The sequence below is a fragment of the Streptomyces sp. NPDC104367 genome (assembly GCF_055583825.1).
Window position 1 is genome coordinate 57,672 of record NZ_JBVJND010000027.1, and the last position, 57,671, is coordinate 115,342.

A 57,671-nucleotide genomic window follows, 5' to 3' on the forward strand; every position below is an offset into this window, starting at 1 on the left:
GCTCATCTGGGGCGCGAGCGGCGGACTGGGCTCGTACGCCACGCAGTTCGCGCTGGCGGGCGGCGCCAACCCCATCTGTGTCGTCTCCTCGCCGCAGAAGGCGGACATCTGCCGGGCGATGGGTGCCGAGGCGATCATCGACCGCAACGCCGAGGACTACAAGTTCTGGAAGAACGAGCGGGAGCAGGACCCGCGCGAGTGGAAGCGCTTCGGCAAGCGCATCCGTGAGTTCACCGGCGGCGAGGACATCGACATCGTCTTCGAGCACCCCGGCCGCGAGACCTTCGGCGCCTCCGTCTTCGTCACCCGCAAGGGCGGCACCATCACCACCTGCGCCTCCACCTCGGGCTATATGCACGAGTACGACAACCGCTACCTGTGGATGTCCCTGAAGCGGATCATCGGCTCGCACTTCGCCAACTACCGCGAGGCCTGGGAGGCCAACCGGCTGATCGCGAAGGGCAGGATCCACCCCACGCTGTCGAAGGTCTACTCCCTGGAGGAGACCGGCCAGGCCGCCTACGACGTGCACCGCAACCTCCACCAGGGCAAGGTCGGCGTCCTGTGCCTGGCCCCCGAGGAAGGCCTCGGCGTGCGCGACGAGGAGATGCGCGCCAAGCACCTCGACGCCATCAACCGCTTCCGCAACATCTGAGACACCCGGGGGCACAGATGACTGAGCGTCAGATCGCCGACGGGGCACGTGCGAAGGACCGGCCGTGGCTCATGCGCACGTACGCCGGGCACTCCACGGCCGAGGCGTCCAACGAGCTGTACCGGCGCAACCTCGCCAAGGGCCAGACGGGTCTGTCGGTGGCGTTCGACCTGCCGACGCAGACCGGCTACGACCCCGACCACGTCCTCGCCCGCGGCGAGGTCGGCCGGGTGGGCGTGCCCGTCTCGCACCTCGGTGACATGCGCCGGCTGTTCCAGGACATCCCCCTGGAGCAGATGAACACCTCGATGACGATCAACGCCACCGCCATGTGGCTGCTGGCGCTCTACCAGGTCGTCGCGGAGGAGCAGGGCGCGGACATCACCAGGCTCCAGGGCACGACCCAGAACGACATCGTCAAGGAGTACCTGTCCCGGGGGACGCACGTCTTCCCGCCGGGGCCGAGCCTCCGGCTGACGACGGACATGATCGCGTACACGGTCTCCCACATCCCGAAGTGGAACCCGATCAACATCTGCAGCTACCACCTGCAGGAGGCGGGCGCCACGCCGGTCCAGGAGATCGCGTACGCGATGTCGACGGCGATCGCGGTCCTCGACGCCGTGCGCGACTCCGGCCAGGTGCCCGCCGAGAAGTTCGGTGACGTCGTCGCCCGTATCTCCTTCTTCGTGAACGCGGGCGTCCGCTTCGTCGAGGAGATGTGCAAGATGCGCGCGTTCGGCCGCATCTGGGACCGGATCACCCGCGAGCGGTACGGCATCGAGGACCCGAAGCAGCGCCGCTTCCGGTACGGCGTCCAGGTCAACTCCCTGGGGCTGACCGAGGCGCAGCCGGAGAACAACGTCCAGCGGATCGTCCTGGAGATGCTGGCCGTGACGCTGTCGAAGGACGCACGCGCGCGTGCCGTGCAGCTGCCGGCCTGGAACGAGGCGCTGGGCCTGCCGACGCCCTGGGACCAGCAGTGGTCGCTGCGCATCCAGCAGGTGCTGGCGCACGAGAGCGACCTGCTGGAGTACGAGGACATCTTCGAGGGCTCGCACGTCATCGAGAAGAAGGTCGCCCAGCTGGTCGCGGACTCCCTCGCGGAGATCGGCCGGATCCAGGAGATGGGCGGCGCGATGGCGGCCGTCGAGTCCGGCTACCTGAAGTCGCAGCTGGTCTCCTCGCACGCCGAGCGGCGGGCCCGGATCGAGTCGGGCCAGGAGAAGATCGTCGGTGTCAACGTCTTCGAGACCACCGAGCCGAACCCGCTGACCGCCGACCTGGACACCGCGATCCAGACGGTGGACCCGGCGGTCGAGGCGAGGGTGGTGGCGGCGATCGGGAACTGGCGCGACACGCGCTACCAGCCGCCGTTCAACCACCCGCGGCCCTGCAAGGCCCTGGAGCGGCTGAAGGAGGCCGCCAAGGGCACCGACAACCTCATGGAGGCCACCCTGGAGTGCGCCAGGGCCGGGGTCACGACCGGTGAGTGGGCGGGCGCGCTGCGAGAGGTGTTCGGCGAGTTCCGGGCGCCCACCGGGGTCTCCTCGGCCCCGGTCGCCGTTCCGGCGGAGGCGGGCTCGGCGCTGGCCGAGGTCCGGGCCAGGGTCGACGCCACCGCCCGGGAGCTGGGCAGCGGCAGGCTGCGCTTCCTGGTCGGCAAGCCGGGCCTGGACGGGCACTCCAACGGCGCCGAGCAGATCGCGGTGCGGGCCCGGGACGCCGGCTTCGAGGTGGTCTACCAGGGCATCCGGCTCACCCCCGAGCAGATCGTGGACGCGGCGCTGGCCGAGGACGTGCACGCGGTCGGCCTGTCGATCCTCTCCGGGTCGCACGCCCAGCTGGTCCCGGACGTCCTGGAACGACTCCGTGTGGCCGGTGCCACAGATATACCGGTGATCGCCGGTGGCATCATCCCGAACGGTGATGCCGAACAGCTCAGGGAAGCCGGAGTGGCCGCGGTCTTCACCCCGAAGGACTTCGACATCACCGGAATCATCGGCCGCATCGTCGACGAGATCCGCAAAGCGAACAAGCTCGACCCCCTGGAGGTCCCCGCATGACGACCGTCAACCGTCTCCGCCCGCGGCGCTCGTGCCTGGCAGTACCCGGTTCGAACCCCCGCTTCCTGGAGAAGGCGCAGGGTCTCCCGGCGGACCAGGTCTTCCTCGACCTGGAGGACGCGTGCGCGCCGCTGGCCAAGCCCGGGGCACGGCACACCATCGTGAAGTTCCTGAACGAGGGCGACTGGACCGGCAAGACGCGCGTGGTGCGCGTGAACGACTGGACGACCGAGTGGACGTACCGCGACGTCGTCACGGTCGTCGAGGGCGCCGGGCAGAACCTCGACTGCATCATGCTGCCGAAGGTGCAGACGGCCCAGCAGGTGGTCGCCCTGGACCTGCTGCTGACCCAGATCGAGAAGACCATGGGCTTCGAGGCCGGCAGGATCGGCATCGAGGCGCAGATCGAGAACGCGCAGGGCCTCAACAACGTCAACGAGATCGCGACGGCCTCCCCGCGCGTCGAGACGATCATCTTCGGCCCGGCCGACTTCATGGCGTCCATCAACATGAAGTCGCTGGTCGTGGGCGAGCAGCCGCCCGGCTACCCGGCGGACGCCTACCACTACATCCTGATGAAGATCCTGATGGCCGCCCGCGCCAACAACCTCCAGGCGATCGACGGCCCCTACCTCCAGATCCGCAACGTCGAGGGCTACCGCGAGGTCGCCCGGCGCGCCGCGGCCCTCGGCTTCGACGGCAAGTGGGTGCTGCACCCGGGCCAGGTCGAGGCGTCCAACGAGATCTTCTCGCCGTCGCAGGAGGACTACGACCACGCCGAGCTGATCCTGGACGCGTACGAGTACCACACGTCCGAGGCGGGCGGCAGGAAGGGCTCCGCGATGCTCGGCGACGAGATGATCGACGAGGCCAGCCGCAAGATGGCCCTGGTCGTCTCCGGCAAGGGCCGGGCCGCCGGCATGCAGCGCACCTCGAAGTTCGAGATCCCGGAGGCCTAGGCGATGCAGTTCGGACGCACGTACGAGGAGTTCGAGGTCGGGGCGACGTACAAGCACTGGCCCGGGAAGACGGTCACGGAGTACGACGACCATCTGTTCTGTCTGCTCACGATGAACCACCACCCGCTCCACATGGACACGAACTACGCCGAGAAGACGACGGATTTCGGCAAGAACGTGGTGGTCGGGAACTACATCTACTCCCTTCTGCTCGGCATGTCCGTGCCGGACGTCTCGGGCAAGGCGATCGCCAACCTGGAGATCGAGTCGCTCAAGCACGTGGCGCCGACCTTCCACGGGGACACGATCTACGGCCAGACGACCGTGCTCGACAAGTGGCCCTCGAAGTCGAAGGACGACCGCGGGATCGTCTACGTCGAGACCAAGGGGTACAAGCAGGACGGCACGCTGGTCTGCGTCTTCCGCCGCAAGGTGATGGTGCCGACCAAGACGTACATCAAGGAGCGCGGCGGCGAGCAGCCGGGCCGCCCCGAGCTCAAGGAACAGGGGAAGTAAGCGATGGCTCGTCTCGCCCAGACCGCCGGTCTGACCGACGTCCAGCAGGAGATCCTCTCCACCGTCCGCGACTTCGTGGACAAGGAGATCATCCCGGTCGCCACCGGGCTGGAGCACCGCGACGAGTACCCGCAGGCGATCGTCGACGGTCTCAGGGAGCTCGGCCTCTTCGGCCTGATGATCCCCGAGGAGTACGGCGGCCTGGGCGAGTCCCTCCTGACGTACGCGCTGTGCGTCGAGGAGATCGCCCGGGGCTGGATGTCCGTCTCCGGGATCATCAACACGCACTTCATCGTGGCGTACATGCTCAAGCAGCACGGCACGCAGGAGCAGAAGGACCACTTCCTGCCGCGCATGGCGGCCGGCGACATCCGGGGCGCGTTCTCCATGTCGGAGCCGGCCCTGGGCTCGGACGTGTCGGCGATCACCTCGAAGGCGGTCAGGGACGGCGAGGAGTACGTCCTGAACGGCCAGAAGATGTGGCTGACGAACGGCGGGACGTCGTCGCTCGTGGCCGTCCTGGTGCGTAGTGACGAAGGACTCACCCCCGAAGAGGCGGCCGCGAAGCCCCACAGGTCGATGACGACCTTCCTCGTCGAGAAGGAGCCCGGCTTCGGCGAGGTCCGCCCCGGCCTGACCATCCCGGGCAAGATCGAGAAGATGGGCTACAAGGGCGTCGACACCACCGAGCTGATCATGGACGGCCTGCGCCTTCCGGCCGATCGGGTGCTCGGCGGCGTCACGGGCCGAGGTTTTTACCAAATGATGGACGGAGTGGAGGTCGGCCGCGTCAATGTGGCGGCCCGTGGTTGCGGGGTCGCCCAGCGTGCGTTCGAGCTCGGCGTCCGGTACGCCCAGCAGCGGCACACCTTCGGCAAGGCGATCGCCCAGCACCAGGCCATCCAGTTCAAGCTCGCGGAGATGGCCACCAAGGTCGAGGCCGCGCATGCCATGATGGTCAACGCAGCACGCAAAAAGGACTCCGGGGAACGAAACGACCTGGAGGCCGGGATGGCGAAGTACCTCGCCTCCGAGTACTGCAAGGAGGTCGTGGAGGATGCCTTCCGGATCCACGGCGGCTACGGCTTCTCGAAGGAGTACGAGATCGAACGTCTCTACCGTGAGGCGCCGATGTTGCTGATCGGCGAAGGTACCGCCGAGATCCAGAAAATGATCATCGGGCGCCGGCTGCTCGAAGAGTATCGATTCCAGGGCTGATTGTCCGGGTGCGGGGTGTTTTCTTCGAGAAGAAGATCACACCCCGTCAACGGGCTTCGGCCGCCGACTCGGCTTCCTGGCTTGCCCAGTTGTGGCCCGCGACCGGTACGATCCCCGGAAAGCCGCCGTCCCCCTTTAGAGCGCGGCATCATCCGCTACGAAGGTCATCCATGCCCCACAGCCAAACCTCTGCACATCGAGACAGCCTGGCCGGCGTACGCCTCGCGCGCGGAGCATCGCCGTGGCTTCTCCCGACCGTCGCCACCGCAGCCGTCAGCCTGCTCCGCGCCCGCCGCTCCGGGGCCGCCAAGGCCGTCGCCGTGCCCGCCACCGCGCTCGCGGCGGGCATGCTGTGGTTCTTCCGCGACCCCGAGCGTGAGATCGCCCAGGGCCGTGTCATCTCGCCCGCCGACGGTGTGGTGCAGAGCATCATGCCGTGGAAGGACGGTCGCACCCGCGTCGCGATCTTCATGAGCCCGCTCAACGTGCACGTCAACCGCGCGCCGCTGTCGGGCACGGTGACGTCGGTGGAGCACATCCCCGGTGGCTTCGTTCCCGCCTTCAACAAGGAGAGCGAGAACAACGAGCGCGTAGTCTGGCATTTCGACACCGAACTCGGCGACATCGAGATGATCCAGATCGCCGGCGCGGTGGCCCGTCGCATCGTCCCCTACGTCCCGCAGGGCACGAAGGTCGAGCAGGGCGACCGCATCGGTCTGATCCGCTTCGGCTCGCGCGTCGACATCTACCTGCCCGAGGGCGTGGAGGTCGCGGTCGAGGTCGGGCAGAAGACCGTGGCTGGGGTGACTCGCATTGACCGTGATTGATCCTGAGACCCAGGCGGGCTGGGTGCCCGAGGCAGACGAGATCGGTGACGAAGAGGAGGAGATGCCCCTCTCTCTCCGCCTCTCGATAGCGGACACCCTCACCCTGGGCAACGCGACGTGCGGCTTCATGGCGGTGTACTTCACCACCACCGGCATCCTGATCCCGCACCTCACCGGGGACGACCAGTCGGCCGGCATGGCGCGGCACAGCGCCGCCACCGCGGTCATCCTGATGCTCTGTGCCGCGATCTTCGACCTGTTCGACGGCCTGGTGGCGCGCAAGCTGCGCTCCTCCCCCATGGGCGCCGAGCTGGACAACCTCTCGGACCTGATCAGCTTCGGCCTGGCCCCGGCGTACTTCGTCCTCGTCTACGGCATGGTGGCGGACGACGCGTACCAGAAGGTGGCCGCGGTCGGAGCCGTCGTCGTCCTGCTCGCCGTGGTGCTGAGACTGGCCCGGTTCTCGTGCGTGACGCCGCCGAACGGCATGTTCCAGGGCATGCCGAGCCCCTTCGGGGCGCTGACGGTCGTCTCCATCGTGCTCCTGGAGCTGCCGTTCTTCGCGACGCTGCTCGCGATCCTCGGCACGGCCTGGCTGATGGTCAGCCGCGTCGAGTACCCGAAGCCGCGGGGCCGCCTCGCGGTCGCGATGCTGTCCTGGATCGTGCTCGGGGTCGGCCTCCTGGCGGCCTGGGCGTTCGACGCGCCCGGCGGCCAGCTGCTGCTCCAGACCGGCTGCGCGCTGCAGCTGGTGACCGGCGCGGTGATCCCGCTGTTCGCCACGGCCCGCCGGGTGAACAACTTCCGCGACAACCGCCGCGAGGCCCGGGCAGCCCAGCTGCCCTAGCCCCGACCGCTCCGAAACGGGTGTGGCCCGAGCCTTCGAAGGCTCGGGCCACACCCGTTCTCGCGTTCGAGGACCCCACGCGGGAGCCCTCGCGCGCTCAGCTCAGGAAGTCCCGGGCGATCTGTTCCGCCACCCGTTCCAGGATGGGGCCAGCGTCGGCGATGCACCTGGCGACGTCCGGCTCCTCGGCGGTGAGCGGGTAGGCGCGGCGGATGCCGGCCCGGCCGATCGCCTCCGGCGGCAGCGCGAGGCGGCCGCAGACGGCGACGACCTCCTTGCCGGCGGCGCGCGCGGCCGCGGCCACCCCGGCGGGCGCCTTGCCGTGCAGCGTCTGCTCGTCCAGCGAGCCCTCGCCGGTGATGACGAGGGTCGTCCGCTCCAGCGCGGGCGCGAAGCCGAGCACGTCGAGCATGACGTCGATGCCCGCCCGGAAGCGGGCGCCGAGCAGCAGGGCGCCGTAGCCGATACCGCCGGCGGCGCCCGCGCCGGGCGCGACCGCGTAGTCGTGGGCGCGCGGGCCGACCTCGGCCTCCAGCACCTTGGCGAAGTTGGCCAGCGCCTCGTCCAGGGCCGCCACGTCGTCCGGCGAGGCCCCCTTCTGCGGGCCGTACACCGCGGGCGCGCCCTTCGGGCCGGTCAGCGGGTTGTCGACGTCGCTGGCGAGGACCAGGTCGACGGCGGACAGCCGCGGGTCCAGGCCGGACAGGTCGGCGCGGGCCAGGTCGGCGAGGCCGCCGCCGCCCGGCGGGACCGGCTCGCCGTCCTCGTCCAGGAACCGCGCCCCGAGCGCCGACAGCATCCCGGCGCCGCCGTCGGTCGTGGCGCTGCCGCCGACGCCGAAGACGATGGTGCGGGCGCCCGCGTCCAGCGCGGCCAGCAGCAGTTCGCCGGAGCCGTAGGTGGACGCCGTCAGGGGCGCGAAGACCCCGCGGGGCAGCCGCTGCAATCCGCTGGCCTCGGCCATCTCCACGACCGCGGTGTCGCCGCGCAGCGCGAACGCGGCGGTGACCTCCTGCCCCAGCGGCCCGGCGACTCGTCTCTCGTGGCGTTCGAAACCGGCCGCGACCGCCGCGGCCACCGTGCCGTCCCCGCCGTCCGCCACGGGCAGCGCCTCGACGTCGAGGCCCGGGACGACCCGCCTGAGCCCCGCCGTGACCCGCTCGGCGACCTCGACGGCCGTCAGCGAGCCCTTGAACTTGTCCGCGGCGATGAGCACGCGCTGTGTCACCTGTATCCCCTTGCTCTCCGGGCCCTCGCACGTCAGGGCCAGTCGCGCCGCTGCGACCTTAACCGGAGGAGCCCCTTTCCGTCATGCCCGGACCAAAGCCTGGGAGGCGGCTGGGAGCCGGCTGCGAAAACGGGTAGACCACAGCCATGAGCACCCAGGGCACCGAGCCGTGCGGTCTGGCCGACCGCGTCCTCGGCGGCTGGCTCGGCCGGATCGCGGGCAACATGCTCGGCAAGCCGGTCGAGCGGGGCGACCTGTGGACCCGTGAGCGCATCGACGGCTATCTGCGGCGGGCCGGCGCCCTGCCGCTCACCGACTACCTCCCCGAGCCCGCCGACGAGGCCGACGCGCTCGCGCTGCGCCCCGAGTGGCGGCGGTGCGTGCGCGGCCGGATCCACGGCAGCTGCCGGGACGACGACGTCGACTACGCCGTCCTCGGCCTCGACCTGCTGGAGACCCACGGCTTCGGCTTCAGCACCGAGCAGGTCGGCGAGCTGTGGCTGCTGCGGCTGCCGTACCTCCAGACCTTCACGGCGGAGCGGGCCGCCTACCGCAACCTCGCCAACGGGCTGAAACCGCCGTTGACGGCCACCTACGACAACCCCTACCAGGAGTGGATCGGCGCCCTGATCCGCGCCGACGTCTTCGGCTGGACCTGCCCCGACGACCCGCGCCAGGCCGCCGCGCTGGCCCGCCGGGACGCGGTGCTGTCGCACTCGGGCAACGGGGTGTACGGCGCGATGTGGGCCGCCGCGCTGATCTCGGCGGCGTTCACCGCGGCGACGGTACGGCAGGCGGTCGAGACCGCGCTGACCGTCGTACCGGCGAGCTGCCGGCTCGCGCGGACCGTGCGCCGGGTGGTCTCCCTGCACGAGGCCCGGCTGAGCTGGGAGGAGACCCTCGGCACGGTCTCCGCCGAGACCTCGGGCCTCGGCTGGATCCACACCGTCCCCAACGCGGCCGTCCTCACCGCCGGGCTGCTCTACGGCGACGGCGACTTCACCCGGACCATCGCCCTCACCGTGCGCGGCGGCCTGGACACCGACTCCAACGGCGCGACGGCGGGTTCGGTGGCCGGGGTGCTGACCGGCGCGGCGGCGGTCCCCGCGCAGTGGACGGAGCCGCTGGAGGACACGGTGCGCAGCGCGGTCTTCGGCTTCGACGGGGCCCGGATCAGCGACCTGGCCGAGCGGACCGTACGGCTCGCCAGGACCGGCCCCGGCCCCCTGCTGGCTACGCTTCCAGGATGACCACCACCGATACGTACGCCGCGTACATCGCGAGTCTCCCCCGTGTCCTCGCCGGGGCCGCCGTGCTCTTCCGCGACGCCGGGGGGCGGGTGCTGCTCGTCGAGCCCAACTACCGGGAGGGCTGGGCGCTGCCGGGCGGGACCATCGAGTCCGACGACGGGGAGACCCCGCGCCAGGGCGCCCGCCGGGAGACCCTGGAGGAGATCGGCCTGGACCGGGAGATCGGCCGGCTGCTCACGGTGGACTGGGTGCACGGCACGGGCCGGCCGCCCGTGGTGGCGTACGTGTACGACGGCGGTGTCCTCACCGACGCGGACCTCGGCGCGATCCGGCTCCAGGAGGAGGAACTGCTGAGCTGGCGCCTGGTCGCCCACGACGAACTGACCGCGCACCTCCAGGGCTCCCTGGGACGCCGGGTGGTGGTCGCCCTGGAGGTGCTGACCGCCGGCTCCGGCGCCGCGGAACTGGAGAACGGCCGCCGGGTGGGCTGACCCGCCGGGCGCGGTGCCCCCGGGATATCCGTTCGCCGCGTCCGGACCATCGGCCTAGGCTCGGCCCATGACCAAGCCCCTCGTCGCCATCCTGAGCGGCGCCGGTATCTCGACCGACTCCGGGATCCCCGACTACCGCGGTCCGAACGGGCTGTGGCGCAAGGATCCCGAGGCCGAGAAGCTCGTGACGTACGAGTACTACATGGGCGACCCGGAGATCCGGCGGCGGTCCTGGGAGCTGCGGCGGAAGAACCGGGCGCTTGCGGCGGAGCCGAACGCGGCGCACCGGGCGGTCGTCGAGCTGGAGCGGTCGGGGGTTGCGGTGCGGGTGATCACGCAGAACGTGGACGGGCTGCACCAGCTCGCCGGCATGCCCGCCCGCAAGGTGCTCGAACTGCACGGCAGCGCGCGGAGTTTCGTGTGCACCGGCTGCCACGCCCGGGGGCCGATGGCGGACGCCCTCGCCCGGGTCGAGGCCGGCGAGGACGACCCGCCGTGCCTGGCGTGCGGCGGCATCCTGAAGTCCGCGACCGTCATGTTCGGCGAGCGGCTGGACCCCGTCGTGCTCGGGGAGGCCCTCGCCATCGCCAAGGCCTGCGAGGTCTTCATCGCCGTCGGCAGCAGCCTCCAGGTGCAGCCCGCCGCCGGCCTCGCGGGCGTCGCCGCCGACCACGGCGCCCGGCTGATCATCGTCAACGCCGAGCCGACGCCGTACGACGAACTCGCCGACGAGGTCGTGCGGGAACCCATCGGCACCGCGCTGCCCGAGCTGCTCGGCGGGCTGCGGGCCGGTTAGCGGGGCCGGCCGGAGCGGGCGGTCGGCGGGGCCGGCCCCGAGCGGGCGGTGGGCTGGGACGGCCGGAGGGGGCGGCCCCGAGCGGGCGGTGGGCTGGGACGGCCGGAGGGGGCGGCCCCGAGCGGGCGGTGGGCTGGGACGGCCGGAGGGGGAGCTCAGAAGAGGCCCGCTCCGCGTTCGAAGTCCAGCAGGCGCCGCTTGCGGGACAGGCCGCCGCCGTAGCCGGTCAGGCTGCCGTTGGCGCCGATCACGCGGTGGCAGGGCACGATGACGCCGATCGGGTTCTTGCCGTTGGCGAGGCCCACGGCCCGGGATGCCTGCGGATTGCCGAGCGCCTCGGCCAGTTCGCCGTACGACCGGGTCTCGCCGTAGGGGATCAGGCGCAGCTGCTCCCAGACGGATCGCTGGAACGGGGTGCCGTTCAGGCGCAGTTCGAGGGTGAACTCCTTCAACTCGCCCGCGAAGTAGGCCGTGAGCTGTTCCTCGGTCTCGGTGAAGAGGCCGTCGTCGCGGTGGCCGAAGGTCTCTTCGGGCGGGCGGTGGCGCTGGCCGGTCATGTAGAGGCCGCAGAGGGTGCCGTCCTCGGCGACGAGGGTGAGCGGGCCGTAGGGGCTGTCGGTCACGGTGTGGTTCTTCACGGCAAGCTCCTCATACGGGCAGGAAGTTGATCGGGTGACTGTCGGTCGCCCAGAGGTACTGGACGGCGTACGCGCGCCAGGGGCGCCAGGCCGCGGCGCGGGCGGTGAGGGCGGCCGGGGTGCCGGGCAGGCCCAACTCCTGTGCCGCGCGCCGGATTCCGAGGTCGGTGGGGAGGAAGGCGTCGGGGTCGCCGAGGGCGCGCATGGCGATGACGTCCACGGTCCAGGGGCCGAAGCCGGGGAGGGCGAGGAGTTCGGCGCGGGCCCGGGCCCAGTCGCTGTCCGCTCCCAGATGGAGGGTGCCGTCCGCCAGCCGGCCGACCAGGGTGGTGAAGGTGGTGCGGCGGGTGCGGGGCATCGCCAGCGAGTCGGGGGGTACGTCCGAGAGCGCCTCGGGGGTCGGGAAGAGGTGGGTGAGGCCGCCCTCGGGGTCGTCGACCGGGGTGCCGTGGGCGGTCACCAGCCGGGCCGCGTGGGTGCGGGCGGCGGCCGTGGAGACCTGCTGGCCGAGCACGGCCCGGACCGCGAACTCGGCCTCGTCGACCGTGCGCGGCACCCGCCGTCCCGGCGCCTTGTCCACCAGCGGTGCCAGGAAGGGGTCGGTGCGCAGCTGGTCGTCGACGGCGACCGGGTCGGCGTCGAGGTCGAGCAGGCGGCGGCAGCGGCTGATGGCGACCGGCAGGTCCCGCAGGTCGCTGAGGGTGAGCCGGCAGGCGATGTGGTCGGGCTTCGGGCCGAGCGCGACGATGCCGTGGCCGTACGGCAGCCGCAGGGTCCGCCGGTAGGCGCCGTCCCGCCACTCCTCGACGCCGGGTACGGCGGTGGCCGCGAGGTGGCCGAAGAGGTTGTCCGGGTTGAGGGGCGCGCGGAACGGGAGGCGCAGGGTGAGGACGCCGGGGGCCTGCGTCGCCGACCTGGGGCGGCGGTCGCGCAGCTCGGTCGGCGAGAGGGCGAAGACCTCGCGGACGGTGTCGTTGAAGGTGCGGATCGAGGAGAAGCCGGCCGCGAAGGCGATCTCCGCCATCGGGAGGGCGGTCGTCTCGATCAGCAGGCGCGCGGTCTGGGCGCGCTGGGCCCGGGCCAGGGCCAGCGGTCCGGCGCCGAGTTCGGCGAGCAGCTGGCGTTCGACCTGGCGGGGGCTGTAGCCGAGGCGGGTGGCGAGGCCCGGCACGCCCTCGCGGTCCACGACCCCGTCGGCGATCAGACGCATGGCGCGGGCGACCAGGTCGGCGCGCTGGTTCCACTCCGGGGAGCCGGGGCTGGTGTCGGGGCGGCAGCGCTTGCAGGCCCGGAAGCCGGCCTGCTGGCAGGCGGCCGCGCTCGGGTAGAACGTCATGTTCGCGGGCTTGGGCGGGACCACCGGGCAGCTGGGCCGGCAGTAGATGCGGGTGGTCAGGACGGCGGTGAAGAACCAGCCGTCGAACCGCGCGTCCTTCGACTGCACGGCCCGTACACAGTGCTCTCGGTCGAGGTGCATCCCTTTCTGCATGGATCCAGCATCGGCCACCGGGGGCAGCCGGCGCTGGCGGGAATCCGACACGTAGGTGGGCTGACCTCAGCCCCGAGAAGCCCCAGGGAGCCCCGGAGCCGACTCGGTCGACGTGGTGGTCCGGCCCGGCCGAGGCCGGCCAGCAGCTCAGGCCGCTCGGGCCGCCCGTCGTACCGCCGGCGGGTCGCGGCGCCGGACGTCGGGGGGCGTTGCCATTGCCATTGCCATTGCCATTGCCATTGCCATTGCCGGCCAAGCGGATCATCCACGACATCACGCTCCTCGGTCCGCCGGTACCGCGGCGGTCGCGGAGCTGCGGGCGGCGCACCCGGAGGTGACGGCGGTCGCCGCCTTCGACGACGACCTCGACCTGCGCACCCTGACCGCCCTGCACGACCTGGGGCTGACCCTGGTGGCGTCTGGGGCTCAGGTGACGTCTGGGGCCCGGGTGACGTCTGGGGCCCGGGTGACGTCTGGGGCCCGGGTCGGCTGATTCCGGCTGGTTCCCGGGCCGCGTCGGCGCCGTCGGGGCCTGACGTGCGAGTGCCGGCCGGCACCGTGAGGTCGGTGTCCGGTCGGCGGTCGGCCAGGGGAAGCGCGGGGGCGGGGGCGGGCCGAGGGGGAAGCGCGGGGCGCACCGCCGGTCGACGGTCCCACCGGAGGAGACCCCATCCGGTCTCCTCCGTCGAGGGCGGTGCGCCCCGCGCGGTCAGGCCCGGTCCGCGGTGTCGTCGCGTTGCACGCACAGCGCCCAGATGATGAATCCGGACAGCGCGATCATCACGACGGACCACACCGGGTAGTACGGCAGGGACAGGAAGTTGGCGATGATCACCAGCGCGGCGATGGCCACACCGGCGCCGCGGGCCCAGGCGGCCGGCTGGAAGAGGCCGATGCTGACGACCACGGCGATCACGCCCAGCACCAGGTGGATCCAGCCCCAGCTGGTGAGGTCGAACTTGAAGACGTAGTTGGGCGTCGTGACGAAGACGTCGTCCTGGGCGATCGCCATGATGCCCCGGAACACCGCGAGCAGACCGGCGATCATGAGCATGACGGCGGCGAAGGCTATGAGTCCGCCGGCCCACTGCATCTTGGCGGAGTGCGCGTGCGAGTGGTGCGCGGGGTGTGTCGCGGTCATACGACTGCCTCGATTCGTTCTGGTGGGGTGTGCTCAGTGCCCGTGCGAGGTGGGCACCGAGCCCGAGCCGGAGCGCTCGGCCGGTCCGTGATCGCTCAGGACCAGTGCCTTGGCCCTCCGGAACTCTTCGTCCGAGATGTCGCCGCGGGCCTTCATCTCGGAGAGCTTGGTCAGTTCGTCGACGCTGCTGCCCTTGGCCGGGGCGCTCCGGGCGGTCTCCCTGACGTAGGAGTCGAACGCCTGCTGCTGTTCACGGGCCTGGGCGATCTCCCGCCGTCCCATGCCCTTGCCCCGGGCGATCACGTAGACGAGGACGCCGAGGAAGGGCAGGGCGATGCAGAAGAGCAGCCAGCCCGCCTTGGCCCAGCCGCCCATCGAGTCGTCGCGGAAGATGTCGACGACGATCCGGAACAGCAGGACGAACCACATGACCCACAGGAAGAACCACAGCATGGTCCAGAAGGCGCTCAGCAGCGGATAGTCGTACGCGAGGTAGGTCTGCGCGCTCATTTCTCTCCTCCGTCCACGGCACCGGCCGTCGATCCGGGCTCTGCCGCTTTCAGCGTGCGCACGGCGGGCGGCGAAGGCCTCACCCGTTCCGGGGGATCGTGTACGGGTCGTCCGCCCGCCGTCGCCGTCACCGCCCGGCGGACGCCCGGCGGGGCGGAGTGCGCCACCCCGCCGGGGCCCGGAGTGCGGGACCGCACCGGAGTGCGGGGCCTCGCACCGCCCAGCCTGACCGAACCGGCACGGGCCGCGGGTCACCCACGGCGGGTGATCCCCCGGCGGCCGTGGCGCGCTGGGGTGGGACGAGGACCCGTGTGCCCGGACGCGCGGGCCCCGACCAGGAGGACGCGACATGACCGCACCGAACACCGCCACCTTCGCCCTGTCGTCGGCCGACCGGGCGGCCCACGGGAGGAACGCCCGCGCCCGCGCGCCGCGTTCGGGCCACGGCTTCTTCGAACCCGCGCCGGACCGGCCGGACGTGATCGACGTGCTGGAGCGCCAGTCGGCGACCCGGGTGCCGGAGCTGGTGCCGATCCGGTACGGACGGATGCTCGAATCGCCGTTCCGGTTCTACCGGGGCGCCGCGGCCGTGATGGCGACCGACCTGGGGCCGCTGCCCGACACCGGGCTGCGGGTGCAGCTGTGCGGCGACGCCCATCTGCTGAACTTCCGGCTGCTGGCCTCGCCGGAACGCCATCTGGTCTTCGACATCAACGACTTCGACGAGACCTTCCCCGGACCCTTCGAGTGGGACGTCAAGCGGCTGGCGGCCAGCCTGGTGATCGCGGCCCGCGCCAACGGCTTCGAGGTACGGGAGCAGGACACGGCGGTACGGGCGTGCGTGCGGGCGTACCGGGAGCGGATGCGGGCCTTCGCCGGCATGCGCACGCTGGACATCTGGTACGCGCAGGACGACACCGAGAAGATGCGTGCGCTGCTGTCCTCCTCGATGACCAAGCAGGACCGGCGGCGCACCGCCGAGGCGACCGCGCGGGCCCGTACCCGCACGTACATGCAGGCGTTCGAGAAGCTGACCGGGTTGACCGCCGAGGGGCGGCGGATCACGGCGGACCCGCCGCTGATCGTCCCCCTGCGCGACCTGGAGCCCGGCCCGTCGTCCAGGGACGAGGGCAAGGAGCTGCGGACCGTCCTGGAGGGGTACGCGCGTACGCTGCGTTCCGAGCGGCGGCAGCTGCTGAGCCGCTACCACCTGGCGGACCTGGCGCGGAAGGTGGTGGGCGTGGGCAGCGTGGGCACCCGCTGCTGGATCCTGCTGCTGCTCGGCCGGGACGACGACGATCCGCTGCTGCTGCAGGCCAAGGAGGCCCAGGAGTCGGTGCTGGCCGCGCACACCGGCGGCGAACGGTACGACAACCAGGGCCGCCGGGTGGTCGAGGGGCAGCGGCTGATCCAGACGACCAGCGACATCTTCCTGGGCTGGACCCACGTGGTCGGGTTCGACGGACACGGCCGGGACTTCTACGTACGGCAGCTGCGCGACTGGAAGGGCATCGCCCGCCCGGAGACCTGGCGCCCCGATCTCCTCGACCTCTTCGCCCAGCTGTGCGGAGCCGCCCTGGCCCGCGCCCACGCCCGCTCCGGCGACCCCGTCGCCATCTCCGCGTACCTGGGCGGCACCGACCGCTTCGACCGCGCGCTCACCGCCTTCGCCCAGTCCTACGCGGACCGGAACGAGCAGGACTTCGCCGCCCTCACCCAAGCAGCCCGAACAGGCCGGATCACCGCAGCGGGCCACTGAACCCGCCGGGGGGCCGGGGGTGAACCCGCCGGGGGGCCGGGGGCCGGAAACCGGGGGATGCCGAGAGGCATGGCGGTCTTCCCGGGGCACGGAGATGCTCATCGGAAGCCGCTTCGGACACGGCGAACACGGCGAGCACCGGGGAGCACCGGGGAAGGTAGGGACCCCGAGGCGGGATCGGCGCCCGGCGTCACTCCGGTAGGCGGCGCATCTCCACGACGCGCAGGCCCAGGGAGAGGCAGCGGTTGAGCAGCCCGTAGAGCTGGGCCTCGTCTATGACGGGGCCGAACAGGACCGTCTGGCCGGACATCGTCACGTGTTCCAGTTCCGGGAAGGCCTGGGTGAGCGTGTCCGACATGGTCCCTTCTACGCGGATCTCGTAGCGCATGAGGCGTCTCCCGCCGCGGGCCTGCTGCGGTCTACCTCCGTGATCCTGCGCCGTACCGCGGCCGCCGGCCTCACCCGGGGCAGGTGAACCCGGCCCGCGGCGGCCGGCTCACTCCTTCAGCGCGAGCTTGAAGGCGATGATCACCAGGCCGAGCAGGAGGTTGACCAGCGCGGTGACGCAGACCGGTCCCCAGGCCGCGCCCGCCCGCCGCGCACCCGCCGCCGACCAGCCCACCTGCCCGGCCACGGCGACGCCCACCGCGAGCCAGGCCCCGCCCTCCGGACCGAGCCCGAGCAGCGGGCTGACCGCGACGGCCAGCGCCGGCGGTACCGCGGCCTCGACGATCGGCCACTCCTCCCGGCACACGCTCAGTACGCTCCGGCGGTCCAGCGACCGCTGCGCGAGCCGCGCACCGAACAGGTGGGCGTGCACATGGGCGATCCAGAAGACCAGCCCGGTGAGCAACAGCAGCGCCACCAGCTCCACGCGCGGGAACTCCCCGAGGCCGCCGGCGCCGACCACCACGGACGCGGCGAGCATCGATCCGTAGACGGCACCGGTGTAGTCGGCGTGCCGCACGGGCGCGTGGTGCGTCACGACGGCTCCCACGGTTCGACCGCGGCCCGGTGCACCCGTGCCGTAGGCGCTGTTGGTGCCGTCGGTGCCGTTGGCGCCATCTGTGCCGTCGGTGGCATCGCTGTCGTCGGTGCCATCTGTGCCGTCGGTGCCATCTGTGCCGTCGGTGCCATCGCTGTCGTCGGTCACGGTCAGAGCAGTCCGCGTTCACGGGCCCGGCGGACCGCGTCGCCGCGGCGGCCCACGCCCAGCTTCCGGTAGACGCTCTTCAGGTGCGTCTTGACCGTGTTCACGGAGACGAACAGGTCCGCCGCGATCTCCTGCGTGGACATCATCCGGGCCAGCCGGGTCAGCACCTCGAGCTCGCGCCCGCTGAGTTCCTCGACGACGAGGGCCGGGGGCGGTGCGCCGGTGCCCGGACCGTCGTACGACGCGGGAGCCTCGCCGTGCAGCCAGCCCGCCGCGAGGCTGTGCAGGGACGGGGTGTCCAGGAGCCGCCGGAGCAGGGGTCCGGCGTCCAGGAACGGCCGCCGCAGCCGGTCCTCGCGCGCCTCCAGCAGCGCCCTGGCCAGCAGCTTGCCGGCGGTCGCGGTGTCCCCCGCCTCGGCGGCGGCCCGGGCCCGCACCAGGGTGGCCCGGACCGTGACACCGGGGCCGGCCCGGTCCCCGGCGCGCAGCCGTTCCACCGCCTCGACGGCCTCGACGGCCTCCTCGGACCGGCCGGCGGCGAGCCGGGCCCACGCCACCTCCGCGGCGCACGCGGGCGCGTCATGTCCGGGCATCGCGTCCAGCGCCTCGGCGGCCGTGTCGGGCCGGCCCCCGGCGAGATGGGCGGCCGAGGCGGCAAGGGCCGCGTGGGTCTCGGCCCAGGGGGAGGTCACCTGGGCCGACACGGCCGGGCTGGCGGCGGTCGCGGCGGCCTCCGGGTCGCCGAGGGCCAGTTGCAGGCGTGCCGTCGCCAGCGCACGGCAGGCCTCGGTCACCGGGTCGGGCACGGCAGGGCCGGACTCGGCGGCCTCGTCCAGCAGGGCCCGGGCCCGCCCCAGTTCGTCGCGGTCCACGGCCACGGTGGCCAGCACCAGCTGCCCGAGGCCGGCGCCGGGGAACGGGCGCCCCTCGGGGTGCCGGGTGGCGGCCGCCGCGGCGAGGGCCTCGCTCTCGGCCCGGCCGAGCCAGCCGTCGAGGTAGTCGATCAGCGCCAGGTGCCCGAGGGAGTCCTCCCTGGCCAGCGCGGTCGCCGCGTCGCCGGGACGGTCGACCACCTCGGTCAGGGCGGCGCGGGCCTCGTCGAAGCGCCCGGCCCAGACCCGTGCCGAGCCGAGGTGGGTGAGGAGCAGGGCGGTGAGTTCGGGATGCTTCGCGAGGAGGTCGGCGGGTATCTCGGCGCGCAGCCGGGCGGCGGTGGCCATCGCCTGCTCGGCCCGGCCGGGGGCGCCGGTCAGCCGGGCCGCCAGGGATTCCAGCAGTACACAGCTGAGCCGGCTCACGGCGGGGGCGCCCGGGGGCAGGTTCCGCTCGGCCTGGCCGAGGTGGGCCAGCCCGTGGTCGAGATCGTGTGCGGACAGCTCGCGGGCGGCCCGGACCAGGTCCGCCGCCGTCCCGGCGACCTGCGGACCCATCCGGGAGAACAGTTCGGCCAGGTGGTCGGTGCGCAGGCCGGTGAAGAGCTGGCCGATCGCGAGGTCGTCGACGAGGGCGCCCGCGGTGAACTCCCAGTCGCCCGCGGCCGCGCCGTGCGCCAGCGCCTCCGAGACGGCCCCGGAGTCGCGCAGCCAGCGCGCGGCACGCCGGTGCAGTTCGGGTTCCAGGCCCGGGTGGCGCGCCCGCAGGTGGACCCGGAGGATCTCGCCGAACAGCGGGTGCAGCCGGTACCAGGAGTGGCCGAGGTCCTCGACGAACGCGTTCTGCCGGCACAGTCCGTCGAGGTGCGGCTCGGCTCCCGGCCGGCCGGTCAGGGTCTCGGCCAGTTCGGGGCAGAACCGGTCCAGGACGCTGACCCGCAGCAGCAGGTCCTGGGTCTCGTCCGGCTGCCGTCTGAGCACCTCGGCGAGGAGGAAGTCGGCGATGGTGCTGTGTCCGGCCTCGAACTCCTTCAGGTACGTGTGCGGGTCCGCGCTCTGCTGCGCCGCCAGCGCGCTCAGCCGCAGTCCGGCCGCCCAGCCCCGGGTGCGTTCCACCAGGGCACGGGCGTCCTGTGTGGACAGTTCCATGCCGTGCAGGGCGAGCAGGTCGGCGGCCTCCTCGGGGGTGAAGGCCAGCTCGTCGTTCCGGATCTCGGTCATGGCGCCCTGCGCGCGGTAGCGGTGCAGGGGCAGCAGGGGTTCGGTGCGGGTCACCAGGACGAGCCGCAGGCCCCGTCCGGCGTGGTGCAGGACGAATTCGAGCTGCTCGGCGGTCTGCGGCGCGGCCAGCCGGTCGAACTCGTCGAGGACGAGGACGGTGGGCCGCTCGCGTCCGTTCAGCTCGTCGGCGACGCGGGCGAGCAGGCGCTGGTCGACCCTGCCGACGTCCCAGGGGCCGGCGACTCCGGTGGGCAGCGGGACGCCCGCCGAGTGCAGGGCGCGCAGGACGTAGGCCCAGAACATGCCGGGCCCCTGGTCGCCGGCCTCGTTGGTGAGCCAGGCGACCGGCCTGCGGAGCCGGGCCGCCCAGTCGGCGACGAGGAGGGTCTTGCCGGCGCCGGCCGCGCCGTTGACCATCGTCAGCGGGGTGTCCAGGGCCCGGTCGAGGTGGGCGGTGAGCCTGGTCCTGCGGACGAAGGTGGCCGGCCGGGCCGGCACGGCGAACCGCGTGCGCAGGAAAGGCTCCCCCAGCGGATCGGCGTACTCGTCGGCCGGTCCCCGTGTGCTGTCGTCCTTCACGGCCACAGAGATCACCACCCGTGTCCGGATCGCTCGGTCGGCGCTTTACCCGATCAGCATCGCAGTGTTGCCGCTCCCCCGCACAACTCGACGGAGTCCCTGGTCAGCGCATGCCTCACACCCGGTGGTCGGGCCGGCCGGGGCCGTCCGGCGCGGTGCCGCCGGCCGCCACCCGGCCTCCCGCCGCCAGCAGGGCGAGCAGGGCCAGGACCGCGAGCAGGACGAGGACCAGGAGCAGGACCGTGAGGACGGTGGGGTGGTTCCAGAGGGCGAAGACCAGGGCGACGACCAGCAGCGCGGTGAGGGTGATCCAGCGGCGTCGGGCCAGGGCCCAGGTGCCCGTCCGGCCCGCGTGGACGTGGTGCGCGGCCGCCCAGCGGGCCGCGGAGTCCGCCGTACGGTCCGAGGTGCCGCGGACGGCGACGGGGAGCCGGCCCGGCCCGACGAAGTACGCGCCGAGGGCGACGACCACGCCCAGGACGACGGCGGTGCGCAGGCTGACCTTCAGGAAGCGCAGCAGGGTGTCGAAGACCGCCGCGGCGGCCGCCTCGGACTGGACCCCGGGCGGCAGGTGGTCCAGGTAGTAGCGGCGGGCGACGACCAGGGCGATCGCGACCACCAGGCAGGCGAAGGCCGCGCCCAGGGCGGTGCGGGCCAGCGCCCGGCGCCGTCCCCGGGCGAGGAACACCCCGGCCGCGCCGAGGAGCACGACGATCACCGGGAACCAGTTGCCGACGATGTCGAGGAGCCGGGCGCCCTTGCGGAACCTGGCCAGTTCGTCGGAGTGGAACAGCACCAGCTGCTTGTTCACCTCGGGGATCTTGTCGGCGGGTTTCAGACCGGCGTCGACCAGGTCCTGCTTGACCTTGTCGACGGCGGTGCCGACGTCCAGGGTGACCGTGCCGTCGCTCACCCCGACGGCTCCGCGCCCCTGCCCCGTGAGGGCGTGCACGACGGCCTGGTGGGCGGCGCGGTTGGCGGTGCGCCACACCTCGGCGAAGGCGTCGCTGCGCACGACCCGGGTGGCGGCCTTGGTCACCGTGTGGTCGATGGCGTCGTCGATCTGCGGGCCCAGGCCCTTCAGCGCGTCGACCGCGCGCGGCGGCAGCCCCTGGGACTGGAACCAGCCCGCGATGTCGGAGGCGACCTCCTTGCCGTCCGCGTGAGCTCCCACGGCCTCGGTGATGCGGTGCACGGCCGCGTCCTGGACGGCGGGTTCGGTCGCCAGCGGGGCCACGGTGGAGACGTACCGGTCGGTGTCGAGGACGATGTCGTGCACCCAGGTCGCGAGCAGGGCGACGGGCACCAGGACGCAGGTGAGCACGATGAGCACGGCGGAGGCGGTGGCGCGCGCGATCCGGCCGGCGGTGTGCCCCGCGTGACCGGGTGTCCCCGACCCGCCGGCGGCGCGGTGCGGGTCCGGGGTCTGCGGAGCGGGCGGCTCGGTCACGGGACCTCCGGCGTGCTGGACGGCTGATCGGCCCCGTACGGCCGGCCAGCCCCGTACGGCTGATCAACCCCATTGCGTCAGCCCGGCCGCCGCGGCGCCCGTCCGGACGGGCCGAACGGGCGACGGCCCCGGGCCCTCAGGAGGCCGGCGCGCCCTGGTCCTGGCGGGGCGGCGGGCTGCCGAGCCGGTCGGCGAGGAACGGTTCCTGGGCGAGGACGGCGCCGACGCACACGCTCACCGTGGCGGCGAGGCAGACCACGATCAGCCAGGACAGGAGCACGAACACCGAGCCCAGGGAGCCGTACTCGGCCAGCGCGTGATTGAGGGCCCGGGGCATGTAGAGCCGGGCGGTCACGGTCAGGGCGGTAAGGGCGAACGCGGTGATCAGCGCGCCCGGGAGCAGGGGTTTCCAGGCGACCGTGCCGCCGAGCAGCAGGTGCTGGGTCCACCACCACAGGCCCGCCTGGGCGGCGAAGGTGACCGGGATGCCCAGCCAGGCCCCGAGGCCGAAGCCGTCGTGCAGGGAGCCCTGCAGGAGCAGCGCGGTGATCCACAGGACGAGCCAGGCCAGCCAGCGCCAGGGGGCGACCCGGACACCGCCGCGGGGGATCTCCCAGGCGCGCTTGCACAGCCGTTGCACGGCCCGGCTGACGGCGGTGGCCGAGATCAGCACCATGAGGCCGCCGATCGCTCCGGTGGTCTGCCGCAGGCTCTCGCTCTGCGGCTGGACCAGCTGCTGGAGCTGTGTGTTGGCCGGTCCGGTCAGGCCGAACACCGAGCGCACCGAGCGGACCAGCTGCTGCTGGATGGTCGGCGGGGCGTAGGCCAGGAACACGAAGAGCAGCGGGACGGCGGTCAGGAAGGACTGCGCGGCCAGCCGGGTGCCGGTGTCGAAGATGTTCACGGACACCATGCGGTCCGCCAGATGGGTGACGACGGGGAACCGTACCTCCGCCCGCCGGTGCGCGGCCTTCGCGGCGGCGATCAGCCGCGCGGTGCGCTCGCGCCAGCCGGACGGCCGGAGCCGAGAGCCGGTGCCCGGCGCCCGCCCGCTGGTCCGCATGGCATCGCTCCTCTCCTGCGTACAGAGTGCGGGGCGAGCGCCCCGGCGGCACCCCGGCGCGCCCCGCCGACCGCGCCCCGGGATGTCGTCCGGGCGGCCCGTGCCTACGCTCGTGATGTGCCGAGCCCCTGGGGGTCGCCGTGGTCCTCGACCTGCTGCTGATCGCGCTGGCCATCACCCTCGAACCGCTGCCGCTGATGGCGTTCGTCCTGGTGGTGGCGTCGGAGCGGGGGGTGTGGAAGGGCCTGGTGTTCATCCTGAGCTGGCTGGCGTGCCTGGCCGTGGTGATCTGCGCCGTCCTGCTGGTGACCGGCGGCAAGCCGCCACCGCCGAGGTCCCCGCCGTCCACCGCCGTCCTCGCCGCCAAGCTGTGCATCGGGGTGTCGCTGATCCTCTACGGCGAACACCGCCGCCGCCGGCGCGGCAGGGCCCGCGCCCACAAGGCCCACAAGGCCCCCGAGTCCGCGCAGCCCGGTCGGGGCACGGGGACCGGTCAGGGCGCTGAGACCGGTCAGGGCACAAAGACCGCTCGGGGCGCTGAGACCGGTCGGGGCGCTGGGTCCTCCGCGTCGCTGACCGGGCAGATGGACCGGGGCACGGTGTGGAGCGCGGCCGGTCTCGCGGTGCTGCTCCAGCCGTGGGGCCTGGTCGCGGCCGGGGCGACGACCGTCGTGGAGGCGGACACCTCGCACCTGGAGAGCTGGCTCGCGCTGTTCGGCTTCTGCGTCCTCGCCACCGCGAGCCTGCTGGCCATCGAGTTGTACGTGGTCTTCTCCCCGGTCGCGGCGCGGGCCCGGCTGCTGCGGCTGCGCGCCTGGCTGGCCGGGCACCAGGAGCAGGCGCTGGTGACGCTGTGCCTGGTGCTGGGCTTCTGGCTGGTGGGCAAGAGCCTCTACCAGCTGACGAGTTGAGCCCGCACGAGGGCCTCGTCCGGCGGGCGGAAGTGCGGCCCCCGGGCGCCGGTGCTGCAATGGAGGTGCGGGCCGGCGGCCGTCCCCCGGGCGCCCGCGCGCTCTCCCGGCCCGCTCAGGAGGAGTGGTCATGGACAATGTCGAAGACATGGGCCCCGTCGACTACCTGGTGATCGAGTTCCCGGGCAACCGCATGACCGGTGAGGCCTTTCCGCTGCTGGTCGACCTCGCCGACCGCCGTATCGTGCGGATCCTCGACCTCGCCTTCATCCGCAAGGACGCGAACGGTTCGGTCGCCGCGCTGGAGATGCGGGACCTCGGCGACGACGACCGGGCCGACCTGACCGTCTTCGACGGGGCCTCGTCCGGGCTGCTGGACGAGGACGACCTCACCGAGGCGGGCAACGCGCTGGAGCCCGGCAACTCCGCGGCGGTCCTGGTGTACGAGAACCTGTGGGCCGCGCCGCTGGCCCGCGCGCTCCGGCGCAGCGGTGCCGAACTGGTCGCCAGCGGCCGGATCCCGGTGCAGGCCCTGCTGGCCTCCCTGGACGCCGCCGACCCCGATGCCGACAACGGTGCCGGTGGCGACGGGACGACGAACCCGGCCGGCGGCTTCTCGGCCGCCTGAACGGAGATGACCGACCATGCCCGGACTGCTGCGGGGAATCGCGCGTACCGCTGTCGTCGCCGGCACCGCCACGGCGGTGTCCAACCGTGTCTCACGCCGTCAGGGGGGCCGCTGGGCCCAGCAGGAGTACGAGCAGCAGGCGTCCCAGCAGGCCGCCGCCCCGCCGCCTCCGCCCCCGGCGCAGCCCGCGGCCGACGACATGACCGCCAAGATGGACCAGCTCAAGCAGCTGGGCGAGCTGAAGGCGCAGGGCATCCTGACCGACGCGGAGTTCGAGGAGCAGAAGCGCCGGATCCTGGCCTGAGCAGGGGGTTCCGCCGCGGGACCGCCGATCGGGGCGAAGCCGGTCGAGGCGACACCGGCCAGGGCTGCCGGGCGGGGCCCTGCAGGTCGGAGCCACCGGTCCGCTCAGGCCAGTTGCCGGGCGAACGCGTCGTGGGCCCGCTCGTCGAAGAGCACGAACCTGACCTCCTCGACGGCCGTGTCCGCCTCCCGGACCGTCGTCACGGCGATCCGGGCGCCGTCGTCCATCGGCCAGCCGTAGATCCCGGTGGAGACGGCCGGGAACGCGACCGTGCGGGCGCCGAGTTCGTCGGCGCGCCTGAGGGACTCCCGGTAGCAGGAGGCCAGCAGTTCGGAGCGGTCCTCGGTGGTGGAGTGCACGGGTCCGACGGTGTGGATGACCCACCGCGCGTCGAGGTTCCCGGCGGTGGTGGCGACCGCCTGGCCGGTGCGCAGTCCCTTGCCGTAGTGGGAGGCGCGCAGTTTGCGGCACTCCTCCAGGATGGCGGGGCCGCCGCGCCGGTGGATGGCGCCGTCGACGCCCCCGCCGCCGAGCAGCGAGGAGTTCGCCGCGTTGACGATGGCGTCGGCGCTCTGCCGCGTGATGTCGCCCCGGACGAGCGTGATGCGGGTCATGACTGTCTCAGCCTCCTCCACACGGCCTTGGCCGCGTTGTGTCCCGACATGCCGTGCACCCCCGGCCCGGGCGGGGTGGCCGACGAGCAGATGAAGACGGCCGGATGCGGAGTGTCGTACGGGAACAGGGAAAGTCGGGGGCGCAGCAGGGTCTGCAGGCCGCAGACCGCTCCGGTGCCGATGTCGCCGCCGACGTAGTTGGCGTTGCGGGCGGCGAGTTCGGCCGGGCCGGCGGTGGCGCGGGCCAGGACGAGGTCGCGGAACCCGGGCGCGAAGCGCTCCAGTTGACGTTCCATCACGTCGGTGAGGTCGCCGGTCCAGCCGCTGGGGACATGGGCGTAGGCCCAGAAGACGTGCTTGCCCTCGGGGGCGCGGCCCGGGTCCACGACGCTCGGCTGCACGGTGATCATGAACGGGCGGTCGGGCGCGCGGCCCTCGCGGGAGGCGGCGCGCAGCGCGGTGCCGATCTCCGCGCTGTCGGCGCCGATCTGCACGGTCCCGGCGCGGCGGGCCTGGGGTGCCGTCCAGGGGACCGGGCCGTCCAGCGCGTAGTCGATCTTGAAGACGCCGGGGCCGTAGCGGTAGCCCTGGTAGTAGGTGCCGAAGCCGGCGATCCGGGCGAGGGCGGTCGGCGAGGTGTCGAAGATGTACGACCGCGCGGGCGGCAGGTCGTCGAGGCGCTTGACCTCGTAGTCGGTGTGGACGGCTCCGCCGAGGTCCGTGAGGTAGGCGGCGAGGGCGTCGGAGACGGACTGGGATCCGCCCCGGGCCACCGGCCAGCCGCGGGCGTGCGCGGCGAGCGCGAAGACCAGGCCGACGGCGCCGGTCGCGAAGCCGCTGAGCGGGGCCATGACGTGGGCGACCAGACCGGCGAAGAGGGTTCTGGCGGGCTCGTCGCGGAAGCGGCGCAGCAGCAGGGCGGCGGGCGGGAGCCCGGCCAGGCCGAAGCGGGCGAGGGTGACCGGGTCGCGGGGCAGCGCGGTGAGCGGCAGCGACATGAAGTCCCGTACCAGGGTGTCCCACTTGGGCAGGAACGGCTGGACCAGCCTGCGGTAGGTGCCGGCGTCGCGCGGCCCGAAGGAGGCCGCCGTCTCGGCCACGGAGCGGGCCAGTACGGCGGCGCTGCCGTCGGGGAAGGGGTGCGCCATCGGCAGTTCGGCGTGCAGCCACTCCAGGCCGTAGCGCTCCAGGGGCAGGGCGCGGAACGCGGGCGAGTTGATGCCGAGCGGGTGCGCGGCGGAGCACGGGTCGTGCCGGAAGCCGGGGAGCGTCAGCTCCTCGGTGCGGGCGCCGCCGCCCACGGTGTCCCTGGCCTCGAAGAGGGCGACCGAGAAGCCGCGGCGGGCCAGCTCGACGGCGGCCGTCAGGCCGTTCGGACCCGCACCCACCACGACGGCATCGAGCATCGACGGCACCTTGGGACCCCTTCGTCAGCCGATTGGCCACTCGGGTTCAGGATATGCCGCTGGACTGACACCGCCCTCGCTCGGGGTTGCCGCTCGGGGCCACCGCTCGCGGTGGCCGCTCGGCCTACCGCTCCGGGCCCCCGAGGAGGTCCGTCACCCGGCGGGCGGTGGCCGCGTCGCGGGCCGCGGTGAACGGCAGGGCGTTGCCGCCGGTGACGCGGAACGGCTCGCCGGTGCGGGTGAGGTGGGCACCGCCCGCCTCCTCGACCAGCAGCAGCCCGGCGGCGTGGTCCCAGGCGGCCTCCCAGGAGAACGCAGTCGCGTCCAACTCGCCCCGGGCGACGGCGAGATACTCCAGGCCGGCCGAGCCGCAGGGCCGCGGGGCGACTCCGTCGGTCCACAGGGGGAGCAGCGCGCTCTTCTGGGGTTCGGTCGTGTAGTCGGGGTGGGAGGTGGCTATCCGCAGGTCGCGGTCGGGGGCGGGCGCACCGGAGTGGAGCCGGACGCCGTCGAGGAAGGCGCCCTTGCCCTTCGCCGCCGTGGCCAGTTGGTCACGGGCCGGGGCGTAGGTCCAGGAGGCGAGCAGGACGCCCCGGTGGGCGAGCGCGACCAGCGTGCAGAAGCCGTCCTCGCCGCGGACGAACTGGCGGGTGCCGTCGACCGGGTCGACTATCCACACGGGCGCGTCGCCCTGGAGCGCCCCGTAGGTGTCGGGGTCGGCGTGCACCGCTTCCTCGCCGACGACGACGGACCCGGGCAGCAGGGTGCCGAGCACCGTGGTCAGGTACTTCTCGGCGAGGCGGTCGGCGTCCGTGACCAGGTCGTGCGGGCCGCTCTTCTGGTCGACCTCGTGGTCGGAGAGGCTGCGCCAGCGGGGCAGGATCTCGGTGCGGGCGGCGGTGCGGATGGCGTCCTCGACGTCACCGGCGTGCTGGAGGAGAAACTCGTCGATGGTCTCCGTTGCTTCGATCATGCCTCCATGAGAGCACGCGCCACTGACAATCCCCACCACCAGGGTGTACACCCGATGGAATCCGCACGAACACCCGTCGCCACCGCCCCCGGTCCGCCACCGCCCCGCCCGGCCGGGTACCGCGACCGGGTCCCGCGACCGGACAGGAAGGCGTCAGCGGGCAGAGCCCCGTCGCCCCGCGCACCCGTCAGCACGACGCCGGGCGACATCGGCCTCACCGCCCGCCACGCCGACGGCCGCCGGGCACGCCGACGCCACCGGACCGGCGGAGGGAGCGCCACCCCGTCGCCCGCCGGCCCGTCCTGTCAGCGGCCCACCGCGTAGCCCTGCATTCCCCGGGGGTTCGCCGCCGCCGAGAGGAGGGTGGTGCGGGGGTCGCGGGCGACCGCGCAGAGCCGGCCCTCCGACCAGCCGGGGCCGACGGTGACGTCGTGGCCGCGGCGGCGCAGTGCGTCCACCACCGCGGGGTCGAGGCGGGACTCGACGGTCAGGCTGCCGGGGCGGCGCACGCGCGGGTAGAAGGAGCTGGGGAAGCTGTCGTTGTGCCAGTTCGGGGCGTCGATCGCGCCCTGGAGGTCGAGGCCGCCGCGGACCGGGGCGCGCAGCGCGACGGCGAGGAAGAAGTGCAGCTGCCACTGGTCCTGCTGGTCGCCGCCGGGCGTGCCGAAGGCGAGCACCGGGGTCCCCTCGCGCAGCGCGATCGACGGGGTGAGGGTGGTGCGGGGGCGCCGTCCCGGCGTGAGGGAGTTCGGCAGGCCCTCCTCCAGCCAGGCCATCTGGAGCCGGGTGCCGAGCGGGAAGCCCAGTTCCGGGACGACGGGGTTGGACTGGAGCCAGCCGCCGCTGGGCGTGGCCGCGATCATGTTGCCCCAGCGGTCGACGACGTCCAGGTGGCAGGTGTCGCCCCGGGTGCCGCCGTCGGCGGCGACCTGCGCCACGGTCGGCTCACCGGCGCCCAGCGGGTCGAAGGAACCGCTCGCGGCGGCCTCCACGCGCGCGTACCCGGGCAGGCGCGGCACGCGTCCGCCGGGACTGCCGGGCCGCAGCTCCGCGGAGGCCTTGGCGCCGATCAGCGCGCGCCGCCCGGCGTTGTAGGTGTCGGAGAGCAGCTCGGCCAGCGGCACCTCGGCCGCGTCCCCGTACCAGGCCTCGCGGTCGGCCATGGCGAGCTTGCAGCCCTCGACGAGGAGGTGGACGTAGTCGGCGGAGCCGTACTCGGGCAGCTCCGAGGGCTCGGGCGGCAGCAGCGCGAGCTGCTGGAGGAGGGCGGGGCCCTGGCTCCAGGGGCCCGCCTTGCACACGGTCCAGCCGTTCCAGTCGTACGACACCGGACGCTCGTACTCCGCCGACCAGCCGGCCAGGTCGGCGGCGGTGAGGGTGCCGGTGTGCCGCTCGCCGCTGGTGTCCATGGTGGGCCGCGCGGCCTGCCGGACCAGGGCCTCGGCGATGAAGCCGGTGCGCCACACCTCGCGGGCCGCGTCGATCCGGGCCTCCCGGTCCCCGGCGCCGGCGGTCTCGGCGAGCAGCCGCTTCCAGGTGGCGGCGAGGGCGGGGTTGCGCAGCAGTTCACCGGGGCGGGGCGACCGTCCGCCCGGCAGGTAGAGGTCCGCGGAGGAGGTCCACTCGGTCTCGAACAGTCCGCGGACGCTCTCCACCGTGGCGCCGACGTTCTCCACGGGCGCGTGCCCGTGCTCGGCGTAGCCGATGGCGTACCGCAGGACGTCGTCGAGGGGCTTGGTGCCGTGGTCGCGCAGCAGGAGCAGCCAGGCGTCGAAGGCGCCGGGGACGGCCGCGGCCAGCGGGCCGGTGCCGGGGACGAGGTCCAGGCCGAGCCCCCGGTAGTGGGCGACGGCGGCACCGGCCGGGGCCACGCCCTGCCCGCACAGCACCCGCACCTCGCCGCCGGCCGGGGCGAGCAGGATCGGCACCTCCCCGGCGGGCCCGTTGAGGTGGGGTTCGACGACGTGCAGCACGAAGGCACCGGCGACGGCGGCGTCGTACGCGTTGCCGCCGTTCTCCAGGACCGCCATCGCGGACTGCGAGGCGAGCCAGTGGGTGGACGACACCATGCCGAAGGTGCCCTGGAGGGTGGGGCGGGTGGTGAACATACGGGGTCTCACCTCGGTGTTTACGCGCGTCGGACGGTCGAATCAGCACTCAGGGTCGGTCCTGGGGAGAATCTGGGGAGTTTGGACCGGAACTGTCCTCCGCCCGCTCCCCCAACAGGCTATCGATCGCCCTGCGCCCCTTCTTCCCCGCTTCAGGCATGAAGTGCGCATAGTGATCGAGCGTGATGGTCGGCGATGAATGCCCCAACCACTTGGCGAGCGTGACGACCGACTCTCCTGCCTCCAGCACGAGGGACGCGTACGTGTGCCTCAGCACATGGAACCCGTCCTTCGGCGCCGCTTGCCACTGCCAAGGTTTCGCCCCCTTGACACGCGGAGGGATGACACCTGCCCTGGCCAAGGCAGGCTTCCAGATCTCGGTGTTCCACGTGTTGGCGGCGATCGCGTTCCCGTACTTCGTTGTCAGTACGAGGCCGAACTTCCTCCGCTCCCTGTCCAATTCAGGACCGCCCCAGGGAAGCTCGACCTTGTCGCCGGGGTGTGCCCTGGCATACTTCGCCAGCTCGTCAGCCACGGAAAGCGGCATGTCTGCAACGCGGGTTTTGCCACCCTTTGGAAGCGTAAAGTACTTCCGTCCGTTGACTATTTGCACCTGACGTCGGATGTGGAGGATTCCGCGCGCGTGGTCGACATCCTCCATGCTCAGGCCGAAGACTTCGCCCTGGCGCAGACCGCAACCAAGCCCAGGAATTCCCGCTATACGGTGCCTCTGGCTGATCTCATCACGCACCCTCCGAGCCAGCGCCTCAGGCCACGCCTCGCGACGCTCGTCGAGCAGCTTCGGCCATCGGACAGACTTGGACCTCATCGGGTTCCGAGCAAGACGCTTGTCATCAACCGCAGTCTCCGGAACGCTCGACAGCGTCGAGAGGATGCTGCGGGCGTATTGCGGCGAGCACGAGGATTCGAGCTTGACTATGTAGGCACGAAGCTCGGCCGCAGACACCTCGTTCAGCGATACATCACCCAGGTGCGGTATCACGTGTAGCCGAATCCGCTCATTTATACCCTTGCGCGTGTCAGGTCTTCAACCGGAACGTCCTCTGAGGGCTCATAGCGGGGACCGTCCGCCGAACTGCCCGGATGGTCGGGCAGTTCGGTGATCATGGCCTCATATGTCCATCGCCGCCCCGACGCGCCGACCTCCACGAACTCCGCGTCGAGATGCTGCGCTGCGCGTTTGGCCACCACGCTCATGATCGACCGCCCTGGAGGGCTGCTGGCACGGCCAGACCGGTCAGCGCCCGTCCACTGCAGCCGTCGGAGAAGTGCGCTTCGCGCAGGTTCGCCGGGTCGGTCATCTGACCGATGCCGTCAGGTTCCCGCTCAAGCATTCTGCCTTGACCCGATGCCTGAGGAGGAGATCCGATGCCCCGCATCGCCTCATGTAACGTCCTTTTCCGCGAGGTCGCGGATTTCGACGAATTCGCCGCGCACCTGCGCGAAGTGCTCGACCTGGCCGCAGGAGCCGACCTCGTCGTCCTGCCCGAGCTGGTCACCTTCGAGCTGATGACCTCCGTCGACGGCTGGCGCGACGCGAAGGACCTCCAGCCTGCTCTTGAAAGCGTTCGGCACGCCGAGCGGTACAGGGAGTTCGTGGCGGCCGAGGCGGTGGCCCGCCGTCAGTACATTCTGGCCGGCTCCCACCTGGTCCGGACCGCCGGTGGTGCCCTGCTCAACGTTGCGCCGCTGTTCGGGCCCAGCGGAGAGCTGATCCACGAACATGCAAAGACTCACCTCTTTCCGCTCGAGTTCAGCCTCGGGATCGGGGAGGGCGACTCGATGGAGGTCGTCGAGTTGCCGTTCGCGCGGGTGGGCGTGAACGTCTGCTACGAAGCGGAGATCCCCGAATGCGCGGCCTCGCTTGCGGAGCAGGGCGCGCAGGTGATCCTCACTCCCTCGCTGACCCTGAGCGAGGCGGGTTTCTGGCGGGTGCGGCACTGTCTGGCCGCCCGCGCCGTGGAGAACCAGGTGTTCACGGTGCACTCCGGAGTCGCCTCCGCCCCTCGGGGGCCGTGGCCGGGCGCGTGGTCGCGCAGTGCGGTCCTCGGTCCCTGTGACACCGGCTCGCCGGACAACGGCGTACTCGACGAGAGCGCACCGGGCGCCGACTCGGTCGCGATCGCCGATGTGGACCTGGAATGGCTTGCCGAGAACCGCCGTACCGGTGCTGCCACCACCTTCTCCGACCGTCGCCGCCGGGCTCCGTTGCACAGCTCCTGGCCCTCGCACCTGTCCGCACGCTGAACCACCACCGACCGAAAGGGAGCAACATGTCCGACACCCGGCCCACGGTCTGTCTGACCTTCGATTTCGACGCCATATCCGTCTGGCTCGGCACTTTCGGAGTGTCGACGCCGACGTATGTGTCACGGGGCGAGTTCGCCGCCAACGTCGCCACCCCGCGGATCCTGGATCTCCTGGAGCGGGAGGGTGTCACCAGTACCTGGTACATCCCCGGCCTGGACGTCGACACCTATCCCGAGATCTGCAAGCGGATCCGGGACGCCGGCCACGAGATCGGGCACCACGGGTACGCCCACGAGGGACCCACGAGTCTGGAGGAGCCGGCGGAACGCCGCATCCTTGAGCGGGGACTGGAGACCCTCGACTCGGTGCTCGGGGTCCGCCCCACCGGCTACCGGTCACCGGCGTTCGACCTGTCACCGAACAGCACACGCCTGCTGTCGGAGTACGGGTTCGCCTATGACAGCAGCATGATGGCCCAGGACTTCGAGCTCTACCGGTGCCGCACGGGCGATGTGATCCACGCGGACCGGGCGGCGGAGTTCGGACGGGAACTCGACCTTGTCGAAGTGCCCGTCTCCTGGACCCTCGACGACTTTCCGCTGATGGAGTTCGCCTTGGTCCCGCCGATGATCGTGCCCGCCTCGGCGGACGTCGAGGGGCTGGCCAAACGCTGGCTGTCGGACCTCGACTTCATGGCCGAGGAAGTCCCGCACGGGGTCTTCACCCAGACCTTCCATCCGCAGTCGATCGGCCGGGCGGGCCGGATCCGGATCCTGGAACGCATCATCCACCGGGCCAAGGAACACGGCGCACGGTTCAGCACGGTGCAGGACTCGGTCGCCGAGTGGAACGGCCGGCAGCCGGGCGACAAGGCGGTCTCCCGGTGAGCGCCGGACGGGACGGGCGGGTCGCGGGCCGCGTCGCGATCGTCACCGGTGCGGCGGACGGCATCGGTCGCGCCAGCGCCGAGCTGCTCGCCGCCGAGGGCGCCTCGGTCGTGTGCGTGGACATCCAGGGTGACGGGGTCGGCGCCACCGCCGACTCGATCCGGGAGCGCGGCGGCACGGCTCTCGCCGTCACCGCCGACGTCTCCACGGAGGAGGGCACGGCTGAGATGGTCCGGGCCGCCCGGGAGACGTTCGCCGGCCGGCTGGGCACTCCCGAGGAGATCGCCCGAGGGGTGCTCTTCCTCGCCTCCGACGAGTCATCGCTGATGTTCGGTCACGACCTCGTCATGGGCGGCGGCCAGGGACTGGCCGCTTCGGGGGTGGTGTGACCATGACACAGGACACGGACGGCGCCGGGCCGGCGACGGCGGTGGCGCTCGACGGCATCGCGGTGGTCACCGGTGCCGCGGGCGGCATAGGCCTGCGCCTGGTCGGGGGACTGGTCGAGGCGGGGATGAGAGTGGTGGCGGTCGATGCCCGGCCAGGCCCCCTGCACGAGGCCTATGCCGGGGACGAGCGCGTCACTGTTGTGGAGGCCGACGTCGCGGACCCGCAGTCCTATGACGACATCGCCGAACTGCTGAGCCGGTGGCCGGACCCACTGCGCCTGTGGGTCAACGGAGCCGCCGTCTTCGAGGTGACACCCTCACAGGAAGTCCATGCGACGACGTGGGACCGCACGCTGGAAGTGAACGCGCGAGGCGTGTTCCTCGGCTGCCGTACCGCCGCACAGCACATGCCGGAGGGCGGCTCCGTCGTCAACATCAGCTCCGTCGGAGGCTCCATCGTGCGCCCGAATCTGGCCGCCTACAGTGCCTCGAAGGCGGCGGTGGAACACCTCACCCGGGTGCTTGCGGTGGAGTGGGGCCCGCAGGGGATCCGGGTGAACGCCATCGCGCCGGGCTTCATCGACACCGACATGGTCGCCTGGATGCGCGACGACCGTGAACAGCGGGAGATGCAGATGGCCCGGGTCCCGCTCGGGCGACTCGGCACCCCGGACGACGTGCTCGGCGCACTGCTCTACCTGGCATCTCCCGCCGCGGCCTACGTCACCGGCAGCACCCTGGCCGTCGACGGCGGCCTGGCCCATGGCTGAGAGGCGCACGTCCGCACAGCCGAGGCTCTGACGCCGACGTCACCCTCAAAGCGACTGCCGTGCGTGGTGTCCGGCGATCACTCAGGGCACCACGCACGACAGGTCACAAATCGTCCGATATACCGAACAGAGGGGCTGGTAATCTCCCGATATGAGCAGCATCCAGCTGTGGAGGCACCCCCGCTCGGCCCTGGTGACCACAGCCGGGGAGTTGCGTGACCGCCCCCTCGGGTCCGTTCTGCGTCATCGACTCCTGACCGACTACCTGCGTGCGTCCGTGCGACTCGACGGCACCAGGCAGCTCTCCTTCATCTGGGTCGGCGAGCTCGATGCGCAGTCCGCACAGCATCACGCACCGCGCCTGCGCGTCAGACTGCTTGAACGACCCCAGGGCGGCTGGGATGTCGAACTCGAAGAACTCACCAAAGGTGAGCAAGACCTCAGCGTGCGCGAGCTGGAGGTGTTGACTCTGATCGCCTGCGGGCTCACCAATCCAGAGATCGCAGAACGGCTCGCCGTTGCTCGACGCACCATCGCCACCCATATCGAACGAATATTCGAGAAACTGGAAGTGTCCGGACGGGCTGCGGCCGCAGCTCTGGCGACGGACAACCACTTGCTCACGCTGCCACTAGCAGGCCCGGTCGCCGGACTCCCGCCGATCGGAGTGGTCAGACTGGAGAAAGCGGCGCGCAGTAGCGAACGACTACCCCCACGGTCCCGGCGCACTCAGGCCAAGCCGCTCATCGTCGGAGCGGTGTATCCGGCTAACCAGGACGCGCACGTCGATGCCCGCTCGATGGCCCGGGGAGCAGCCCTGGCCATCGAGGAGATCAACAAACGGGGCGGAGTGGGCGGTCGCCGTCTCGAGCACCTATTCGTCGACGCCGATGTGACAAGCGCAGCGTCGGTCCGGGCCGCCGTGGAACAGCTACTACAAAAAGACGTCGACGTCGTGACAGCGAGTTACACGTTCAACCGCAGCACCACCGAGCTGGCAGCCCAGTTCGGCCCCGCGGCGGCAGCGGGCTGTCCGCTCCTTCACCACTCGACATCCGTACGCGCGGCACACCTGGTGGCGGAAGACCCCGTCAGGTTCGGCAGCGTATTCCAGGTCTGCCCGCCGGAGACGTTCTACGGCGTCGGCTTCATACGCACTCTGGCGACCCTGCAGGCGTCGGAGGCTTGGCGGCCCACCTCGCACCGGCTGCTCATCCTGGAGTCGGCCGACCCGAACCTCAGAACGTTCCCTCCGCGAGCGGCAGAGTTGGCCGAAGGGCTGGGCTGGCAGATCACCGTCGTGCCCCTGAACGCCTCGGGACCGGAGTGGGCGTCCTCCGCCCTAGCGGCGGTCCAGTCGGTTGAGCCGGCCGCCGTCATGGTCACGTGCTTCTCGGCCGGGCAGATGACGAAATTTCTGCGCCTCTACGATGCCTCACCCTCCGGTGCGCTGCTCTACACGGTCTACTCACCGTCTGTCGCCGGCTTCCTGGAACAGGCGGGATCGGCCGCGGAGGGGCTGTTCTGGGCAACGGTCACAGGACGCTATCGGGACAGACTCGGCGATTCTTTCGAGCAGAGGTTCCACTCAAGGTTCCATGAGGACCCCGGCATGTCCAGCGCGGGGATTCACTACGACATGGTGCACCTGCTGGCCAACGCCTGGGCCACCTGCGGAGATCCGCGCGACTTCCAGCAGGTCACCGGTCAGCTCCGGCGCTCGATCCATCGAGGCGTGAACGGGGTGTACCAGTTTGACGCACCCGACCAGACGAGCCTCGCCTACCCCGATCAGACGGCCGACCTCTCGATCTCGCAAGCCCATCTCGTCTACCAGATGAGGAACGGCCGACACGAGATCATCGCGCCGTCGCAGTACGCGGGCATCTCGTGCGGGGAACTCACCTCCTCCATCACCGCCGACGGACGTTTGAGCTGGGCTACAACCGTTGTTACCTGACGAACCCCCGGAAGGAGTCCCGAACCTCATTGGCGTTGGTGATGCCCGAGCCGAGGAGAGGAAGCTGTCGGGTCTGAAGCTGCTTCCGCACCGACACGACGAACAGCGGCTTGACCGAGGTCATGCCGTGTCTTGCTGAGATCGAGGCTGATGTGCAGGAGTCTCATTGAGACACGGACAAGGTCTGCCGGGGCCTCGCCGTCGACCCGGCCGAAGCCGCAGCCACGCGTAACCAACCCGATGACTGCCCGGCCGACTCGCTGAAGGGCCCCATCACAGCCACACCCTCACTGCCCGAGACAACCTGGCCTTCTGACAGGAGGAGGCGGGAGATGCGGCGGGTGCCGCCGCCGCCCTCACCGACCTGCTCACCGACTGCGTGCGGATACTAGGCGCCGGCCACCCCAGCACCCTCACCACCCGAAACGAACTGGCCTACTGGCAGAACCGGGTGTCTCACGAACTGGGCTGAGAGGATCACGCGCCCGCTGGCATCGGTTCTGGGGAGCACTGATCAAGCGAGCCGGTGCTCGGTGACTCCCGAAGTCATCGCGATGCGCCATCCGCTGGAACCGGCACGGCCGGGGCGACACCACCGGCATCCGAGGACGTCGGCGCGAGGCGCGCAGGGGGAGCCGGCAGGACTCAGCCTGCCTGCAGGGAGCCTGCGCCCGGCACCTGACAGCCCGTGTCCTGCCGATCGTGCTCGGCGCGCGCGGTCTCCAGCAGCAGCCGCCAAGAGGTCACCGTCGGCCGACGCCGCAGGAGGGCTCGCCGCTCCCGCTCCGTCATCCCGCCCCAGATGCCGTGCTCGATGCGGTGGTCGAGAGCATAGGAAAGACACTCCGTGCGTACCGGACAGCCGGCGCAGACCGCCTTGGCCTGGTTCTGGGCTGCTCCCTCGACGAACAGTTCCTCTGGGTCAGCGCTGCGGCAGACCCCTCGCGCGCCCCACTCCTGATCATCCCCGACCACCCCGACACCGTCCTCTCCCCGGTACGGCCTGCTCCGCTCCCCCGGGCAGGCTCAGTGCCAGAACGCTACGGCAGCCACACCCGTCACGGCACATCGCGGCACACCAGCAACCCTTTTGGGGGAAGGGGGACTTGACAGCAGCCGGACACGATCCGGCACCTGCCTGTGTCACAGACCATGCAGCAGAATGCCGCAGACGCGTGACCTGGAACGGGCCGTGGGCGTTGGGCTGTGGGGCAGGCGCGACCGTCCCCCGCGAACGCCTGCCCGGGGGTGAGGCCGGGCGCGTTGTGCGGCGCAGGGCCTCCCGCGACACGCTGCCGAACGCATGTGTCCGGCCCGTCACCACGGCGGGTGCGCGACGGGCCGGGCAGGGAACGACGGTAGCGGGCGGTGAGGACCGGCCGGGCAGCCGGGGCGCCCGCTGTGTGGGCAGGCGCGGAGACGGGCGGCCGGCCCCAGGGTCACCGGCCGCCGCCTGTCACGCTGTCAGTGGCGGTCGCCGCCGCGGTGGCCCCAGGAAACCTCGTCGATGAAGCGGTCGCGGCCGTTGCCCATGGTCGCGGTGTCGCGATCGTTGTTCCGGTCGCGGCCGACGCCGATGTGGACGCGGACCGTGGCCCGGGCGACGAGGCGGAAGCGGTCGAAGGTGTAGGTGTGGCCGGCCTCGTCGGAGTGTCCAGCCGTCCAGGTTCACCGCCCGGTCGCGCGGGCGGGCGACGGGCTGGCCGACGGCCGCGGCAGGGAGGGCGAGCGCCCCCACGCAGGCGGTGGCCACGGCAGCGACGGCGGTCACACGGCGAGCAGTCACGGAAACGGACACGAGGTCCCCTTCTCGGGGCCGGACATCCACAGCCGCACGACGCGACGTCGCCGGCCAAGGGGTGTGCGGCCGGGTCGGCCGCACACCCGCACCCCGCCTACCCCACCACCGCAAATCGACAAAAAAACCCACCATATGACATATAGCAGATATTTCTGTGACTCTCAGCTGCAACCTGCACGAAGTGCGTGAACATGATGTGCTGACGGCACGCCACACCGCCTCGGCCGGTCACCACACCGCAAACAGCGGGCACTGGACCGCAGTGGGTCACTCCCGCGGGGTTCAGCCGTGACCGCGCGGTCGGGGGCTGTTACGCACTTTCGGGTGAGGTGCTCGCCGCGACGGCGTCCGGGTCAGCCCGGGCGGCAGGGGCGCGGCGGGCGGGGCATTCACGTCGGCGGCCCGGTACCAGCCGTGCGCGTTCAGAGTCCCCTCCTCCCACGCCTCGAACAGGTTCTGCACGGCCCGGGGGCGCGGTCGGGGTCCCGGTGCCAGCGGATAAACGCGGCGGCCTCCAGCCTGGCCCCGTCGCAGACCGAACACAGCTCCATCGTCAGGCCCGTGGGCAGCGGAGCGTTCCAGTAGAGCGTGAGCGCGCCGCCGCAGCGGGAGCAGTAAGGCATCGGGCGGGGCGGGTCGTCGGGGTCGCGGCGCGCGCAGGAGCAGAGCCGGGCGAGTTGGTCGTCGGTGAAGTGGTCGAGGCTGCCATCCCGGCAGGTCGTCGTGGGCGACAAAGCGGTAGGCGACGGTGCGCCGGGCGCGCCGCTCCCCCGGGGTCGTTCCCCGGGCGATCAGCGGGAAGACCGCAGCCTCGTAGAGCGTGATCGTCCGCAGGACGGCCTCCGCGGCCGCCTCCGCCTTCACATCACCCACCACCACGAACCGCTCCAGGAGCGTCACGGGGCGGTAGCAGGGATGGGGGAGTTGCCAGCGAGTGAGGGGGTGTTCGTGCGGGGCGGCCCCGGACGAAAGGACAGCCCGCGGGCGGGTCGGGTCGGGTCGGGTCGGGTCGGGTCGCCAGCGTACGGCGGTGACGGGAGCGGCCGTTCTGGCTTCCGGCGACGGGACGGCGGGGGTCCCGGGAATCTCGGGCGCCTCGGGGGCCTCCGAGGTCAGGGCCAGTCCGGTGGCGGCACTGGCCGAGGTGTCACCCGGCGGTGTCGCCTCCCCGGAGGACCTGAGCGCGGGGGGTGTTATCGGGACTCGACGGCTGTCGGGGGCATCGCCCGCTCTCTCTTCGATCGTGGCCAGGGGAAAACCCTGACGTGGGTCGGCGCTGCCCCGGGGACGACGGGTCCGCCGGCCGTGCCGACCGCCGGTACCGCGGGGACCGACCGGGTATCGGCAACAACTCGGTTTTCGGTCAGGAAAGTTCACCCGCCGCCGGTGGATCGGAGTGGATCGGCCGACGCGGCCTGTCCCGCAGCCCTTCGGGAAGGAGGTCGGGCCGTTCCGTCACCAGTGCCAGCAACTCCTCTTCGCTCATGCCGAGTTCTCCAAGTGCGATCCCGTGGTCCGGGACGAGCTCCCAGGTCGCGTCGGCGGCCGGGGAACGGTACGTCCGTCCCCGGACGTCCTCCTGCCGCACGATGACGGCCGACAACTCGACCGCGGACAGCGATCCGGCAGCTTCCCGCTCCGTCCGCCCGACGGCGACGGCCGGGGCGGCGTTGGCGGTGGGGCGGGCCAAGAGGTACTCGCGGCCCCTCCGGTACAGGACGGGGCCGCCGTCCTCCCCGGGTCCGGCGGCCGGGGTGTGGGAGGTGGCCGTGCCGTCCTCGCCGACGACCGTGACCGGCGTGCCGATGATCTCCGCCGCCTTGAGGGCGGTCTCCCGCTCATGGTCCCGGTCGGCGGGGCGGATCGACGCCGTGGCGTCGAGGACCCGGGCCCGGCGCTCCTCGCTCAGGCCGGGCACCCCCGCGACCAGGGCGGGGCCGAAGCCGTTCCCGTCGGCACCCGGGGGCACCAGCGTGTACCGGGTTCCGTCCGGGGCGGCCAGCTCGGTCCCGGCCCCGGTCACCACGGGACGCCAGCCGGAGGGGTTGTCCGCCCAGGGGGCGGCCGGGTACGCGGGCCGGAGCGGCTCAGCGGATGTCACAGGTGCCGGAGGCTCCGCCGGGTCGGCCGGGTTCCCGGGGGCCGGGACGGGAAGGCGAGGCTGGGGCAGCACCGTGCCGAGGGGAAGGGCCGCCTGGAAACGCCGGTCCGCCAGCCGCACGACCACCCGGCCGGACCCGGCCGTCCCGTCGCCCGTCGCCGCCGGGGCGTACTCGTCGTAGGTGCCGTTCTCGTGGATCACCGTGACGCGGACACCGAAGGTCCGGGCGGCGAGGGCGGGAAGGAGGTCCGCCGCGCCGTGGTCCCCGCCCGCGTCACCGGACACGCCCCCGGGCCGGGTGAGCTGGGCGGCGGCGAGCGCGGCGCGCTGGGCGGCGGTGAGGCGGGCGTGCAGCGGCATCCGGCCGGAGTCGTCGAACTCCCGGCGCTCGGCGGTGCCCTCGGCGAAGTCGACGCCCCCGGAACGGAGTTCGGAGGCGTCGAAGGAGTCCCCGGTGTCGGGCGAGGTGAAGTCGAGCAGGTCGGCGTTGGCGGGGTCGGCCAGCGCGGAGGCGAGCAGGCCGCGCAGCCCCGTGACGGTGGCCGCCCGGTCCGTCATGTCCACCCGGTCGGCCAGGGCGGCGGGGGCCGCCCGGTGCAGCCCCTCGGTCAGCGCGTGCAGGAAGCCGTCCCCGTCGACGGGCACGTCGTAGAGGGCGTACGGCAGGCCCTCGGGGGACTCCAGTACGTCGGTGGTGCCGGCGAGCCGGGTGAAACGCGGCACGGGGGTGGCGGCGGGGGTACCGGTGGCGGCGGCCTGGTGGGTCACGGGCGGGGGTTCGGGCAGGCCTCGGCGGGTCTCCGGTTCTCCGTCGGGGGCCAGTTCGGCGGGCAGGCGGTGCCAGTGGGTGAGCCGGTCGGCCGCCGCCCGCACCCGGTGCAGTTCGGCGGCGGCGTCCTCGGCCGCCGTGAGCAGCGCCGACAGCTCCGTGTCCTGGCGGCCGACGGCGGCCGATCCGGCGGGCGGGGCGGTCTCGCCCAGGGCGCGGCGGCGGGACCAGTACGCCGTGTCGGCGGCAGCCCAGGCCTTGTCGGCCGCGACGACCGCGTCCCAGGCGTCCGCGACCCGCCGCGGGAAGGTGGTGTCGTCGAGCAGGCCCCAGGCGCGGGCGGTCCGTTCGTCGATCACGGCGAGGAGGCGGGCGGAGGTCTCGACGGCGCGGGTGGCGGCGATCCGGCCGAAGACGGTGCGCCGCTCGACGTCGGCGACCCCCAGCCAGTCGGTGGGCAGCGCGAAGACGAAGGCGCGCCCGGTGGTCTTCACGGTGGTCTGGAAGCCGTCGCCGCCGGAACCGGCGGTCCGCTCGCCCCGGACCGCGCCGGGTCCCGCGGCGGCGGCGCTCACCGCGGCGGTGCCGACGGGGGCGGCGTCCAGAACCGGCTGGCCGCCGAGGGCGCCGTCGATCCCGGAGACCTGGCCCGTCGAGACGGACCGGGAGCCGGTGACGCGTTCGGCGGTCTCCATCGCGGAGTCGGCGAAGACGGCGAGGAGTTCGGCGCGGCCGAGGTCGGGCCGGGCGTAGAGGCGGTAGTCGCCGTGGGTGGTGCCGTCCTCGCCGGTCAGCGCAGGCACCCGGTAGCCGTCGGGGCCGCCGCTGTCGGCGAGGAAGGCGGACAGGGCGGCGTCGCCGAGGGCGTTGTCCAGGGCCAGGGCCGACCCGGTGCCCGGCACCGCGAGCCCGGTCCGGCGGGCGACGGCCACCGCGGCGGCCAGCGCGTCCCCGGTCAGCGCGGACCCGGGCCCGCCTGACCCGGGTGCGACCGCCGTACCGCGGGCGGTGGCCAGGGCGAGGGCGGCGGCGTCGCGCAGGGTGCCCAGGCCCTCGATCCGGCGTGGGTGGAAGCCGGCCGCCGGTGTCCGCAGCGGCCCGGTCGTCCCGTCGGGCAGCGGCACCGAGCGCCAGGCGTCGATGGCCGCCCGCGTGGCCGCTCCCGGCGCCCACAGGGTCACCGACGCCACGGGCGGGACGGCCGCTGCGGAAAGGGCCGGGGCAGTGTCCGGGACGGCCGCCGCGGGAAGGGCCGGGGCAGTGTCCGGGACGGCCAGGCTGAGCGGGAGCAGCTCGCGCAGGGTGCCCACGTCGCCGCGCAGGGAGGCGAGTTCGGTGCCGTCGGCCTGTTCGAGACCGAGCGCCAGCGTGTAGCGGGTGCGGGTCACGGCGTACGACTCGCGAGGGATGAAGGTGCGGCGCACGGTGACCGAGCGGGTGCGGGTGGCGGAGTCGGTGCGCGAGCGGGTCCCCGTCCCCGAGTACGGGGTGCGTACTGCGGTCAGGTCGCCCGCGCCCGTGGCGAGCGCGTGGGTCACCGCCGGGCCCGCGGAGCGCCCCGTGGTCCGGGAGGTGGTGTCGGCCTCGGTGGTGGAGGCGATCCGGCTGTCCTCGATCGCCGCGTCGTGGTCGATGCCGTGGAACTCCCGCTCGGCGGGTTCGAGGCGCAGTCGGAGAACCCCGGCCCGGCTGCGCAGCCGGGCCTCGGCGAAGGAACCGCCGAGGCGGGCCCGCGCGGTCGTGCCCGCGGGGTCGGTCAGCTGGTCCAGCAGGGCGCGCAGGGCGCGCGGGGTGACCAGGGCGCGCAGGTGCCGCCGGTCGTCCGCGTCCACCCCGGCGGCCCGCAGTCGCAGGTCGAAGGCCGCCAGTACGGCACCGGCGTCCAGGGAGTTGACGGCGTACGACCCGAAGGGCAGCCGCTGTGACCAGTCGGCGCGCCGCCAGGTCTGCGCGTCGTAGCGCGGTACCTCGCCGAGTCCGTCGTCGAGGAGGCCGAGCCGGTGCGCCGCCTTCAGCGGGAGGTGGGCGAGGTGACCGGCCGGGACGGTGATCCGGAAGCCTTCCGGGGCGCCGGTGGCGAACAGCGCGGCGATCCCGCCGAACGGCCCCGCGGGGGTCACCCGGCCCGCGATGTCGTGCACGGCGTCGGTGCTGACGACGAGTTTGGGGCTGCTGTCATCGAGGTTGGTGTCCGTGGTGACGGTGCGGGTGACCGCCGTGGCGCCGGTGCGCGAGCGGGAGGCGCCGAGCTGGATCCCGGCCAGGGTGACCACGTCGGTCACGCCCCAGGAGGCGAAGTCGCGGGCGCCGAAGTTGAGGCCGACGGCCTGGGCCGTGCCGTCGGCCGACGAGCCGCCGAAGCGCCGGGCCAGGCCGTAGGCGGACTCGCTGCCCATGGGGGCGGCCGGGGCGATCACCTGGGGGTGGGTGAGCCGCAGCCGGTGCCCGACCTCGGCGACCCGGTGGCGGAGCACTCCCGCGGCGAAGAGGTCGAGCCGCCCGCCGAACCCGGTCGTCCGGTCGATGCCGGAGGTCAGGGAGTGCGCCTGGAAGAACCGGGTCAGGGCCTCGTGGGGCAGGGCTCCGGTGCGGGTGAAATGCCAGGACGCGCCGCTGAGCTGGGCGAGGACGTCCTCGGCGGCCCGCGCCAGCCGGTCGGGCGCGGCCACGGCGATCGTCTGCACGAACTCCTCGCCGAAGACACCGGACGCCCGCCCGGCGGCATCGGCGGTCCCGGCCCCGGCGTCGGTGGCGTCACCGGGGCGGCTGTCGCCGTCGGGGGCGGCGGAGTCCGGTGCGGGTTCGTCCGCCAGGACCGCCGCCGCCTGCTCGCGGGTCAGCGCGTACGCCTCCCCCGGGGTGGGGGACGGCTGTCCGGGTGCCTCGGCCGGGGTGTGCGCGTCGGGCACCGCCAACAGCACCCGGCCCACGAGCGGCGCGCCCGCCGCGCCCCCGACCAGGTCGGTGGTGTGCTCGGGACCGCTGCCCAGCACGCCCAGGGAGGCCAGCCGCAGCCCGGTGCGGGCCCGGCTGAAGCGGTGCAGGACCGCGGTCAGGGCGATCCGGTAGCTGTGCAGGTGGGAGGGGCCGGGGCTGGCGGCGAGCTGCTCGGCCGAGGCCGTGCCCCCGAAGAACGTCTCCCGGCCGCCGCCCCATCCGGCGGACGGTCCCAGGATGGCGTGGGTGGGGTTGGGCCCGTCGCCGCGCAGGGACATGCCGAGCCCCACCGTGCCGGAACGGGTCGTGGCGAGGCTGGACTCGGCGCGTTCGGCGCCCGGGTTGCTGCTGCGGAGCATCAGGTCGTTGTCGGTGCCCTCGTAACGCCGCCCAGTGAGCGTGCCGTGGATCCGCAGCGTCACCCGGGTGTGGTGGAACGGGCCGGACGGCGCCTCCAGCGGCACGCTGATCCCGGTCGTGGTGAGGACCGCGAGGTCGGCGGCGAGGGCGTGGTACGAGAGGGCCTCCATGACCCGCAGGGTGTTGCGGAGCGCCATCGCGTGGTCGTGGATCCCGCTCCGGCGGGCCGCGGCGGCGTCGCCCAGTTCCGCGAAGGGCGCCAGCAGCCCGGGGTGCCGTTCGGCGGCGGCCCGCAGCACACCGTCGGTGAACCCGGCGGGCAGCCCCCGGTCCGCGGCGCCGCCACCATCGTGGCCGTCGTCGTGGGTGAAGGCCTCCGTGCGGCTCATGCCCAGCAGGGCGGGCCGGTCGTCGGCGAGATACGCGGGCGGGTGCGGGGGGTTCGCGGCGCGCAGGGCGGTGCCGTCGTCCCACCCGGCCAGGCGGCGGGCCTCGCCGACGGTCATCCGGTCCAGGCTCCAGGTGTCGAACCGGCGCGCCTCGGTCCAGCCGGTCCTGCGGACCAGGACGGTCTTGCGGACCAGGTAGAGCGCCGTGGGCACGCCCTTGGCCCGGCCGACGCTCTTGAGGCCGCCCGACCCGCCGAGCCCGATGCCGTACGTCAGTCCCCGGTCGGCGCCCGCCGAGAGCCCGAGGACGGCGCTGCCCACGGTGCCCAGGGACGCGGCGGGTCCGACGGAGACGCTCGCGCCCCGGGTGACGGCCCGGGACACCGTCCACTCGTTGCCCGCGGTGTGCTGCACGGCGGACCGCAGCTCGACGGCCTGGCTGTCGGAGATCCGTACGGCCTCACCGGGGACGATCCCGTCCACGGCGAACGCCCCGAGCACCGCCCCGGCGGCGTCGGTCAGCACTCCGGTACTGACACCGCCACGGGCCAGGGCGTCCGCCGACCGCTCGAACGCGCCGGTGCCGAAGAACTCGGTGAGCCGCCGGTGGGCGGGGTCCCCGGGCGCGACGCCCAACTCCTCGGCGAGGGCGTCACGGACATGACGGAGCGGGCCGTAGCCCTCGGTGTGCACGAGGCGGTAGTCGGCGCCCGCGTCCATCAGCATCCGCTGCGGGGCCCGGCCGGCCGGGTCCGCCGCACGCGCCGGGCGGGACGCGGGGTCGGCCGTGAGGCTGTCGGGGAGCCGGACCAGCAGGCCGTTACGGACCGCGAGGCCGAGCACCGCGCGGCCATCCAAAGGCGCGCCGGGTCCGGTCACCGTGAACGCGTAGTGGACGTCGGCCAGATGAGGGTGGGAGGGCTCCGAGAAACGCGACTCGACCTGGCCGGTCGTCTGGTCGGCGAGGTCGGCCCGGTGCGCCCGGGTCACCCCGCCGCTGAGAGTGCCGCCCGCGATGCCGCTGAGGGTGCCGGGCGCGGCCAGGTTGACTCCGACCGTGAGCCGGACGCCGGTGCTTGCCGTGCCGCCCCGGGTGGTGCCGACGTCGCCCCGGTGGGCGGTGTCGGTCTTCACCGGGGTGCCCGGCAGGTCCGTGAACCGCTCCCAGCCGCCGTACGGGCGGGTGGTCACCCGCAGGACCAGGGGGGCGCCCGCGGGGCCGAAGGAGGCGGTCTCGTAACCGTCGCCGTGGAAGTCGCGCGGGGTGTCGGCGAGCGCCGCCCGCAGGTCGTCCAGGGCCGCCGCGAGTCCGGGAACGGTCGCGGGGTCGCCGTCGCCGTAGCGGTCGCCGAGCCAGGCGGCGGCCCGGTCCACGGCCAGGTCGGCGCCGGGCAGCCGGACGACGTCGTGCCCGTGACCGGTGCCGTCGGGGCTGCCGGACGGCAGGCCGCCCGAGGAGCCGTCAAGGAAGCCGGTCAGGTGCTCCGGCAGCACCGTGCCGTCGGTGAAACGGACCCGGGCGGAGGCGGGCGATGGCGGGGGCAGGGAGGCGTCCAGGCGGGGCGGACGGTGCAGACGGAGCGCCTCCTCGACGCTCGTGAGGCCGGGGCCCCAGCCGCCGTCGGGAGCGAGGGTGGGGGCGGGGGCGGCTGCCGCGCCTGTGGTGACGGCGGACCGCTCGCCCGCAGGGGCGGACGGGGTGGACCCGACGGGGGCGGACCGGGGGACGGGATGGAGGTCGGCCACCTTGCCGTTCTCCAGCACCACGTCCAGCGTGTGGCCCGCGAGGGTGTGGCGCAGGGTGCGGGGACCGGAGACGTCACCACCGGCGCCGCGCTCCCGGGTCATCGCCTGGTAGGCGGCGAACCGGAGGTCGTCCCCGGTCCAGGCGGCGGGGAAGGCGCCCTCGGGGTAGACGGTGCGCGGCGCGCCCTCGGCCCACACCTCGTCGACATGCCGCCGGAAGACCTCCGTCAGGCGTCGTCCCTCCCCCGCCGGGGCGCCCCGGTCCGCGGGGTCGGGCACGGTGAGCCGCATCTCCTCGTCGGTCGGCAGCGCGAGCGCGTCGGCGAGGGCCGCCAGGGCCTTCGGCGAACCGTCGGTCAGCCAGCCGTCGGCGGGGACTGCGGTGGTTGCGGCAGCGTCAATGTCGATGTCGACCTTGGCATCGACGTCGGCCTCGATGCCGGGGGCGGCGGCCCAGGTGAGGGCGAGGGGCAGGAAGTGTTCGGTGTCCGGGGTCACGCCCAGGGCGAGGGCCAGTCCTTCGAGACTCTGCGTCCGCGCGTCGTCGTCCGCGAACATCCCCGGCCACAGGGGCATGTACAGGGGGGAGTCCCGCTCCTCCGGGTCGGGTTCCAGGGACAGCTTCACGAGGGGAGCGCCCGGAATCCGGCCTATCGGGCCGTAGGCCTCGGCCGCCAGCTCCGTCAGCCGCGCCCAGAGGGCGTCCCGTTCCTCCGGGGACAGGGCCTCGTCGGCGGAGACGGCGACGCGGGCGGTGAAGTGGAGGCCGCGCCGCCCGTCGGCGAACAGCTCGACCCGGTGGGAGAACGGGCTGTGCTGCCACCAGCCGTCCGCGCCCGTCCCCGGTACGGCCATGTCGTCGGTGACGGCGACCGGCGGCTCGGTGGGCCAGTCAGGCCAGGGCTGGTCGGCGGTGGGCCGGTAGACGAGGTGGGTGCCCGCCGTTCCCGGCGCCGGGGGCAGCCCGTCCGGCCCGAGGGAGGCCGGACCGTCCTGGACCAGCCCTTCGACCCAGACACCGTACGGCCCCTGCCCCACCCAGTGGTAGACCCGGCCGTCTCCGTGCGGCCGTACCGACCCGGTGGCGACAGCGTACGCGTGGGCGTACTCGACGGCATCGAGGACGTGGTGGGGCTGCCACTGGCTGGGGAACAAGGTGTGCCGCCCGCCGTCGCGGTGCCGCACCAGCCGGGAGGGGAGCGCGGCCAGGGGGTCGGTGACCTTCACGCCGGGCTCCAGGAGGTACACCTCGGCGCGGAAGGTGCCATTGGAGTGCGGCGCGGCCGGCGGGCCCGTCCACAGCCCGTGGTCGCGCAGGACCACCGCGTCGGCCCACTGGTGGACCCCGGTCCGGGTCCGCCGGTCGCCGAACCGGGCGAGGTCCTCGGCCCGGCGGCCGAAGAGGGGATGGGGGAACCCGGCGTCGGCCTCCGGACCCGCCGGGTCCGCCGGGTCCGCCGGGTCCGCCGGGTCCGCCGGGTCCGCCGGGTCCGCCACAGCTTCCCGGTCCGCCGGGCCCTCGGGGTTGTCGGGGCTGTCGGGGTCCGCGGAGGAAGGGCTCGCGGCCGCGGGGGCCGGGGGCACGTGGCCGGGATCGGGCCCCGGTGCGGGGGCGGTGGGCACCGGCTGGCTGTCGGCGGGCCGGAAGGAGCGGAACACTCCCCCGCTCAGCCGCCCCTCGATCCGCACCCCGGCGTACTCGCCGGCCCAGTCGTAGGCGCCGCGCCCGCTGTCGACCGGGACGACCCCGCCGGTGCGCAGCGCGTGCAGCCAGGCCTGCTCGGCGGCGTACACGGCGTCGTCCTCGGTCCAGTGCGCGGGGAACATCATCTGCTCCCGGTCGTCCCTGGCAGCACGGTCAGCGGCCACGCTGATGTCACCTGCGTCCCGCAGGGTACGCACCGACGCGCTGCCGGGGAGCGGCGCCGACCCCTCGTAGCGGGCCCGGTAGGTGCCGTTGGCGTTCCTGCCGCCCGGCACCGCGACCGGCCGCGCCCGCTGGACGCCGGTGGACGGGGCGAGCAGGGCGCCGACCCCGGTGCCCCGCTGTCCGTGGAGCACCCGGCCCCGCACGTCCAGGGAGAAACGGGCCCGCTCCGGAAGCCCGTCGACACGGGAGCCGCCGGGGGTGGCGGTGCCGGCCGGCTCCGGGCGCGTCGCACGTGGTGAACCGAGCGCGGTCCCGGCGGCGGCGCCGATCTGCCTGAGGTGGCGCGGCGGGACCCAGTCGCGTCCTGCGGCGGCGCCGAGCCCGGCGGCGGAGTCCGCGAAGTCGACCAACTGACGTCCGCGCCCGTCCAGTTGCACGGGCCCGCCCATGAGCGCCTGGTCGTCGTAGACGATCCTGCCGTTGTCCGGGCCCTCCCGGTACTCGTCCTCAAGGCCGAGCAGATGCCCGACCTCGTGCGCCATCACGTTGGCCGGGGTGCGGACGGTCCACCGGTCATGGTCAAAACGGTCGGCGTCCGCCTCCACGGCGACCGTGTGATGGGCGTCCCCGGAATCTCGTACGAAGTCCAGGTCGACCCGCAGCAGGCTCCCGTCAGGCAGCCGGGAGGACGTGTTGAAGTGGGTCTCCACCCCGGCACGGGCCCGCTCGGCCAGCTCACGCACCTGCTCGGGCGTGACCTCCGACCCGTCCTCGGCGCGCTGGATGTCGAAGAGAACCCGAACCACGGCACGGGTCCCGGTGTCCCCGCCCGGCAGCGCATACCGCCGGGCCTCGAACCGCCTGATCCGCAGCGCGTACAGGAAAGATCCCGGCCGCAGGGCCTGCCCCGCGAGCGGCAGCACCTCGGCGCGCGCCGTCTCCACCCCGCCGGGGAACCCCGTCGGATCGAGCGCGGCGAGGCCGTCACCCCACCAGGAACCGGCCGGGGCCACGGCGGCGGGCGGGGTGGTACCGCCGTCGCCGCTGTCCGCGCCTCCGTCCCCGCTGTCCGCGTCCGTGTCCCCGTTTCCGGACAGGTCCTCGCCGTCGGACAGCGTCATGGCCGCCCGACGGAGCTGGACATCACCGGGAACCGGCGGTGGCGGCAACGGGATGTCACCCGGCCCGGGGCCACCCGGGTACGGGGGTGGAGGCAGCAACGCGGGGTCACCCGCACCACCCGGGTAGGGCGGAGGCAGCACATCGCCGGGGTACGCGGGAGGCGGCGGAGGCGGCAGCACATCACCCACCGGATCACCCGGATACGCCGGAGGCGGAGGCAGCACATTCCCCGGGTACGGCGGCGGGGGCGGTGGCGGGGGTTCTGCCGAGAGGCGGGTGAGCGTGCCGTCCGGGAGGCGGGTCGCGAGGATGATGCCGGTGATCCGGTGGTCCCGCACCGTGACGCCCAGCGGGGTGCCGAACAGGTGGCCGAAGTGGGTGACCGTCAGTGGGTCGTCCGGGTCCGGCTCGCTGTACTGGGGGGAGCGGGCGATCCGGAAGGCCCCGGCGTCGAGGAGCACCCGGGTCCACTGCCGGGGGAAGGCGCGCGGGACCGCACGGATGCGCCGGAACGCCGGGTGGAGGCTCAGCTCGGCGGGGCTCTCCAGCTCACGGTCGGCGCCGGGGAGGGAGAGCCGCAGCGGGACGTCCCGTGCCAGCGGATCGGCCAGCTGGAGGGCCGCGCCGACGGCGTCCGGGGCCGCGCCGGGCTCCGGCTGCCAGGCGTCGTCGTCGGGGATCAGGCGGCGGTGGTTCGCCAGGAGCCGGTTCAGTGCCTCAGGTTCGGCGCGGAATCCCGCGAACTCCGCCAGCTGCCGGTCGAGGCGCTCCGGGTCGAGAGCGCCCGACGCGGGAGCGGCGATCACTTGGTGGGCGGTCGCGGGGTCCTGGACGAGTTCCACGCGAAGCCGCACCAGCGGTTCGCCGTCCGCCCTGCGCGGGGAACCGTACGCCCGTTCCGTCTCGGCCAGGAGTGTCCCGGCGAAGCGGTCGGCGTCGGCGCCGGTCAGCCCGGTCACATGGATTCTCCGGACGATCTCGACGCCCAGCTGCCCCTGGTCGAAGAGGACCACCCGCCGGGTGAAGCGCACGACCGCCGTCCTGCCCCGGGTGATCCTCTCCTCGTGCGGGGGTCCGGCCGCGACCGGCGCCTGGGCGGGCCAGCTCCGGTAGGGCTGCACCGGGGTGGGGCGGTGGGCGATCTGGCGTCCGTCCCGGACCTCGCCGACGATCCTGACCCCGGCGGCCTCGCCGACCCAGCGGTAGCCGTCGGCCCCGGTCCGCTCGACCGTGTCCGTCGCGAGCGCGGCCTCGTGGGCGTGCATCACGGCCTCCGCCACCCAGGAGGACAGCCAGTGGGCGGGGTACATGGTGTGCTCGCCCTGGTCCGCGTGGGGGTTCCAGGAGACCGGCGAGGGGGCCGGGGCGTCATCGCCCGCGTCCGGGGCGGGGTCGGGCGCCGGGTCCGGGCCGAGGAACCAGACGGCGGCCGTGTAGGTGCCGTTGTCGAACCGTTCTCCCCGCATGACCCGCAGGCCGTACCGGGCCGTCGCGTCGGGGTCCGCGGCGGGCAGGTGGTAGGCGCCCGTCGCGGTGACCGGGTTCCCGGCGCCGGTGGCTGTCTCCAGGCCGTCCGCGAAGGCGGGGCCGAGGACCAGCGGCTCGTTCCACAGGGCCCGGGGCGTGGCTGACGCCGGGTCGGGCTCGCGCAGGGTGGTGGGCTGCTCCAGGGGGTGGGCGAGAGCGTGCGCCCGGTCGACGGCCGCCCGGCGCGCGGCGCTCGTCGCGGTCCAGTCCTCCCGCCGTACCGGGGCGAGGCGCCGGGTGAGCGCCGCGAGCCCCGCCCGGTCGGTGGCGATCCCGGTGAACTCCGCCGACCGGGCGCGCAGTTCCTGCCGGGTCAGGGGCACCGGGCCGGGGTCGACCACCCGGTGGGCCCGCTCGGCGTCGTCGGTGAACTCCACCAGCAGCCGCACCGGGGGAGCGCCGTCGGCCCGGCCCGCCATGGCGGTCACCGTGGACGCCACGCCGGGAAGCTGGTTCGTCAGTTCCCGGCCCGCCTCGGTGTCCGCGGTGTACAGCCGTACCCACAGGGTGACACCGACCTGTCCGTGGTCGAACAGTTCCCACCGGTGGTCGAAAGCGGCGTCCTGCGCCTGCGTGGCCGTCCGCATCTCGGTGACCGCGACCGACGGCGTCTGCGGCCAGCGGCGCTGGGGCTGGCCCGGCGTGGGGCGATGGGCGACATGCTGCCCGTCACGGACGAGACCCTCCATCCGGATGCTGTTCCGCTCCCCGACCCAGCGGCGGGTCCGGCCGTCCGCCGAGTCGGTGTAGGAACCGGCCTCGACCGCGTTCGCGTAGGCGCGCCGGACCGTGTCCGCGAGTTCCTGGCCGGTCCAGCCCAGGGGGAACATGACATGGTCCGTCCCGTCCACATGCGTCCGCCAGCCGAGCGGGAAGACGCCGTGGGGGTCCCGGAGCCGGACGTCCGGGTCGAAGAACCAGACCGAGGCCGGATAGGTGCCGTTGGGATGTGCCTTGCCGCGGACGACCCGCAGCCCGTGGAAACCCTCCTGGCCCGGATGCGGCTCCAGATACGCGCCGGTACGGGTGCGCCGGTCGCCGTAGCGGGTGACGTCCTCGACCAGCCGGCCGAAGCCGGGACCGTCCTTCCGGGCGGGCTGTGGCGGGTCCGGCAGATAGGCGGGGACGGCAGCGTCGGGCTGAGCGTCGGAAGGCCGGAAAGAGGTGACCCGGCCGCCCCGGGTCTCCCCCTCGACCCGTACCCCGCCGTACTCGCCGACCCAGCGGTGGCCGCCCGGGACCGCCGTGACAAAGGCGCCGTCCTCGCCGCGCAGCGCCTGGAGGTACGCCTGTTCGGCGGCGTAGACCGCGTCGTCCTCGGTCCAGTGCTCCGGGAACATCATCAGCCCCGGCATCGGGAGCCGCGTCCGGCCGGTCCGCAGTTCGCCCGCAACCGAGGACAGCAGGACCTCGGACGCGGGCCTTTCCTGTTCCCCTTCTCCCGGGTACACCGCCCGGAAGGTCCCGTTCTGTTTGCGGGGGCCAGGGGTCTCCACCGGCCGGACCCGCTCCGACAGTCCCGACGGCGGCAGCGAACCGCCCTTGCCCTCAGTGCCGTACAGCATCTCCTGGCGGGTCTCCAGGGTGATCCGGGCCCTGAAAGGCAGTCCGTCCGCGCGCGGGGGCCCCTCCACCGTCACCAGCGAGTCGTCCGCCCGCAGCGCCGGCCGGCCGTACGCCTCCTCGACGGCTGCGCCGATCTGCCGCAGGTGACGCGGCGGGATCCAGTTGCGGCCGCTGATCGTGCCACGCGCGTGGTCCATGTCGATCTGTGGTCTGCCCTCGGTGTCCACCACGGTCGGACCATCCATCAGGGCCCCGTCCAGATGAATCGGACGGACATAGGGGGAGGCTCCCTCGCGGTACTCGTCGGGCAGCCCCAGGAGGTGACCGGTCTCATGAGCGAGCACCACGGAAGACGTGTCGAGCGCCCAGTTCAGATAGTTCTCCCGCAGGGGCCCGGTGTGCACCTCTACGACATGGTGGGCGGTGCCGGGCTCGGCGACGAACTCCAGGTCGACCCGGAGCAGATCCCCGTTGGGCAACCGCGAACCGCGGTTGTAAAGCCGGTCGACCGCGGTCTGGGCCCGGTCGGCCAGGTCCCTCAGCCTGTCGCCCGGCAGCGTCCGGCCGAGGTTCACGGGGGCCAGGTGGATGCGTACAGTGACCCTGGTGCCGAAGCCGCCGGACGGCAGCGCGTACCGCCGTACCCGGTACCGCTGCGCTTTGGCCACTACCAGGAAACTGGGCAGATCCGCCCTGGGGACGGACGAGGGCCGCACCTCAGCGTCGGCCTGCGCCGGGGCGTCGGTACCGGGCCAGCCCGGGAGCACCCGCAGGGTCCGGCCCCACCAGAACGGACCCGGCCCGGCGGTCTCGGCAGGCTCCGTGGTCTCCGCCACCTCGGTGGCGTCCGCTACCTCTGCTGTCCCGGTGGTGTTCGTGGTGTTCGTGGTGTTATGGCGAGGGATGCTGGCCGGGCCCTCCCCCGGGCCTTCCGGCACCGTCATGGAGCTCCACCGCGGGGCGGGGTCCGTGCCCTCCGCCGGGCCGAACTCCGGGAGGGGCGACGCCCCGACGAGGAGGCCGTCGAGTTCGGTGCCGGTCAGCTCCATCGGCTCCGGACCGCCGGCGTCGGGCACGGCCCGCCTGCTTCGGGACACGGGCCGGGCGCCCCGGGGCACGGGCCGGACGCCCGTCGGCGCCGCCCCGGACAGGATCTGCAGAGCCTTGTGGAACGGCGGGTCGTTGTGCTTGTTGACGTAGTTCATGACCGTGACGCCCGTCACGCCGAGCCACTTCGCCACCACCGCGGCGGGCCTGGAACCCCTGAGACCGAGCAACCGGTTCAGCACCTGGGCACGGGTCCGGGCGACCTGGGCGTACGTCCACCGCCGCAGCTCCAGGGGGTCCAGGCCCTCGTCCACCCGCCGGGCGGCCCAATGGACCCGGAAGGCGGCCTGGAAGGCGATGTCCGGCCGGATGGGCGAGAAAGAGCGCAGTTCGGCCTCGGTGACACCGAGGATCTGCTCCACCCCCTGCAGGGTCAGGACCGCCTCAAGGCGTGCCGCGTCCCGCGCCAGCGAGGCCACGTCCGGCAGGTCCCGGACGTCGAACGGCGCGTCCCCTCCCGGAGCCACGGCAGACGGAGCCGGTACGGCGTGCCCCTCGGACCCGGCGGCGACAACGGCGGCAGTGCCCGCGCCACCGCCGGAAGCCCGCAGGGCCGCGCCGGCAGGCACACCGGTCTCACCGCTCTCGGCGGTGCCGATGCCGGTGTCCGTGTACGCGTCCATGTCGACATCGACATCGCCATCAACGTCCAGATACACGTCCAGGTCGCCTACGCCGTCACCACCGTCCGTGTCGACGGTGACCGTGGTCACGGCAGCGGTGCCGGAATCGAGATCGGGCAGGAGGACGCCGAGTTCGTCGGCGGCCGGCTCCCCCATGTCCAGCATGTCCGTGTCGAGGAGTCCGGCCTCCGCGTCGATGTTCTCGCGTACGGCCTCGGCCCTCTCGACGACGCGCACGACGGTCTCGTACGGAAGGCGGTGCCCGTCCACGAGAAGGTCCGCGAGGCCCGACTCGTCGACAGCTACCAGTTCCGACAGGTCTTCGGGCCCGATCCAGTCCCGGAGAAATGTCAGATCCCCGATCAGCCGGGCGTGGGAGGTGCCGAGCATGTCCTCCACATGGGCGCTCAGATCAGCGCCCGACAATCCCTCCTCGACTCCTTGAGCGGCCCACAGCACCCGGAAGGTGAGCGCGAACGACGGGTTCACGTCATCGCCCTCGCTCAGGGCGGCCAGCGGAACGAGCCCGACCTGACGCCCGAGGCGCGAGCGCTCGAAGCCTTCCTCCTGCTGCAGCACGACGGCGCTCTGGGACAGCCGCTCCAGGGTAGGGATCCAGCCCCACCCCAGCTGCTCCGTCTCGTCGTCCGGCTCGCCCATCGGATCGTCACCGTCCGGCAAACCGTTCAGCGGGACATACCCGTCCAGAAGTTCCTCGATCATGGTCTGCTCGAGATCACCGGCTGGTGCGGGGGCCACCTCCCGGCGCAGCCTCTCAATGCGGAGCGCGGTGTCCAGAGTGGGCATCTGGCCGTTCAGGTAGTGGTAGACGCTCGTCCTGTCCACCCCGGTCCTGCGGGCGATGTCCTCATCGGACATGAGCTGTCGCAGGGACCACAGATCGCTGCGCAGCCGGGCCACGATCCCGCGGACCTGCTCGGCGACCTCCTGCGCGAGCGCGTCGCCCCGCAGCCCCTCCTGCACCTTCTGCGCACCCCAGTAGAGCTTGAGTCCGGACCGGAGATGCGGCTGCCGGGTGACACCCGTGGCCAGGTCGACCACCAGCTTGGCGCTCACGTCCAGCAGTTCCGGGAGATCGGCCTCGCCCAGCATCCGCACCAGGTAGTCGGCGTCCGTGCCCAGCCTGGCACTGCTGCGACCGTCGCTGCCGGGCCGCACCGGCACCCCGGACAGAGTGCCCGCCGCGACCGCCGCCCGAAGCACCGCCGCCTCGGCCCCGGCGAGAAGCACGGCATCGTACGTCAACCTGTTGCTGTTCGTGAGGTAGCGGGCGAAGGTCATCGGCGTCACACCGAGTCGGCGAGCCGCGTCCGCCAGCGTCAGAACGTCGTTCAGGACCTGGAGATCCTCCACCCCCCGGGCCACGGAGCGTCCCACCTCGTCCCGCACCACGGCTCCGAGCGCTTCGCCCCGCAGTCCCTCCCGCACCATCTCGGCGCCGTGCGCGATCGCGAAGCCGACCTTGGCATACGGGTTCCACGCCTGCGGATCCGACGCCCGTGCGATCGTCCAGAAGCTGAGCGAGAGGTCGCTGCGTACCTGGTGCCGTCCCAGGGCGCTCACCAGGAACTCAGTGTCCCCCCGCAGCGCGGTGACGAGGTCCGACTCCGGAGCCGTCGACACCTCCGCACCGGGCCCGGGGAGCAGCGAGCCGTCCGGGCCCACCGACCCGGCCAGCCTCAGGATGCTCCAGGAGTGGGACAGCGACGGGGCCCGCCTCACGTTCTCGTCCTCGCTCAGCCAGCGGCTCATGGTGGCGTTCGAGACGGACAGGAGGAGCGCCAGTGAGTTCGCCTCGAGGACCTTGCCCCGCAGGAACCTCAGCCGGTCCTGGATCCTGGACAGGGAGGTGGAAAGCCATGCCTCGACGTGTTCCTCCAGGGCCGCCCCCGACAGACCGGCGGCGCTGCCCTGCGCGGCCCAGTGGACCCGGACCGCGAGGTCGAACAACGCCCTCTCGGCGGCGCCTTCCCTCAACAGGCCCCGCACTCTGGCGGCACTGAGTTTCGGCAGAGCGTTGATCTGCTCGGCGGTCAGGTTCGCCTTCAGGACCTCCGCGGCGAAACGGACCTGGTCGAACGTCGGAATCAGTCCCTCGTCCGGCTCCGCCGCACCGGCGTCCTCGTCGACGGCGTCCGTCTCGTGCACAGCGGGGACCTCGTCCGAACCGGTCCGGTCCGCACGCCCACCGCTCCCGGCCGCACCGGGTCCCGACTCTCCTCCCGGCTCCTCGGCCTCCGTGAACAGATCCAGGGCCTCCAGGTCCTCCGGCAGGAGGGCGGCGAGGCTCGGCACCGGTTGGGGGAGGCCGTCCGAGCCGGTCGTGGAATGGTCGACGGCGGGCGCGCTGTCCTGGTCCGTCCGGTCCCCTGTGCCACGCCCGACGTCTCCCGGGCCATGACCCCGTTCGTGGAAGTACGGCCGCAACACATCAGCGATCTGCCGCAGATGGCCGTCCGTCAACGTGAAGTCCTGCACGTCCGGTGCCGTGAAGCGGCCCATCAGGCTCGACTGGCCCGGCCGCAGCACCTGTTCGTCCCGGCCGACCGGCTTCAGCCGCGCCTCACCCGGCGCCACGTCGTCCCGCACCCCCAGCCCGTGCACCAGCTCATGCACGTACGCCGCCGGATGCACCTTCGTGAACCACACGTCCTGACGCATCTCCCGACCCTCAGGAGACCCCGACCGCACCGTCACCGCGGTGTCCGCACCCGGCGCGTCCCCCTCGACGAACTCCACCGCCACCACCAGACGAGGCCCCTCACCCTCCTGCGACAGCAACGGCAGACGGTGATCACGACCGTTGACCAACGCCTCCAACTCACCCGCCAGCCCCGCCCGGAGAGCCTCCACATCCCCTGCCGGCACATCCGCCTCGGGTCGCAACGCCACCCGCCGCGTCAGACGCACCACCCCACGACCCGGACCGTCCCCGTCCGCGAACAACTCCCAGCCGTACCCCACACCCGTCCGCTCACCCAGCACCACACCCTCAGGCCGCACCACCCGACGACCACCATCCGCGTCCTCCACAAAGTCAAACGCATTGTCGAAGGGGATCCAGCGGTCCGTCCCCACCCGACCCGACGCCGACACCACACCCGCAGGAACCGAACCACGCACGTCCACCACCACGTCCGCACGACCGGAACCCCCCGCGAGCACACCCCCCACCGCCGGAGCCACATCACCGGAACCTGCGGTCGCCTCCTGGTCGGCGAGTGCCTGCTCCTCGTACCAGGCGAGGAACATCTCCTGGTCCTCGGCGGAGAGGAAGTCGGTCTCCGCCGTGGTCGCGCCGATGCCGTCGCGGGCCGCCTCCGCCAGTGTCAGCACCGATCGGTACGTGGGGAGTCGGTCACCCGACATCCAACGGTTGACAGTGCTCCGGGACACCCGGAACAGGGCCGCCACCCCGACGGTCGTCAGCCTCGACTGGAGCACGCGCAGGGAGGAGAGGAGTGTCTCGTGCGTCTCGTCGACCATGTCCTCGACGAACTGGCGCAGCTGGTCACCCGAGAAGTCCCACTCCGTGCCCCGGGCCGCCCAGAAAGTCCCGAAGGCAAGCTGGAAATCCGGGTCCTCGTCCTTCCGCTCGGCAAGGACCGACAGACGGTCACGGGTCGTCCCGGGCCCGAGCACGGTGACGTCGAAGCCGGGCAGCGCCAGCAGGCCGGTGGCGTCCTTAGCCAACTGATCCAGGGAGGGAAGTCCGTTCGGGTCAAGCGTCGTCGTGTTGAGCTCGGCGGCGTCGACGAGGTCCAGCAGGTTCGTCAGGGCGCT

38 protein-coding genes and 2 pseudogenes (2 of these 40 cut by a window edge) are annotated in these 57,671 nt (G+C 72.9%); 20 read left to right on the top strand and 20 right to left on the bottom strand.

Features of this window, described 5'->3' with window-relative positions; all coding sequences use genetic code 11:
* From ccrA to pssA, 7 genes are all read left to right on the top strand, one after another.
* A protein-coding gene (gene ccrA, locus ACZ619_RS33010; RefSeq protein ID WP_469606794.1) for a crotonyl-CoA carboxylase/reductase crosses the window boundary here: on the top strand, positions 1-655 show its 3' end. It extends 689 nt beyond the left edge of the window; 655 of the gene's 1,344 nt are visible here — the last part of the coding sequence; its start codon lies beyond the left edge, outside the window; the stop codon is at positions 653-655.
* A gap of 17 nt (positions 656-672) precedes the next feature.
* Positions 673-2,721, top strand: coding sequence for a protein meaA (locus ACZ619_RS33015; RefSeq protein ID WP_469606797.1), 2,049 nt, complete (start codon positions 673-675; stop codon positions 2,719-2,721).
* Positions 2,718-3,680, top strand: coding sequence for an HpcH/HpaI aldolase/citrate lyase family protein (locus tag ACZ619_RS33020; RefSeq protein WP_469606800.1), 963 nt, complete (start codon positions 2,718-2,720; stop codon positions 3,678-3,680). Before ACZ619_RS33015 ends, ACZ619_RS33020 begins: the two co-directional genes overlap by 4 nt.
* Before the next feature lie 3 nt (positions 3,681-3,683).
* On the top strand, positions 3,684-4,196 hold the full coding sequence (locus ACZ619_RS33025; RefSeq protein WP_469606802.1) for a MaoC family dehydratase: 513 nt from the start codon (positions 3,684-3,686) through the stop codon (positions 4,194-4,196).
* A 3-nt stretch (positions 4,197-4,199) separates the two neighbouring features.
* Positions 4,200-5,414 carry an acyl-CoA dehydrogenase family protein gene (locus ACZ619_RS33030; protein ID WP_469606805.1) on the top strand — a complete coding sequence of 405 codons (1,215 nt, stop codon included), beginning with the start codon at positions 4,200-4,202 and terminating at the stop codon, positions 5,412-5,414.
* A gap of 170 nt (positions 5,415-5,584) precedes the next feature.
* A complete protein-coding gene (locus tag ACZ619_RS33035) occupies positions 5,585-6,241 on the top strand; it encodes a phosphatidylserine decarboxylase (RefSeq protein ID WP_365684803.1) in 657 nt (218 codons plus the stop codon).
* A gap of 22 nt (positions 6,242-6,263) precedes the next feature.
* Positions 6,264-7,088 carry a CDP-diacylglycerol--serine O-phosphatidyltransferase gene (gene pssA, locus ACZ619_RS33040; RefSeq protein ID WP_469606809.1) on the top strand — a complete coding sequence of 275 codons (825 nt, stop codon included), beginning with the start codon at positions 6,264-6,266 and terminating at the stop codon, positions 7,086-7,088.
* 97 nt (positions 7,089-7,185) lie between these two features.
* Here pssA and ACZ619_RS33045 read toward each other — a convergent pair whose 3' ends face one another.
* A complete protein-coding gene (locus ACZ619_RS33045) occupies positions 7,186-8,304 on the bottom strand; it encodes a glycerate kinase (protein ID WP_469606899.1) in 1,119 nt (372 codons plus the stop codon).
* A gap of 158 nt (positions 8,305-8,462) precedes the next feature.
* Here ACZ619_RS33045 and ACZ619_RS33050 point away from each other — a divergent pair, with 158 nt between their 5' ends.
* From ACZ619_RS33050 to ACZ619_RS33060, 3 genes are all read left to right on the top strand, one after another.
* A complete protein-coding gene (locus ACZ619_RS33050; protein ID WP_469606811.1) occupies positions 8,463-9,566 on the top strand; it encodes an ADP-ribosylglycohydrolase family protein in 1,104 nt (367 codons plus the stop codon).
* On the top strand, positions 9,563-10,057 hold the full coding sequence (locus ACZ619_RS33055; RefSeq protein ID WP_469606814.1) for an NUDIX domain-containing protein: 495 nt from the start codon (positions 9,563-9,565) through the stop codon (positions 10,055-10,057). The genes ACZ619_RS33050 and ACZ619_RS33055 overlap by 4 nt, the downstream gene beginning before the upstream one ends.
* Positions 10,058-10,124: 67 nt before the next feature.
* A complete protein-coding gene (locus ACZ619_RS33060) occupies positions 10,125-10,853 on the top strand; it encodes an SIR2 family NAD-dependent protein deacylase (RefSeq protein ID WP_469606816.1) in 729 nt (242 codons plus the stop codon).
* Positions 10,854-11,008: 155 nt separating this feature from the next.
* Here the strand turns inward: ACZ619_RS33060 and ACZ619_RS33065 are convergent, their stop codons facing one another.
* Both ACZ619_RS33065 and ACZ619_RS33070 read right to left on the bottom strand, forming a co-directional pair.
* Positions 11,009-11,491 carry a methylated-DNA--[protein]-cysteine S-methyltransferase gene (locus ACZ619_RS33065; RefSeq protein WP_469606818.1) on the bottom strand — a complete coding sequence of 161 codons (483 nt, stop codon included), beginning with the start codon at positions 11,489-11,491 and terminating at the stop codon, positions 11,009-11,011.
* Positions 11,492-11,501: 10 nt separating this feature from the next.
* Complete coding sequence (locus ACZ619_RS33070; protein ID WP_469606902.1) at positions 11,502-12,968, bottom strand: AlkA N-terminal domain-containing protein; 1,467 nt, start codon at positions 12,966-12,968, stop codon at positions 11,502-11,504.
* Positions 12,969-13,314: 346 nt separating this feature from the next.
* Between ACZ619_RS33070 and ACZ619_RS33075 the strand changes: the two genes are divergently transcribed.
* Positions 13,315-13,473 (top strand): hypothetical protein, encoded by a 159-nt coding sequence (locus tag ACZ619_RS33075; protein ID WP_469606819.1) that lies wholly within the window; start codon positions 13,315-13,317, stop codon positions 13,471-13,473.
* A 216-nt stretch (positions 13,474-13,689) separates the two neighbouring features.
* Here ACZ619_RS33075 and ACZ619_RS33080 read toward each other — a convergent pair whose 3' ends face one another.
* Both ACZ619_RS33080 and ACZ619_RS33085 read right to left on the bottom strand, forming a co-directional pair.
* The gene (locus tag ACZ619_RS33080; protein ID WP_469606820.1) at positions 13,690-14,121 is read right to left on the bottom strand and encodes a DUF7144 family membrane protein; all 432 of its coding nucleotides are present in this window, start codon (positions 14,119-14,121) and stop codon (positions 13,690-13,692) included.
* 33 nt (positions 14,122-14,154) lie between these two features.
* Positions 14,155-14,631: an SHOCT domain-containing protein gene (locus tag ACZ619_RS33085; RefSeq protein WP_469606822.1), complete on the bottom strand. Its 477-nt coding sequence runs from the start codon at positions 14,629-14,631 to the stop codon at positions 14,155-14,157.
* Between the two features lie 349 nt (positions 14,632-14,980).
* On the opposite strand from ACZ619_RS33085, the gene ACZ619_RS33090 reads away from it, so the two are divergent.
* Entirely contained in the window at positions 14,981-16,390 is a 1,410-nt protein-coding gene (locus tag ACZ619_RS33090) for a DUF2252 domain-containing protein (RefSeq protein WP_469606825.1), read from the top strand.
* A gap of 190 nt (positions 16,391-16,580) precedes the next feature.
* Here the strand turns inward: ACZ619_RS33090 and ACZ619_RS33095 are convergent, their stop codons facing one another.
* The 5 genes from ACZ619_RS33095 to ACZ619_RS33115 form a co-directional block, all read right to left on the bottom strand.
* Positions 16,581-16,778 carry a hypothetical protein gene (locus ACZ619_RS33095; RefSeq protein ID WP_469606828.1) on the bottom strand — a complete coding sequence of 66 codons (198 nt, stop codon included), beginning with the start codon at positions 16,776-16,778 and terminating at the stop codon, positions 16,581-16,583.
* A gap of 108 nt (positions 16,779-16,886) precedes the next feature.
* Entirely contained in the window at positions 16,887-17,387 is a 501-nt protein-coding gene (locus tag ACZ619_RS33100; protein WP_469606903.1) for a hypothetical protein, read from the bottom strand.
* A gap of 158 nt (positions 17,388-17,545) precedes the next feature.
* Positions 17,546-20,230 carry a winged helix-turn-helix domain-containing protein gene (locus ACZ619_RS33105; RefSeq protein WP_469606906.1) on the bottom strand — a complete coding sequence of 895 codons (2,685 nt, stop codon included), beginning with the start codon at positions 20,228-20,230 and terminating at the stop codon, positions 17,546-17,548.
* A gap of 100 nt (positions 20,231-20,330) precedes the next feature.
* Positions 20,331-21,665: a hypothetical protein gene (locus ACZ619_RS33110; RefSeq protein WP_469606830.1), complete on the bottom strand. Its 1,335-nt coding sequence runs from the start codon at positions 21,663-21,665 to the stop codon at positions 20,331-20,333.
* A 136-nt stretch (positions 21,666-21,801) separates the two neighbouring features.
* The gene (locus tag ACZ619_RS33115) at positions 21,802-22,728 is read right to left on the bottom strand and encodes a YhjD/YihY/BrkB family envelope integrity protein (protein ID WP_469606833.1); all 927 of its coding nucleotides are present in this window, start codon (positions 22,726-22,728) and stop codon (positions 21,802-21,804) included.
* A gap of 140 nt (positions 22,729-22,868) precedes the next feature.
* Here ACZ619_RS33115 and ACZ619_RS33120 point away from each other — a divergent pair, with 140 nt between their 5' ends.
* The 3 genes from ACZ619_RS33120 to ACZ619_RS33130 all read left to right on the top strand — a co-directional run bounded on the left by ACZ619_RS33120 (position 22,869) and on the right by ACZ619_RS33130 (position 24,571).
* Positions 22,869-23,639 (top strand): GAP family protein, encoded by a 771-nt coding sequence (locus ACZ619_RS33120; RefSeq protein WP_469606834.1) that lies wholly within the window; start codon positions 22,869-22,871, stop codon positions 23,637-23,639.
* A gap of 130 nt (positions 23,640-23,769) precedes the next feature.
* Positions 23,770-24,267, top strand: a complete 498-nt coding sequence (locus ACZ619_RS33125; RefSeq protein WP_469606837.1) for a DUF6325 family protein — start codon at positions 23,770-23,772, stop codon at positions 24,265-24,267.
* A gap of 16 nt (positions 24,268-24,283) precedes the next feature.
* The gene (locus ACZ619_RS33130) at positions 24,284-24,571 is read left to right on the top strand and encodes an SHOCT domain-containing protein (RefSeq protein WP_469606840.1); all 288 of its coding nucleotides are present in this window, start codon (positions 24,284-24,286) and stop codon (positions 24,569-24,571) included.
* Positions 24,572-24,675: 104 nt separating this feature from the next.
* Here the strand turns inward: ACZ619_RS33130 and ACZ619_RS33135 are convergent, their stop codons facing one another.
* From ACZ619_RS33135 to ACZ619_RS33165, 7 genes and pseudogenes are all read right to left on the bottom strand, one after another.
* Positions 24,676-25,185 carry an O-acetyl-ADP-ribose deacetylase gene (locus ACZ619_RS33135; RefSeq protein WP_469606842.1) on the bottom strand — a complete coding sequence of 170 codons (510 nt, stop codon included), beginning with the start codon at positions 25,183-25,185 and terminating at the stop codon, positions 24,676-24,678.
* Positions 25,182-26,591, bottom strand: coding sequence for a phytoene desaturase family protein (locus ACZ619_RS33140; protein WP_469606845.1), 1,410 nt, complete (start codon positions 26,589-26,591; stop codon positions 25,182-25,184). The genes ACZ619_RS33135 and ACZ619_RS33140 overlap by 4 nt, the downstream gene beginning before the upstream one ends.
* Positions 26,592-26,715: 124 nt before the next feature.
* Positions 26,716-27,564 carry an inositol monophosphatase family protein gene (locus ACZ619_RS33145; RefSeq protein ID WP_469606848.1) on the bottom strand — a complete coding sequence of 283 codons (849 nt, stop codon included), beginning with the start codon at positions 27,562-27,564 and terminating at the stop codon, positions 26,716-26,718.
* A gap of 305 nt (positions 27,565-27,869) precedes the next feature.
* Positions 27,870-29,672, bottom strand: coding sequence for a gamma-glutamyltransferase family protein (locus ACZ619_RS33150; RefSeq protein WP_469606850.1), 1,803 nt, complete (start codon positions 29,670-29,672; stop codon positions 27,870-27,872).
* A 49-nt stretch (positions 29,673-29,721) separates the two neighbouring features.
* Positions 29,722-30,501, bottom strand: coding sequence for a tyrosine-type recombinase/integrase (locus ACZ619_RS33155; RefSeq protein ID WP_469606909.1), 780 nt, complete (start codon positions 30,499-30,501; stop codon positions 29,722-29,724).
* 6 nt (positions 30,502-30,507) lie between these two features.
* A pseudogene (locus tag ACZ619_RS33160) lies at positions 30,508-30,705 on the bottom strand (site-specific integrase); the annotation flags it as partial.
* 32 nt (positions 30,706-30,737) lie between these two features.
* A pseudogene (locus ACZ619_RS33165) lies at positions 30,738-30,857 on the bottom strand (DUF4440 domain-containing protein); the annotation flags it as partial.
* Between the two features lie 204 nt (positions 30,858-31,061).
* On the opposite strand from ACZ619_RS33165, the gene ACZ619_RS33170 reads away from it, so the two are divergent.
* The 5 genes from ACZ619_RS33170 to ACZ619_RS33190 all read left to right on the top strand — a co-directional run bounded on the left by ACZ619_RS33170 (position 31,062) and on the right by ACZ619_RS33190 (position 35,949).
* Positions 31,062-31,940: a nitrilase-related carbon-nitrogen hydrolase gene (locus tag ACZ619_RS33170; RefSeq protein ID WP_469606853.1), complete on the top strand. Its 879-nt coding sequence runs from the start codon at positions 31,062-31,064 to the stop codon at positions 31,938-31,940.
* A 26-nt stretch (positions 31,941-31,966) separates the two neighbouring features.
* Positions 31,967-32,830 carry a polysaccharide deacetylase family protein gene (locus ACZ619_RS33175; RefSeq protein ID WP_469606855.1) on the top strand — a complete coding sequence of 288 codons (864 nt, stop codon included), beginning with the start codon at positions 31,967-31,969 and terminating at the stop codon, positions 32,828-32,830.
* Positions 32,827-33,219, top strand: a complete 393-nt coding sequence (locus ACZ619_RS33180; RefSeq protein ID WP_469606857.1) for an SDR family oxidoreductase — start codon at positions 32,827-32,829, stop codon at positions 33,217-33,219. Before ACZ619_RS33175 ends, ACZ619_RS33180 begins: the two co-directional genes overlap by 4 nt.
* A 2-nt stretch (positions 33,220-33,221) precedes the next feature.
* A complete protein-coding gene (locus ACZ619_RS33185; protein WP_469606859.1) occupies positions 33,222-33,989 on the top strand; it encodes an SDR family NAD(P)-dependent oxidoreductase in 768 nt (255 codons plus the stop codon).
* A gap of 151 nt (positions 33,990-34,140) precedes the next feature.
* Positions 34,141-35,949, top strand: a complete 1,809-nt coding sequence (locus ACZ619_RS33190; RefSeq protein WP_469606862.1) for a LuxR C-terminal-related transcriptional regulator — start codon at positions 34,141-34,143, stop codon at positions 35,947-35,949.
* 645 nt (positions 35,950-36,594) lie between these two features.
* On the opposite strand, the gene ACZ619_RS33195 is transcribed toward ACZ619_RS33190, so the two are convergent.
* The 3 genes from ACZ619_RS33195 to ACZ619_RS33205 form a co-directional block, all read right to left on the bottom strand.
* A complete protein-coding gene (locus ACZ619_RS33195) occupies positions 36,595-36,924 on the bottom strand; it encodes a WhiB family transcriptional regulator (protein ID WP_469606865.1) in 330 nt (109 codons plus the stop codon).
* A 1,248-nt stretch (positions 36,925-38,172) separates the two neighbouring features.
* Positions 38,173-38,373, bottom strand: a complete 201-nt coding sequence (locus ACZ619_RS33200) for a DUF6300 family protein (RefSeq protein ID WP_469606911.1) — start codon at positions 38,371-38,373, stop codon at positions 38,173-38,175.
* A 740-nt stretch (positions 38,374-39,113) separates the two neighbouring features.
* Positions 39,114-57,671, bottom strand: partial view of an EndoU domain-containing protein gene (locus ACZ619_RS33205; RefSeq protein WP_469606868.1) — the 3' portion only. The gene runs 10,443 nt beyond the window's last position; 18,558 of the gene's 29,001 nt are visible here — the last part of the coding sequence; its start codon lies beyond the right edge, outside the window; the stop codon is at positions 39,114-39,116.

Coding starts and splice junctions, on each gene's coding strand:
- ACZ619_RS33080 (WP_469606820.1), bottom strand. CDS start 14,121: ATGACCGCGACACACCCCGCGCACCACTCGCACGCGCACTCCGCCAAG.
- ACZ619_RS33170 (WP_469606853.1), top strand. CDS start 31,062: ATGCCCCGCATCGCCTCATGTAACGTCCTTTTCCGCGAGGTCGCGGAT.
- ACZ619_RS33115 (WP_469606833.1), bottom strand. CDS start 22,728: ATGCGGACCAGCGGGCGGGCGCCGGGCACCGGCTCTCGGCTCCGGCCG.
- ACZ619_RS33035 (WP_365684803.1), top strand. CDS start 5,585: ATGCCCCACAGCCAAACCTCTGCACATCGAGACAGCCTGGCCGGCGTA.
- ACZ619_RS33055 (WP_469606814.1), top strand. CDS start 9,563: ATGACCACCACCGATACGTACGCCGCGTACATCGCGAGTCTCCCCCGT.
- ACZ619_RS33150 (WP_469606850.1), bottom strand. CDS start 29,672: ATGTTCACCACCCGCCCCACCCTCCAGGGCACCTTCGGCATGGTGTCG.
- ACZ619_RS33190 (WP_469606862.1), top strand. CDS start 34,141: ATGAGCAGCATCCAGCTGTGGAGGCACCCCCGCTCGGCCCTGGTGACC.
- ACZ619_RS33130 (WP_469606840.1), top strand. CDS start 24,284: ATGCCCGGACTGCTGCGGGGAATCGCGCGTACCGCTGTCGTCGCCGGC.
- ACZ619_RS33140 (WP_469606845.1), bottom strand. CDS start 26,591: ATGCTCGATGCCGTCGTGGTGGGTGCGGGTCCGAACGGCCTGACGGCC.
- ACZ619_RS33060 (WP_469606816.1), top strand. CDS start 10,125: ATGACCAAGCCCCTCGTCGCCATCCTGAGCGGCGCCGGTATCTCGACC.
- ACZ619_RS33025 (WP_469606802.1), top strand. CDS start 3,684: ATGCAGTTCGGACGCACGTACGAGGAGTTCGAGGTCGGGGCGACGTAC.
- ACZ619_RS33050 (WP_469606811.1), top strand. CDS start 8,463: ATGAGCACCCAGGGCACCGAGCCGTGCGGTCTGGCCGACCGCGTCCTC.
- ACZ619_RS33015 (WP_469606797.1), top strand. CDS start 673: ATGACTGAGCGTCAGATCGCCGACGGGGCACGTGCGAAGGACCGGCCG.
- ACZ619_RS33020 (WP_469606800.1), top strand. CDS start 2,718: ATGACGACCGTCAACCGTCTCCGCCCGCGGCGCTCGTGCCTGGCAGTA.
- ACZ619_RS33070 (WP_469606902.1), bottom strand. CDS start 12,968: ATGCACCTCGACCGAGAGCACTGTGTACGGGCCGTGCAGTCGAAGGAC.
- ACZ619_RS33135 (WP_469606842.1), bottom strand. CDS start 25,185: ATGACCCGCATCACGCTCGTCCGGGGCGACATCACGCGGCAGAGCGCC.
- ACZ619_RS33085 (WP_469606822.1), bottom strand. CDS start 14,631: ATGAGCGCGCAGACCTACCTCGCGTACGACTATCCGCTGCTGAGCGCC.
- ACZ619_RS33095 (WP_469606828.1), bottom strand. CDS start 16,778: ATGCGCTACGAGATCCGCGTAGAAGGGACCATGTCGGACACGCTCACC.
- ACZ619_RS33145 (WP_469606848.1), bottom strand. CDS start 27,564: ATGATCGAAGCAACGGAGACCATCGACGAGTTTCTCCTCCAGCACGCC.
- ACZ619_RS33185 (WP_469606859.1), top strand. CDS start 33,222: ATGACACAGGACACGGACGGCGCCGGGCCGGCGACGGCGGTGGCGCTC.
- ACZ619_RS33200 (WP_469606911.1), bottom strand. CDS start 38,373: ATGCCTTACTGCTCCCGCTGCGGCGGCGCGCTCACGCTCTACTGGAAC.
- ACZ619_RS33090 (WP_469606825.1), top strand. CDS start 14,981: ATGACCGCACCGAACACCGCCACCTTCGCCCTGTCGTCGGCCGACCGG.
- ACZ619_RS33125 (WP_469606837.1), top strand. CDS start 23,770: ATGGACAATGTCGAAGACATGGGCCCCGTCGACTACCTGGTGATCGAG.
- ACZ619_RS33155 (WP_469606909.1), bottom strand. CDS start 30,501: ATGAGGTCCAAGTCTGTCCGATGGCCGAAGCTGCTCGACGAGCGTCGC.
- ACZ619_RS33030 (WP_469606805.1), top strand. CDS start 4,200: ATGGCTCGTCTCGCCCAGACCGCCGGTCTGACCGACGTCCAGCAGGAG.
- ACZ619_RS33175 (WP_469606855.1), top strand. CDS start 31,967: ATGTCCGACACCCGGCCCACGGTCTGTCTGACCTTCGATTTCGACGCC.